This window comes from Serratia sp. CY56464 (assembly GCF_052168435.1).
Classification (GTDB): domain Bacteria; phylum Pseudomonadota; class Gammaproteobacteria; order Enterobacterales; family Enterobacteriaceae; genus Serratia; species Serratia marcescens.
On sequence record NZ_JBJNMV010000006.1, the window covers coordinates 171116 to 228786 of the forward strand.

The following is a 57671-nucleotide window of genomic DNA, read 5'->3' on the forward strand; positions in this document are numbered from 1 at the left end:
GGCCAGCTCGCGGTGCTGCTCCAGCTTACCGCGCCATTTCTCCGGCACCTGCTCCAGGTGCTGATAAAGCCCGTCCAGATTACCCGATTGCTGCAGCAGCAGCACGGCGGTCTTCGGCCCGATGCCGGCCACGCCGGGGATCTTGCTGCTGCCGATCCCCGCCAACCCCCAGTAGTCCGGCAGCTGCTGCGGCTGCACGCCAAACTCCTGTTGCACGAAAGGCATATCCAGCCAACGTTTCTGGAAGTAATCGCGAATTTGTACGTTCGGCGCCAGCAGTTGGCAATAGCCTTTGTCGGTGGAGACGATGGTCACCTGGTGGCCGCCGCCGGCGACCTTCGCCGCCAGCGTGGCCGCCAGATCGTCCGCTTCGTTGCCGGGCGAATGCCAGCTGGCGACGCCCAGTTCGGCAAAGGCTTCGCGCAGCTGCGGCATCTCCTGCTGCAGGTTTTCCGGCATCGGCGAGCGCCCGGCCTTGTAGTCCGGCAGAATTTGGTGGCGCCAGCTGTCGCTGCGATCGTCCTCGTCGAATACCGCCACCGCGTGAGTTGGGCGGCTGTGCTGGAGCAACTGCTGCAGCGCGTGGCGGCAGGCGTTGACGCAAGGGGAGCCCTGTACGGCGTGAATGCGGCGGATGAGGTTCAGGGCGTCGACAATCAGTAGGTGTATCATCATGGGCGGTAAGGTCAGAGAAAACAGGGCGGCCGTTACGCCGCCCGGGATTGAGGGTCAGGCGACGATTTCGTAGCAGGGCACATAGGCGCTGCCCGGCAGCTTCATGCGGTGCTGGGCAACAAAGCCCTGCAGCAGGCTGTCCATCTGCTTCATCATTTGCGGTTCGCCGTGCAGCTTGTACGGGCCGAACTGCTCAATGGCGTGGATGCCGTTTTCCTTCACGTTACCGGCCACAATGCCGGAGAAAGCGCGGCGCAGCGCGGCGGCCAATTGCTCCGGCGGCTGGTTCGGATAAAGATTGAGGTTCGCCATGTTCTCATGGGTCGGCTCGAACGGCAGCTGCAGATCCGGCGCGATGCGGATCGACCAGTTAAAGCTGTAGGCGTCGCCGGTGTTGCGGCGGTTCTCCTTCACCAGCGGCATGGCTTTTTTCATCTGCCGCGCCACTTCCGCCGGATCGTCGATGATGATGGTGTAATGGCGGCGCGCTTCGTCGCCCAGCGTGTTCATGATGAACTCGTCCAGCACGCGGAAGTAGTCGGCGCTCTCTTTTGGCCCGGTCAGGATCAGCGGCAGCACCTGTTCACTGTTCTCCGGGTTCATCAGGATACCCAACAGGTACAGCAGCTCTTCGGCGGTGCCGACACCGCCCGGGAAGATAATGATGCCATGCGCGATGCGCACGAAGGCTTCCAGGCGTTTTTCGATGTCCGGCATGATCACCAGCTCGTTCACCAGCGGGTTAGGCGGCTCGGCGGCGATGATCGAAGGCTCGGTCATGCCGATGAAGCGGCTGTTGCGGTAACGCTGCTGCGCGTGACCGACCGCCGCGCCTTTCATCGGCGCTTCCATCGCGCCCGGCCCGCAGCCGGTGCAGATGTTCAGCTCGCGCAGGCCCAGCTGGCTGCCGACCTTGCGCGCATACAGATATTCGTTCTCGTTGATCGAGTGGCCGCCCCAGCACACCACCATGTTGGGATCTTCATCCAGATGCAGCGTGCGTGCATTGCGCAGGATCGAAAATACCAGGTTGGTGATGTGGGCCGAGTTTTCCAGATTCAGGTGCTGGAAACGGCCGGCGCTGGCGATTTGGCCGTGCACGAACAGGATGTCGCGCAGCACGGCGAACAGGTTGGCCTGCAGCGAACGGATGATGCGGCCGTCGACGAACGCCTCTTCCGGCGGGTTGACCAGCTCCAGCTTCACCCCGCGCTCGCGGCGCAGCACGTTGATGTCGAAGGTTTCATAGCGCGACAGCAGCTGTTTGCTGTTGTCGGTTTGGCTGCCGGAGTTCAACACGGCCAGCGAACAGTTGCGGAACAGGCGGTACAGGTCGCTGCTGGCGGTGCGCTTCAGCATGTCTACTTCCAGCTGCGACAATAAATCCATAGAGCCAAGCGGGCTGATGTGTGTAATCAAGGTAACTCCTTTGCACCCGGTGCGGGGCGGTAGTAATCCATACGCAGCAAAACAGCATCTCGTTATGGTTGGCGTGCTGCGGCGCGGCGGGCGCTCTGCCCGGCCGCAGCCTTGTTTTAACCTTACCGCCGTCCCTGGGCTTTTACCAACATAAACCGCTCGTTAGCTCAGTTGTTGAGCAATGTTTCGCACTTATTGGCGCGCCAGGCGGCCGTGCGCGGGAGCGAATGCGACGTTGCTGCGCCACGGGTTGATATCCAGACCGCCGCGGCGGGTGTAGCGGGCGTAAACCGTCAGGCTTTGCGGCCGGCAGTAGCGCATCAGATCGTTGAAGATGCGCTCGACGCACTGCTCGTGGAATTCGTTGTGGTGACGGAAGGAAACCAGATAGCGCAGCAGCGCTTCGCGATCGATCTTGCCGCCGCGATAGCTTATCTGCACCGAGCCCCAATCCGGCTGATGGGTGATCAGGCAGTTGGACTTCAGCAGGTGGCTGACCAATTGCTCTTCCACCACCTCTTCACCGGCGGCGTTCAGCAGGTAGTCGGCGCTGAACTCATAATTGTCGATGCGGATATCCTGCTGGTCGATGCAGTCGCCGGCCAGACGGGCGATCGGCGTGTCTTCCAACTGCTCGACGCTGAACAGGGTGACGCTGACCTCGCCCTGGGCGCAGGCGGACAGATCGCGCTGCAGTGTGCTGCGCACCATTTCCCAATCGGCGAACGGCGTTTGATTGAAGCTGTTGAGATACAGCTTGAAGCTTTTCGATTCGATCAGGTTCAGGCTGTCGGCGTTGAGGCTGATCTCGCCGACCGCTACCTGCGGCAGCCCGTTGGCGTTCAGCCAGGAGAGTTCGTACAGCGTCCAGATGTCGGCGCCGTGGAAGGGCAGGTTGTCGGGATACAGCCCCAGCGGCTCGCGGTTCATGCTGCGCGGCACCGCCTGCAGCAACGTGGCGTCGTAGCGATCGCGGTAAGCGGTGGGTTTGCCCAGCGTCAGCCCTGACAGGGCCTGGTGGTCTTGATAGGAGGACATCTGCTGTCACCTCGGTCAGAGATAGGTACAATGGCCGTCAGTTTAACGTATGCGAGAAAGAATATGGACCATGATGTATCGCACGCTCTGCGTGAATTCACTCAACGCTATGTCGAGTTGTGGCAGCAAGCGCGCGGCCACGCGCCGGCCAGCCAGGCGCTGTACGGCGTGCCGTCGCCCTGCATCGTGGAGAATCGCGAGGACGACGTGCTGTGGTTGCCGCAGCCTTTCGAACCGGCGGCGACGCTGGAGAAGGTAGAAGCCGCGCTGGAGCTGCGTTTGCAGCCGGATGCGCACCGTTTCTACACGCAGCAATACGCGGGTGACATGAGCGCGCAATTTGGGGAGCATCGCCTGAGCCTGCTGCAGGTCTGGAGCGAGGAGGATTTTATCCGCCTGCAGGAGAACCTGATCGGTCATCTGGTGACGCAAAAACGTCTCAAGCTGTCGCCAACGCTGTTCCTGGCGACCACCGAATCCGAGATGACGATGGTGTCGCTGTGCAACGTCAGCGGCAACGTGGTGCTGGAACAATTCGGCAGTGATAAGCGCACCTTGTTGGCGGCGACGCTGGGGAATTTCCTCGATGCGCTGCGCCCGGTGCTGGACTGAAGCGCGGCGGATTCGCCGTTGCCCGTGTGAGAGATCTCTCACACGGGCTGTGAGATATCGCTCTTAATTTTTCCCACCTTTTTCCAGACTATGAGATTATTGTTATCCAGATCAATTGGTTAGAATTTCTTTAGGATAACTCTTAGGCTTAATTTAGTGTGAGACGTCTCCCAAACCCTTGTGATTCCGGGGAATTTAAGCGATCTTATCGTTACCGGAACGGAACCGGCGGAGCAGGAAAGCATCAGGATGATGCAGCTTCAGGACGAAGAAAGGGATGCGCTCAGGCAAGAGCGAAGGATGGCGTCAGGAGATGCCCAGGATGTTTCAGGATAGAAACCAGGGACACCTCCAGGACGGAGATTGAGAGCCGACACAGGACTGTCGGCGGGTCAGGAAGGCTGAGGAACCGCGTCAGGACGATGCTGCAGGATGATGCAAGGATCACTTGGTCAGGATGGCCGCAGGAAAAGTTTTCAAGGATTGAGCAGGGAGCACACTGTGTAGCGGGATGGCTATAAAACGAACCGGGGGCACTGTTAACGCAGTGCCCCCAACTTTTTGTTCTCTCCCGCCGTGCGTGCTCCTCTGCTGCTTAATCCATCGTCAGCGTTAACCAATCGCGCCCAGCGTATCGCCTGCGCCCTGTTTTTTTGGCAGCAGGAACAGCGTGGCGTAGATATCCAGCAGGTAAATCGCCGCCAGCAGGCTGATGGCGGCGGTGAACGACACCTGCGTCACCAGCGCGCCGATCACCAATGGCCCCAGGCCGCCGACGCCGCGCCCGAGATTGAACAGAATGTTTTGCGCGGTAGCGCGCGCCTGCACCGGGTAGGTATCGGAAATCAATGCGCCGTAGCCGCCGATCATGCCGTTAACAAACATGCCCATCACGGCGCCGGCGAACAGCATCAGCATCGGATCGCTCAACTGGGCGTAGCCGATCACCATCACCACCGCGCCTATCTGATACAACACGAAAATCTTCCAGCGGGCGAAGCGATCGGCCAGCATGCCAAACAGCCAGATGCCGAACGTCATGCCGACCACCGTCACCGCCGTCCACAGGCCGGACTTGGTGAGCGAGAAGCCGAAGTTTTTCGCCAGATAAGTCGGCATCCAGATCATCAGCCCGTAGTAACCGAAGTTCTGCACCGAACAGAGAATGAAGATGCCGATGCTGGCCTTGCTGGTGGCGCGATCCTTAAACAGCAGGCGCAAACGCTGAAGGAAGGAGAGCGGTTGTCCGGCGTCTTTCTGCCGCACGAATTCCTCCGGTTCGCCCAGCGTGCGGCGGATCAGGAATGACGCCAGCGCCGGCAGCAGGCCGACCAGGAACATGCCGCGCCAGCCGATATGTTCCAGCAGCAACGGCGTCAGGAAAGCGGCCGCCAGCACCCCCAATTGCCAGCCCATGCCGACGTAAGCCGAAGCGCGGTTGCGTTTCTCCGCCGGCCAGGCTTCGGCGATCAGCGCCATGCCGATGCCGAACTCGCCGCCCAGCCCGATGCCCGCCAGCGTGCGATAGGCGAGTAGATCCCAATAGCCTTGCGCCACGGCGCACAGGCCGGTGAACAGGGAAAACATCAGAATGGTGATGGTCAGCACCCGGATACGGCCGAAACGATCGCTGAGGTGGCCGAAGATCACGCCGCCCAGCACCGCGCCGATCAGCGTCCAGGTGACCAGCGAACCGGCGGCCGATGAGGATAATCCCAATTCGATGCTGATGGCCGGCAGCATAAAGCCGAGGATCAGCAGGTCAAACCCGTCCATGGCATAACCGGTGACCGAGGCCAACATGGCCTTACCGGGCGTCGCGTGGTTTTTTTTCTCTGTTATTACGGACATGAATCTTTATCTGTGTGGTGAATTCGGTGGCCCTATTGTGCCGCGCGACGGTGAACGTCACCAGATAAAAACGGTGAGCTGTCTCAGGCGCGCCGAATTTGGGCTATAAAAATGCTATGCTTTGCCGCCTTTCAGCCAGAGCGCTGAATACCATGATGAAAAGAGATCGGGAATGCAGATGAGTATACATAACCAGGTGCGCCGCAGTTTGCAGGCGATTGAACAATCCATGCGCGATCTGGCGCTGTGGCAGGCCGCGCCGCCTGAGCATGAGGCTTTCTCCAGCACCGAGCCGTTCTGCATCGACAGCATGTCGGCCGAAGCCTGGCTGCAGTGGGTGTTCTTGCCGCGCATGTATGCGTTGTTGGACGCCGAAGCGCCGTTGCCGACGCGCTTCGCCATCACGCCTTATTTCGAAGAGGCATTGAAAGATCGTGAACCGAGCAGTCTGCCGCTGCTGGTGCTGCTGCAACAGCTGGATTTGATGTTGAATAAAGAGCCGTAATGCGCCGGCGGCGCGCAGATTTTTGCCGCCCGGCAGTGTAGAGTACTCGCGCGGATGCCGGGCAGGAGAGCCGACGGCGTCTTTCGGCTCGGTTTAACCGCAGCGGTTGACCGGGGGCTGCATTAGGATGATGAGGTGCTGCAATAATGGATTTATTAAGGTTTATCCTGCGTTTGCCTTTTACCCTGGTTAAGGGCGTTTGTCGCCTGCTGGGCGGGGCGTTGTCGCTGTTGGGGCGGTTGCTGAGACCGCTGGTCGGCAACCTCAGCTGGCGCGCGCCGGCCTGGTGGGCTGCGCTGCCGCGCGGTTTTTTGCGGCTGGAAAGCGGCGTGGATAAACACCCGAAAGCGATCGGTCTGGGCCTGCTGCTGTTGGCAGGCGCTGCGGGCGGCGCATTTTACGGTTGGCACTGGTGGCAAAACCGGCCCCAACCGATTGAACCGGCGCCGATGGTGGTTCAGGAGATCAACGCCGAGGTGGCCAACCCCGAGCCGATAGACTACACCGCCGCCCGGCAGGCGCCGCAAACGGTGAGCCTGACCTTCAGCGGCTCGGCTGCGCCGATAACCGCGGCGGGCAAAACCGTGAGCGCCGGCATCACCCTCAAACCGACGGCGGAAGGGCAGTGGGCGTGGAGTAATGAATCAACGCTGGTGTTCACGCCGAAAAAACCGCTGCCGATGGGCGCGAAATATGATGTGACCCTTGAGCCCGCCACCTTGCTGGCGCCGCAGGTCAAGCTCGCCAAAACCCGCTATGCCTTCACCGTGCCCGCGTTCGATTACCGTCTGGGGCAGGCCGAGTATTACCGCGATCCGCAAAATGCGCAGAAACGCAGCGCGATTTTCAATCTGCAGTTCAACGCGCCGGTCGATGTCGCCAGCTTTGAAAAACAGATTTCGCTGGGATTGAAGGAAGGCAGCACGTCCTCCGAGAAAAAGCTGAATTTCTCTCTGGTCTATGACGAGAAAAAACTGAACTCCTGGGTGCATTCCGAGCCGCTGCAGGCGCTGGATCAGGGCGGCGCGGTACATCTGACCGTCGGCAAGGGCGTTAAATCGACGGCGGCCGGCAACGCGGTCGAAGAGGCGAAAAGCAACTGGGTCAAGGTACCGACGCTGTACAGCCTGGCGCTGAGCGACGCCAGCGCCCAGGTGGTGGACACCGACGCCGGCCAAGGGCAGCGTGCGCTGGTGGTCGGTTTCAGCGATGCGGTGAAGGATAAAGAGCTGGCGCGGGCCGCGAAAGCCTGGCTGCTGCCGCAGCACGATCCGAGCGATGCCGAGGCTGCCAACGATGCTGAAGATTTCTATCAATGGACGGTCGACAGCGTCGGTAAAAACGTGCTGGCGCAGGCGACGGCACTGCCGTTGGCGCTTAACGAGGCGGAAGAGGCCTACCAACCGCAGTTCAGCTTCCGTTTCGACGCCCCGGCGCACCGCTTTGTGCTGCTCGAGATCGATAACCAGCTGGTTTCCGCCGGCGGTTACAAAATGCCGAAGAAGGTTTACCGCGTGGTCGAAGTGCCGGAGTTCCCGAAATCGCTGCAGTTCATGTCGCAGGGCTCGCTGCTGTCGGTCAACGGCGACAAGCAGATCAGCGTGGCGGCGCGCAACGTGGCGGGCCTGCGGCTGGACATCAAGCGGGTGATCCCGAGCCAGCTGCAGCACATCGTCTCCTTCAAAAGCCGGGAATACTCGTCCACGGAATTCAACCGGCTCAACGACGAATATTTCACCGAGCATTTCAAATACCAGACGGCGCTCAACAACGAGCGGCCGGGGGAAGTGAACTATCAGGGCATCGATCTCTCCCGCTATCTCTCCACCAACGCCAGTTCCCATCGCGGGGTGTTCCTGCTGACGCTGTCTGAATGGCAGCCGAACCGAAAACCGGCGGCGGAAGAGGCGGGCGCCGAGCAGGATCAGGAACAGGATGAGAGCGAAGGGGAAGAGCAGTCCGACGTCGGCGATTCGCGCTTTGTGGTGGTGACCGATCTGGGCATCGTCGCCAAGAGCTCGCAGGACAAGACGCGCGACGTCTTTGTGCAGTCGATTCAAAGCGGCGCGCCGGTCAGCGGCGCCACCGTGTCGGTGGTGGCCAAAAACGGCGTGACGCTGCTCAGCCAAACCACCGGCGCCGATGGCCACGTGCGTTTCCCGGCGCTGGATGTGTACACCAACGAGCGCCAGCCGGTGATGTTCCTGGTGGAAAAAGAGGGGGATGTCTCCTTCCTGCCGACCGGCAGCTATAACGATCGCGGGCTGGACTTCTCGCGCTTCGACGTCGCCGGTGAACAAACGCCGACCGATCCGCGCACGCTCAGCAGCTACCTGTTCTCCGATCGCGGCGTTTATCGGCCGGGGGATACTTTCAATATTGGCCTGATCACCCGCGCCGCCGACTGGGGCGTTGGTCTGGCCGGCGTGCCGGTGCGCGCCGAAATCCGCGATCCGCGCGACAAGCTGATGTCCACCGTGCCGCTGACGCTGGGCGCCAGCGGTTTCAACGAGCTGAGCTATACCACCGATGAAAACTCACCGACCGGCGAGTGGAACGTCTATCTGTATCTGATCGGCAAAAACAACGACACCTCCACGCTGCTCGGCCATACCGCAGTCAATGTGAAGGAGTTCGAACCGGATCAGCTGAAAGTGAAACTGGCGTTGACGCCGGACCGCCAGCAAGGCTGGGTCAAACCGTCTGAGCTGAAGGCCAGCATCGATGTGCAGAACCTGTTCGGCACCCCGGCGCAGGATCGCCGCGTGACCACCAGGCTGACGCTGCGTCCTATGTATCCGAGCTTCGATCGTTTCCCGGATTATGCGTTCTATGAAAACCGACAAAACAGCGACGGGTTCGAGACCGAGCTGGAAGATCGCACCACCGATGAGCACGGCGCGGCCGATATTCCGCTCGATCTGAAATCCTACGCCGACGCCACCTATCAGCTGCAATTGTTGTCGGAGGCGTTCGTCGCCGGCGGCGGGCGTTCGGTGGCGGCTACCGCCCGCACGCTGGTTTCCCCTTACGATTACCTGATCGGCGTGAAGGCGGACGGCGATCTGGGCTACATCAACCGCGACGCGGAGCGGCATCTGAACGTGATCGCCATCGATCCGGCCCTGAAACAGATCGCCATGCCGAACCTGAAGCAGGTGTTGATCGAGCAGAAATACATTTCGGTGCTAACCAAACAGGATTCGGGCGTTTACAAATACCAGTCGAAGATGAAGGAAGTGCAGTTGTCGGAACAGCCGCTGGCGCTGGGCGAGCAGGGCGCGGATCTGCGGCTGGCGACCGATAAGCCGGGCGACTTCGTGCTGGTGATTGAAGATGCGCAGGGCAAGACGCTCAACCGCGTCGCCTACAGCGTGGCCGGCAACGCCAACCTGAGCCGTTCGCTGGATCGCAACGCCGAACTGAAGCTGAAACTCAACCAGGCGGAATACCAGCCCGGTGAGGAGATCGAGGTGGCGATCAACGCGCCTTATACCGGCAGTGGCTTGATCACCATTGAAAAGGACAAGGTTTACGCCTGGCAGTGGTTCCACACCGACACCACCAGCTCGGTGCAGACGATCCGCGTGCCGGCCGGCATGGAGGGCAACGGCTACATCAACGTGCAGTTCGTGCGCGACATCAACTCCAGCGAGATCTTCATGAGTCCGCTGAGCTACGGCGTGATGCCGTTCAAGATCAGCACCAAGGCGCGCCAAAACAGCCTCGAGGTGACGGCGCCGGAGGTCATCAAGCCGGGTGAAAACCTGACGATGACGGTCAAGACCGATGCGCCGCAGCAGGTGGCGCTGTTCGCCGTCGATGAGGGCATTCTGCAGGTGGCGCGTTACCGTCTGAAGGATCCGCTGGAGTTCTTCTTCAGCAAGCGCGAACTGAACGTGAGCAGCTCGCAGATCCTCGATCTGATCCTGCCGGAGTTCAGCAAGCTGATGGCGCTGACTGCGGCGCCGGGCGGTGATGCGGGCGAAGGGCTGGATCTCAACCTCAACCCGTTCAAGCGCAAGCGCGATAAGCCGGTGGCCTATTGGTCCGGCATTACCGAGGTCAGCGGCGAGAAACAGTTCGTCTATCCGGTGCCGGATTACTTCAACGGCAAGATCCGCGTCATGGCGATTTCGGTGACGCCGGAGAAAATCGGCAAGGCGCAAACCGCCGCCACGGTACGCGACAGCTTCATCATGACGCCGAACGTGCCGGCGATGGTGGCGCCGGGCGACGAGTTCGACGTCAGCGTGGGCGTCAGCAACAACCTCGAAGGGCTGAACGGCCAGTCGGTGGCCATCAACGTCCTGTTGACGCCGCCGCCGCAGTTGGAGGTGGTGGGCAACGCGACGCAAAGCCTGACGCTGGCGGCAAAACGCGAAGGCGTGATCACCTTCCGTCTGCGCGCCAAAGCCGTGCTGGGCGATGCGCCGCTGGTGTTCGACGCCCGTTACGGCGACCAGGCCAGCCGCCGCACTGTCAGCACCTCGGTGCGGCCGGCGGCGCCGTACCGCACCCAGTCGGTGATGGGGCGCATGAGCGGCGGCAGCCAGAACGTCGATGGCCTGCGCCAGATGTTCGACGCTTTCGCGCAGCGCCGGGCGGCGGTGTCGAATTCGCCGCTGGTGCTGACCAGCGGGCTGGCGCAATACCTGGCGGATTACCCGTATTACTGTTCCGAGCAGATCGTCAGCCGCTCCATTCCGCTGATGCTGCAGAGCCGTCATCCGGAGATGAAAAGCAGCCTGAGCCAGGCGGAAGTCAGCAAGCAGTTGCGCAATCTGCTGGGCGTGCTGCGCGCCCGTCAGAACGACAGCGGGGCGATCGGCGCCTGGCGTTCATCGCCGGATGCCGATCCTTTCGTCACGCCTTATGTGGTGCAATATCTGCTCGAAGCCAAAGCGGCGGGCTACGCCCTGCCGGAAGGCATGCTGGATGAAGCCAACGGCGCGTTGCGCGAGCTGGCGGCCAGCGGTTTCGACGATCTGTATCTGCTGCGCCTGCGCAGCTGGGCGGTTTACCTGCTGACGCTGCAGGGCGAAGTGACCACCAACTCGCTGGCGGCGGTGCAGGATACGCTGCAAAAACGCTATGGCGAAGAGTGGAAAACCGATCTGAGCGCGCTCTATCTGGCCTCTTCCTATCGCCTGTTGAAGATGGACGACGAAGCCGCCGCGCTGCTGCAACCGAGCTGGCAGCAACTGAGCAAGGCGTATGACAGCGCCTGGTGGACGCAGAACTATTTCGATCCGCTGGTGCAGGATGCGACGCGGCTGTATCTGATTACCCGCCACTTCCCGGAGAAGGTGGCGTCGATCCCGCCGCAGGTGCTGGAGAATATGGTCAAGGCGTTGAAAGAAGAGCGCTACACCACCTACTCTTCCGCGATGAGCATTCTGGCGTTGGAAAGCTACTCGGCCCAGGTGGCGACGCAGTCCGCCAATGCGGATGCATTGGGCATCGCGCAGGTGGGCAAAGCCGGCGGCGAGCCGCAGCGCATCAGCGAGCTGCAAGGGCTGTTCGTTCAGGGGCAATTTAACGCTGACGCCACTGCGGTGCGCTTCACCAACGGCGGCAGCGCGCCGGCCTGGTATGTGGTGACGCAGGCCGGTTACGACCTGAATGCGCCGCAAAAAGCGCTGTCGCGCGGGATTGAGATCGTCCGCGATTACACCGACGAACAGGGCAAGCCGGTGACGCAGGTGACGCTGGGGCAGAAAATCAATGTCCATCTGAAGGTGCGCGCCAACTCGAAAGAGGGGCAGAGCAACCTGGCGATCGTCGATCTGCTGCCGGGCGGGTTCGAAGTGGTGCAGCAGACGCCGCCGGAGCCGGCCGACGCCGGCGAGGAGAGCGACGATCGCGGCGGCTGGCAGTCGCCGCTGGCCGCCTCCGGCTCCACCTGGGCGCCGGACTACAGCGATATCCGCGAAGATCGGGTGATTATCTACGGCAGCGCCGGCACCGAGGTGCAGGAGTTTGTTTATCAGATCAAGGCCACCAATACCGGCAGCTTTATTGTTCCACCGGCCTACGGCGAAGCCATGTATGACCGTGAAGTGCAGGCCATGTCGGCCGGCGGCGGCAAGCTGGTGGTGGTGCCGGCGGGCAACGACTAGGCCATATCCGGTGCCAGGCCAGCGTCTGGCGCCGGAATGCTGAGAACGTATGAAGATCCTGACCGGGCGCGTGCTGCAAAACGGCTTGATGGCGGCGTTTTTACTGGCGCTGCTGTTGGCCGCGATTCGGCTGTGGCCGCATCCGCCCCTGTGGCAGGGGCTGCCGCAGTCTTCCGTTTATTACGACAGGCACGGCGCGCTGTTGCGCATCACGCTGGCCAACGACGATCGCTACCGATTGTGGACCCCGCTGGAACAGGTGTCGCCACTGGCGGTGCGCGGGCTGCTGCTGCACGAAGATCGCTGGTTCTACTACAACCCCGGATTTAACCCCGTCAGCCTGATGCGCGGCTTCTGGCGCAGCTATGTCGCCGGCGGCAAAATGCAGGGCGGATCGACCATCAGCATGCAGCTGGCGCGGATGCGCTGGCATCTCAATACCCGCACGCCAGGCGGCAAGCTGCTGCAGGTGCTGCGCGCGGTGCAGCTGGAATTGAGTTACTCCAAGCGTGATATCCTGGAAGCCTACCTGAATTACGCGCCCTACGGCCGCAATATCGAAAGCATCGGCGCCGCCAGCCTGATCTATTTCGCCAAGTCGCCGAAGGCGTTGACCCTGCCGGAGGCGCTGACGCTGGCGGTGTTGCCGCAGTCGCCCAGCTACCGTCTGGAGCCGAAAACCGGCGTGCTCGGCGCCGCATTGACGCAGGCGCGCAACCGTCTGTTCCTGCGCTGGCAACAGGTTTACCCGACTGACGCCAGCCAGCAAACGCTGTTCCGCCTGCCGCTGGCGCTGCGGCAGCCTGAGCAAGTGCCCTATATTGCGCCGCACTTTATCGAACAGCTGCGCCTGCAGACGCAGCAACTGGTGCAGCGCGACACTCGCGTCGACACTACGCTGGACGCCGGGTTGCAGCGGCTGGTCGAGCGGCAGGTTAACGCCTTTATCGCCCGCAACCGCAGCCGCGGCATTCAAAACGCCGCGGTGCTGCTGGTGGACAGCCGCGATATGGGGGTGCGCGCGCTGGTGGGCTCGGCGGACTATTACAGCCGTCCGATTCAGGGGCAGGTGAACGGCACCAACGCCAAGCGTTCGCCGGGATCGACGCTGAAGCCGTTCATCTACGCGCTGGGCATGGAGCAGGGCGTGCTGCATCCGATGACCATCCTGAAAGACGTGCCTTCGTCGTTCGGCGCCTATGCGCCGGAAAATTTCGACCGGCGCTTCCTCGGCCCGGTGACCGCCACCGACGCGCTAAATTTCAGCCGCAATATTCCGGCGGTATATGTCGCCTCGCAGCTGCGCCAGCCGACTTTTTATCAGTTCTTACGCCTGACCGGCGTCGCCAATATGGCCAATGAGAGCCACTACGGGCTGTCGCTGGTATTGGGCGGCGGCGAGGTAACGGCGCAGGAATTGGCGAAGCTGTATGCGCTGCTGGCGAATCGCGGTGAGCTACGGCCGCTTCGCATGCAGTTGAACCAGGCCGAATCGACGCCGGTGCGGCTGCTGAGCGAGGAGGCCAGTTTCATCACGCTGGACATGCTGCGCCAGCACCGGCGGCCGGGCGATACGCTGGCGCAACGTTCTTCGTCGCTGCCGGTGTACTGGAAGACCGGCACCTCCTGGGGCTTTCGCGACGCCTGGAGCGTCGGGATTTTCGGTCCTTACGTGCTGGTGGTGTGGGAAGGCAATTTCGACGGGCGCGGCAACAATGCGTTGGTCGGCGCCGAGGCGGCCGCGCCGCTGTTTTTCAATATCATCGACAGCGTCAACGCCAGCTATCCCGCCCTGCGGGAGCCGAAACATCCGTTCCCCCAACGGCTGCGGCGGGTAGACATTTGTCTCGCCAGCGGCGATCTGCCGACGCCGTGGTGCCAGCAAAAGGGCAAGACCTGGTTCATTCCCGGCAAGTCGCCGATCAAGGTAGACAGCGTCTACCGGCCGGTGGTGCTGGATATTCACAGCGGCGAGGTCGTTTGCCCGCCGTATGATGCGGCGCAGACCCGCACCGAAATTTTTGAATTCTGGCCTTCCGATTTGGCCAACGTGTTCGCCCAGGCCGGGCTGCCGAAGAGGGCGCCGCCGGTCAATCGCTGCAAGGACAACGGCATCACCGTCGGCGGCAACGCGCCGCGCATCACCTCGCCGTTGAAAAACACCACTTATACCCTGCGCCAGTCGCAGCAGGGGCGGGACAAAATCGCCTTCAATGCGGTGACGGACGCCGACAGCAAGACGGTGTACTGGTTCGTCGACGATATCTATCTCGGCAGCAGCGCCAGTAAAAAACCGATCGACTGGCGGCCGATCAACAATGGGCGCTACCGCATTCGGGCGGTGGACGATCGCGGCCGCGCCGATACGCGCCTGGTGACCATCGAATGGGTGAACTAGCGTTGCGTCTCATGCCTGTTATACTCGCGCCCGAAACGGCTATTGACCTGGGAACGCGATGTGATTGAGATTTTGTATCAGGATGAACACCTGGTGGCGGTGAACAAACCGTCGGGCTGGTTGGTGCACCGCAGTTGGCTGGACCGTCATGAAACTCGCTTTATGATGCAGACGGTGCGCGATCAGCTCGGGCAGCATGTCTTTACCGTGCACCGTCTCGATCGCCCGACGTCCGGCGTATTGCTGATGGCGCTCTCCAGTGAGGTGGCGCGCCTGCTGTCGCAGCAGTTCGAGCAGCACCAGGTGCAGAAAACCTATCATGCGGTGGTGCGCGGTTACGTGCAGGAGGAGGCGACCCTCGACTACCCGCTGACGGCTGAGCTGGATAAAATCGCCGATAAACATGCCGATGCCGACAAGGGGCCGCAGCCGGCGGTGACGCACTACCGGCCGTTGGCGCAGGTAGAGATGCCGGTGGCCATCGGCCGCTACGACAGCGCGCGGTACAGTCTGGTGGAACTGCAGCCGGAAACCGGCCGCAAGCACCAACTGCGGCGCCACATGGCGCATCTTCGCCATCCGATCATCGGCGACAGCAAGCACGGCGATCTGCGGCAGAACCGCGGGATGGCGCAGCATTTCGGCTGCCCGCGCCTGATGCTGCACGCCAGCCACCTGCAACTGACGCACCCGGTGACCGGCGAGCCGCTGCAGGTAACGGCGCGCTGGGACGAAGCCTGGCAAGGGGTGATGGCGCAGTTCGGCTGGGCGGGGATATTCCCTGAACTTGCCGGGGTTGAGTTTAGCGCGGCTAACGGTCAGGATAGCTGACAATTTTTAAAGGTAATGAAGGGAGTAGGAGCCATGGCTCAGGTTGGTATCTTCGTGGGAACGGTCTACGGCAATTCGCTGCTGGTGGCGGAAGAGGCGCAAAACATCCTCAGCGAGCAGGGCCATGAGGTCAAACTGTTCGAAGAGGGCACGCTGGAGGCCTGGCAGTATTATCGTCAGCACTACGCGCTGGTGATCACCTCCACCACCGGGCAGGGCGATCTGCCGGACAGCATCGCGCCGCTGTTCCACGCTATCCGCGATCAGGTTGGCTATCAGCCGGAGCTGCGCTATGGGCTGATCGCCCTCGGCGACAGCAGCTATGACAACTTCTGCGGCGCCGGGCGCGCGTTCGACGCGCTGCTGCAGGAGCAGGGCGCCACCCGCGTTGGCGAAGTGCTGGAGATCGATGCGATGGAACAGCCGGAGCCGGAAGTGGCCGCCTGCCCGTGGGTCGAGCAGTGGGGCACGCTGCTGCAGTCATAACGTAAAAAGGCGCCGCAAAAGGGCGCCTTAACGATGATGCGGGTTAACCGATCCGCATTATTTGCCGCGGGTGAGTTTTTCCAGATCGGCTTCGATCTCGGCAATCTTGTGCGACACCACGCCTTCGAGATGGCGCAGGTCGTCGAGGATTTTACGCTTCAGATCCACTTCCACCTGATCGCGCTGGCACAGCTGATCCAGCTCGTCGATCACGTAACGCAGGTTCGGGTTGATCTCGTGAATTTCCTTGTAGCCCTGGCCGGCGTTGTCCGCCACCACGGTTTTACGCTGGCGCGGGTACTTGAACTTCACGCTCTTGGCGAAGAACTCGCCTTTGTCCTTGCGGAAATAGATCTTGAGGATGTCGTTGTTGGCCTCTTGACGCAGGCTATAGCGATCGACGTCTTCCGGTTGATTGATGCCCAAACTCTTCAAGTTATCGTACATACTGCGCCCTCTTTAGATGTGATCGTTATATTCCACGACTGCAATTATGGCGGAAAGCGAGATCTGCGACTGTGACTGCCAGCGAAACGCAGACAAAAAAATAGCGGGTGAATCACCCGCTATTTCAATTTAGTCGATAGTGCGCAATAACTCATTAATGCCGACTTTACCGCGGGTTTTGGCGTCGACTTTCTTGACGATCACCGCGCAGTACAGGCTGTAAGAACCGTCTTTCGACGGCAGGTTGCCGGAAACCACCACCGAACCCGCCGGCACGCGGCCGTAATGGATTTCGCCGGTCTCGCGGTCATAGATACGGGTGCTCTGGCCGAGGTAGACGCCCATCGAAATCACCGAGCCTTCTTCCACGATCACGCCTTCCACCACTTCGGAGCGCGCGCCGATGAAGCAGTTGTCTTCGATGATGGTCGGGTTGGCCTGCAGTGGCTCCAGCACGCCGCCGATACCGACGCCGCCGGACAGGTGAACGTTTTTGCCGATCTGCGCGCAAGAACCGACGGTGGCCCAGGTGTCGACCATGGTGCCTTCGTCGACGTAGGCGCCGATGTTAACGTAAGACGGCATCAGCACGGTGTTGCGAGCGATGAACGCGCCCTGGCGCACGGTGGCCGGCGGCACGACGCGGAAACCTTCCTTCTGGAAGCGCGCTTCGTCGTAGTCGGCGAATTTCATCGGCACTTTGTCGTAGTAGCGGGTTTCCGCGCCGTCCATCATCTTGTTGTCGTTGATGCGGAAAGAGAGCAGCACGGCTTTCTTCAGCCACTGGTGGGTGACCCATTGACCGTCGATCTTCTCGGCAACGCGCAGGGCGCCGCTGTCCAACAGGCCGATCACCTGGTTTACCGCTTCGCGCGTTACGGTGTCTACGTTCGCCGGAGTGATGTCCGCACGGCGTTCGAAGGCGCTTTCAATAACGTTCTGTAATTGCTGCATGCTGTTCTCTTTCCTGATGTTGTCGGTAAAAAGTTACTTGTATCACATTTTATCGTTTGGGGTGAGGGCCTCTGTCAACCGTTGCTCCAACTTTCTGCGCGTTTCTTGGTCGAGCGCGCGCCGCTCGCCGTCGGCCAGGATAAACAAATCCTCGACCCGCTCGCCGATGGTGGAAATGCGCGCGCCGTGCAGCGACAGCCCCAGATCGGCGAACACTTCGCCCACCCGCGCCAGCAGGCCGGGTTGGTCGAGCGCGGTCAGCTCCAGGTAGCTGCGGCGATCGGTGTGGGTCGGCAGGAAAGTGACCTCGGTCGGCACGCTGAAGTGGCGCAGCTTGGAAGAGGGGCGGCGCACGCGCGGCGGCTGGTACTCCCGCTGGGTGATGGCCTGCAGCAGCGCCTGGCGGATCGCCGCGTGGCGATCCTGCGCCAGCGGGCTGCCGTCCGGCTCCAGCACGATAAAGGTGTCCATCGCCATACCGTCGCGGTTGGTGAAGATCTGGGCGTCGTGCACGCTCAGGTTGCGGCGATCCATCTCTCCGGCGACGGCGGCGAACAGGTAAGGGCGATCCGGGCTCCAGATGAAGATCTCGGTGCCGCCGCGCGTCGCCTGGCGGCTGACTAGCACCAGCGGCTGGGTGGAGTCGTGGGCCAGCAGGTGGCGGGCGTGCCAGGCCAGCTGATTCGGCGAGTGGCGCAGGAAGTAATCGGCGCGGCAGCGGCTCCAGATGCGGTGCAGCGCCTCTTCGTCGATGTTGTCCATGCGCAGCAGCGCCAGCGCCTGCAGGCGATGGTGGCGCACGCGTTCGCGCAGATCCGGGCTGTTTTGCATGCCGCGGCGCAGCTGTTTTTCGGTGGCGAAATACAGCTCGCGCAACAGGCTCTGCTTCCAGCTGTTCCACAGGGTTTCGTTGGTGGCGCAGATATCCGCCACCGTCAGGCACACCAGATAGCGCAGGCGGGTTTCGCTCTGCACTTCGCTGCTGAACTGCTGGATCACCGTCGGATCCTGGATATCGCGGCGCTGCGCGGTGACCGACATCAGCAGGTGGCAGCGCACCAGCCAGGCCACCAGCTGGGTTTCTCGCGAGTTGAGGCCGTGCAGTTCGGCGAACTCCACCACGTCTTCCGCGCCGAGGATCGAGTGATCGCCGCCGCGCCCTTTGGCGATATCGTGGAACAAGGCCGCCAGCAGCAGCAGTTCCGGGTGCGGCAAGCGCGGATACAGCTCCACGCACAGCGGATGGCGCGGCCGGGTTTGCGCATCGGCGAAGCTCTCCAGCTTCTGCAGCACGCGGATAGTGTGTTCGTCGACGGTATAGGCGTGGAACAGATCGAACTGCATCTGCCCGACGATCTTGCCCCACTGCGGCATATAGGCCCACAGCACGCTGTGACGGTGCATCGGCACCAGCGCGCGCGACACCGCGCCGGGGTGACGCAGGATGGCCATAAACAGATCGCGCGCTTCCGGGATGGTGCACAGCGGCTGTTTCAGGTGGCGGCGCGCGTGGCGCAGCTGGCGCACGGTGGTGGAGTAAATGCCCTTGATCTCGCGGTTGCGCACCATCAGGTAGAACATGCGCATGATGGCTTGCGGCTCGCGGATAAACAGCGTTTCGTCACGCAGATCGATCAGATCGCCACGCAGCTGGAAATCGTCGTTCAGCGGACGCGGCTTTTCGGTGGCGTCCAGCGCCAGGATGGCTTCGTCGAACAGCTGCAGCAGCATGTGGTTCAGCTCGCCGACGCGGCGCGTCATGCGGTAGAAGTCTTTCATCATGCGCTCGACCGGCTCGTTGCCTTCGCCTTCATAGCGCAGCAGCTGCGCCACGCTGAGTTGACGATCGAACAGCAGACGGTTGTCGTAACGCGGCAGCACCAGATGCAGCGCAAAGCGGATGCGCCACAGGAAGCTCTGGCATTCGTTCAGCTCGTTGCGCTCGGCCTGGGTGAGGAAACCGAAACCGACCATTTCGTCCAGCGAGGTGGCGCCGAAGTGGCGGCGCGCCACCCACAGCAGCGTGTGGATGTCACGCAGGCCACCGGGGCTGCTTTTGATATCCGGTTCCAGGTTATAGCTGGTGCCGTGGTAGCGCTGATGACGCTCCTGCTGCTCGCTGATCTTGGCGTGGAAGAACTGCGGCGAGGGCCAAAAGCCGTCGCTGAAGATATGCTTTTGCATCTGCAGGAACAGCGCGACGTCGCCGCAAATCATGCGCGATTCGATCAGGTTGGTGGCCACGGTCAGATCCGCCAGCCCTTCCAGCAGGCACTCTTCCAGGGTGCGCACGCTGTGGCCCACTTCCAGCTTGAGATCCCACAGCAGGGTGATGAACTCGCCGACCCGCTGCGACTGTTGCTCCGTCAGCCGGCGCTGGCTGAGCACCAGCACGTCGATATCCGACAGCGGATGCAGCTCGCCGCGACCATAACCGCCGACCGCCACCAGCGCGGTTTCCGGGATATCCTCGAAACCGTAGAAGGTCCACAGCCGGCGCAGCAGGCGATCGATGAAGTCGCTGCGCGCCGCCACCAGGCTTTCGGCGCTGGAGCCGGCGTCGAACGCCGCCGCCAGCCACAGCTGGAACTGCTCCAGCCGCTGTTTCAGCAGCGGGCAGGTGAGTTCGTCGTCGCCGTAGACGCTGGGAGAGGCGGGCGGCATCGGCACGGCCGGTTGAAGGAGATTGTCAGACATAGTGCGCAGCCCATAAAAAAGGCCGGCATAAGCCGGCCTGGTGACATTCTGCACGCGGCGTGCGCCGCAGTGCTTACATCTCGTGCGTAATGATGTTGGGGATGGTGTCATCCTTGCGCAACGTCATTATCTCGCAGCCGTTATCAGTGACCACAATAGTATGCTCATACTGCGCCGACAAGCTGCGATCTTTGGTTTTTACCGTCCAGCCGTCTTTCATGGTGCGGATACGGTAGTCGCCGGCGTTGACCATCGGTTCGATGGTGAAGGCCATGCCCGGCTGCAGCACCACGCCGCCGTCGTCCGCGTCATAGTGCAGCACCTGCGGCTCTTCGTGGAACACTTCGCCGATGCCGTGGCCGCAGTACTCGCGCACCACGGAGAATTTCTCGGCCTCGACGAACTGCTGGATGGCCTTGCCCAGGGTGCGCAGACGGATGCCCGGTTTGACCATCTTCAGCGCCAGATACAGGCTTTCCTGAGTGACGCGGCACAGGCGCTCGCCCAGAATGGTCGGTTTGCCGACGATGAACATCTTCGAGGTGTCGCCGTGGAAACCGTCTTTAATCACGGTCACGTCGATGTTGACGATGTCGCCGTCTTTCAGCGTTTTGTCATCGCTCGGGATGCCGTGGCACACCACTTCGTTCACCGAGATGCACACGGATTTCGGGAAGCCGTGGTAGCCGAGGCAGGCGGAGATGGCCTGCTGCTCGTTGGTGATGTACTCGTGACAGATACGGTCCAGTTCGCCGGTGGTCACGCCAGGTTTGACGTGCGGCTCGATGATCTCCAGCACTTCGGCGGCCAAGCGGCCGGCCACGCGCATTTTTTGGATGTCATCAGGTGTTTTAATTGAGATTGCCATGAAATTCGTCCGCAGGTGTCGTTATCGTCGACAATAAGAAGCAGTGACTTATGGTATCAGCCCGGCCGGGGGCTGCCAAATTTCATTTCCTGACGCCCGGCGAAACGCAACAAAAGTTGGTGTCTGCGGCGGGTTTATGGTATAAAGCGCGCCGGCGATCCGCGACTTGGTTCTTGTGACCTGGCGGGAATCGGCCGAAAATACTTTAACTGCACTCATTTTGTGTAAATAACACACACGTATCGGCACATCCGCCGGGGTGCCCTGAGGTGACTTGTCGCCGCCAGGGTCGGCGTTATGGGATACGTGGAGGCATAACCCCAATTAATCTATAGAGGTTTAATCATGGCAACTGTTTCCATGCGCGACATGCTCAAGGCTGGTGTTCACTTTGGTCACCAGACCCGTTACTGGAACCCGAAAATGAAGCCTTTCATCTTCGGCGCTCGTAACAAGGTTCACATCATCAACCTGGAGCAGACCGTACCAATGTTCAACGCCGCTCTGGCTGAACTGAGCAAGATCTCTTCCCGTAAAGGCAAGATCCTGTTCGTTGGTACCAAACGCGCAGCAAGCGAAGCGGTAAAAGACGCTGCGAACAGCTGTGACCAGTTCTTCGTGAACCACCGCTGGTTGGGTGGCATGCTGACTAACTGGAAAACCGTTCGTCAGTCCATCAAGCGTTTGAAAGATCTGGAAATCCAGTCTCAAGACGGCACCCTGGACAAGCTGACCAAGAAAGAAGCGCTGATGCGCACTCGTGAACTGGCCAAGCTGGAAAACTCCCTGGGCGGCATCAAAGATATGGGCGGTCTGCCAGACGCACTGTTCGTTATCGATGCCGATCACGAGCACATCGCGATCAAAGAAGCCAACAACCTGGGTATCCCGGTATTCTCTATCGTTGATACCAACTCCAACCCAGACGGCGTTGACTTCATCATCCCTGGTAACGACGACGCAATCCGTGCAGTAAACCTGTACCTGACTGCTGTTGCTGCCGCTGTGCGTGAAGGTCGTTCTCAAGATCTGGCCGTTCAGGCGGAAGAAGGCTTCGTAGAAGCTGAATAATAAGGCAAGCTCGTCACTGAGCCCTTATTAACCAGGTATTGACATATGTTGGTTAGGGGGGCCTGTTAAGGCCCCCTTTGCTTATCTGAATGAGAACTGTCTCCACGCGAGATAACCGAGGAAAAAGAAATGGCTGATATTACCGCTGCCCTGGTAAAAGAACTGCGCGAGCGTACCGGCGCTGGCATGATGGATTGCAAGAAGGCGCTGGTTGAATCCAACGGCGACATCGAACTGGCAATCGAAAACATGCGTAAGTCCGGTGCGATCAAAGCCGCTAAAAAAGCAGGCAACGTGGCTGCTGACGGCGTGATCAAAACCAAGATCGAAGGCAACTACGGCATCATTCTGGAAGTTAACTGCCAGACTGACTTCGTAGCAAAAGACGCCGGTTTCCAGGCGTTCGCCGACAAAGTGCTGGATGCCGCTATGGCTGGCAAAATCACTGACGTTGACGTGCTGAAAGCACAGTTCGAAGAAGAGCGCGTAGCGCTGGTGGCAAAAATCGGCGAAAACATCAACATTCGTCGCGTTGCTTCCCTGGAAGGCGACGTGCTGGGCAGCTACCTGCACGGCGCGCGTATCGGCGTTCTGGTTGCGGCTAAAGGCGCGGACGAAGAACTGGTTAAGCAAATCGCAATGCACGTTGCGGCGAGCAAGCCAGAGTTCGTGAAACCAGAAGACGTGTCTGCTGAAGTGGTAGAAAAAGAGTACCAGGTTCAGCTGGACATCGCCATGCAGTCCGGCAAGCCGAAAGAAATCGCAGAGAAAATGGTTGAAGGCCGCATGAAGAAATTCACCGGCGAAGTTTCTCTGACCGGTCAGCCTTTCGTTATGGATCCGAGCAAATCCGTTGCTCAGGTGCTGAAAGAACACAACGCTGACGTGACCAACTTCATTCGCTTCGAAGTGGGCGAAGGCATCGAGAAAGTCGAAACCGACTTCGCTGCTGAAGTTGCCGCGATGAGCAAACAGTCTTAATGACTGTCGATGGAACCGCCGTCTGGCGGTTCCATACTATCCAGCCAGAATTACACCGGTGGCAGGCCCTGCAGCGTGATACTCACCTCAGGCGCGTTTCATCGGCTGAAATCCCCACTACTAATACTGCTTCTTAGGACAGAACACCATGGCAACCAATGCAAAACCCGTATATCAGCGTATTCTGCTTAAACTGAGTGGCGAAGCCCTGCAAGGTGCAGAAGGTTTTGGTATCGACGCCAGCGTTTTGGATCGCATGGCTCAGGAAGTGAAAGAGCTGGTCGAACTGGGAATTCAGGTCGGTGTAGTTATTGGCGGCGGGAACCTGTTCCGCGGCGCGGGCCTGGCGCAAGCCGGCATGAACCGCGTAGTGGGCGACCACATGGGAATGCTGGCTACCGTGATGAACGGCCTGGCTATGCGTGATGCACTGCACCGTGCCTATGTGAACGCCCGCCTGATGTCGGCGATCCCGCTGAACGGCGTGTGTGATAATTACAGCTGGGCAGAGGCGATCAGCCTGCTGCGCAACAACCGCGTGGTGATCTTCTCCGCCGGTACCGGCAACCCGTTCTTCACCACCGATTCCGCCGCTTGCCTGCGCGGTATCGAGATCGAAGCGGACGTGGTGCTGAAAGCCACCAAAGTGGATGGGGTCTACTCCGCCGATCCGGTGAAAAACCCGGATGCGACGCTGTATGAACAATTAACCTATCAGGACGTGCTGGAGCGCGAGCTGAAAGTGATGGATCTGGCGGCGTTTACGCTGGCCCGCGATCACGGTCTGCCGATCCGCGTGTTCAACATGAACAAGCCAGGCGCACTGCGCCGCGTGGTGATGGGGGAGAACGAAGGTACGCTGATCAGCAAATAAGGCTGTTCACCCCCCTTTTTCGGAGCGCGTGACGCCAGGCGCCGCGCGCTCTTCGAGTACGATTACGGGCTATACTTGAGTATCGCCTGCCAAGTAACCAGCTTCCAAGGGTTTGCAACGTGACTAATGAAATCAGAAAAGATGCTGATTCACGCATGGAAAAAAGCGTAGAAGCATTCAAAAACCAAATCAGCAAGATCCGTACCGGCCGCGCTTCGCCAAGCATTCTGGACGGCATCATGGTGGAATACTACGGCGCCGCTACGCCGCTGCGTCAACTGGCCAACGTGACCGTGGAAGACTCCCGCACGCTGAAAATCAACGTGTTCGACCGCAGCCTGAGCCAGGCCGTTGAGAAAGCGATCATGAGCTCCGATCTGGGCCTCAACCCGTCTTCCGCCGGTTCTGACATTCGCGTTCCGCTGCCTCCGCTGACCGAAGAGCGTCGTAAGGATCTGATCAAGATCGTGCGCGGCGAAGCCGAGCAGGGCCGCGTAGCGGTGCGTAACGTGCGTCGCGACGCCAACGACAAGGTCAAGGCGCTGCTGAAAGACAAAGAGATCAGCGAAGACGAAGAACGTCGCTCACAAGACGAGATTCAGAAAATGACCGACGCTTACATCAAGCTGGTCGACGCCGCGCTGGCGGAGAAAGAAAAAGAGCTGATGGATTTCTAATCAGCATCGCGCAGAAAAAAAGCGTCGCCTGGGCGGCGCTTTGTTTTTTGTGGCGCAGATCCCGTTTCATCGTACTGAAAGATCATGGACAAGCGGTGTCCAAGGTTCCACACTGGAGCACCTCCGATCTCATCAGACAGTTATTCAGAGTGAACTCATGAAGCAACTGACCATTCTTGGCTCGACCGGCTCGGTAGGGACCAGTACCCTGGCCGTGGTCAGGGCGAATCCCGAGCGTTTTGCGATCAAAGCGCTGGTGGCCGGCCGCAACGTCGCGGTCATGGCGCAGCAATGCATCGAATTCCGGCCCGCCTTCGCCGCGATGGCGGATGAAAGCGCCGCCCGCGAGCTGCGCGCCATTCTGGCGGAAAACGGCGTCGCTACCGAGGTATTGGCCGGGGAGCAAGCGGCCTGCGAACTGGCGGCTTTGGACGACGTCGATCAAGTGACAGCGGCCATCGTCGGCGCTGCGGGGCTGTTGCCGACGCTGGCGGCGATCCGCGCCGGCAAGCAGGTGCTGCTGGCCAACAAAGAGTCGCTGGTCACCTGCGGCCGCCTGTTTATGGACGCGGTGCGGCAAAGCCAGGCGCAACTGCTGCCGCTCGACAGCGAGCACAACGCGATTTTTCAGAGTTTGCCTGAGAGTATTCAGCGCCAGTTGGGATACTCTTCACTGGACAGTCATGGTGTTTCGCGCATCGTGCTTACCGGCTCTGGCGGTCCGTTCCGCACCACGCCGCTGGACCAGTTCGCCGCGATGACGCCGGATCAAGCCTGCGCCCACCCGAACTGGTCGATGGGCCGCAAGATCTCGGTGGACTCCGCCACCATGATGAACAAAGGTCTGGAATACATTGAGGCCCGCTGGCTGTTTAACGCCTCGGCCGAGCAAATGGAAGTGATCCTGCACCCGCAGTCGGTGATTCACTCGATGGTGCGCTATGCCGACGGCAGCGTGCTGGCGCAGCTGGGTACGCCGGATATGCGCACGCCGATCGCCCACGCGATGGCGTATCCGCAGCGCGTGAACTCCGGCGTGGAAGCGCTGGACTTCTGCCGCATCGGTTCGCTGACCTTCGCTGAACCGGAACGCGAGCGTTATCCTTGCCTGTATTTGGCGATCGACGCGTTCGAGGCCGGCCAGGCGGCGACCACCGCGCTGAACGCGGCCAACGAAATCGCCGTGGCGGCATTTTTGCAGCAGCAGATCCGCTTTACCGACATTGCGGCGGTCAACCGCCAGGTGGTGGAGCGTCTCGCGCTGCAGGAACCGACCTGCATCGATGCGGTCTTAGACATTGACCGCCAGGCGCGCGCCGCCGCCGAGGAACGCGTTCGCGCGCTGTGCGGCTGATCACGGCGATTATCCGATTTTGCTCGTAATTCGCGCGTGCCGCCGCGGGGCCGTTTGTTCATGCCCCGCTGAGGTGGTATAGTCTGCGCCACCTGTCAGCGGTTATACCGTTGAATTATGGCCCGATTGGCGCCTTGTGCGCCAATGGCGACCCGGCTGCGTCGGGTATCGCGAGGGCAGGCTGAAAGCCGTGTCGGGCACACGGCTTTTTTTGCGCGTAAGGGCCTGATGTTCCGGAAAGGCAGTTATATTTCTATTGAGGAAATAAGTACGAGTTATGTCGTCCGCAAACCAACAAGAGGCTAATCCATCTTCCCCGGGGCCGCGCCATGTCGCCATTATCATGGACGGTAACGGACGCTGGGCCAAACGTCAGGGCAAGTTACGTGTCTTCGGTCATAAAGCAGGGGTGAAATCGGTTCGCCGCGCGGTCAGTTTTGCCGCCAGCCACCATTTAGATGCACTCACGCTTTATGCCTTCAGCAGCGAAAACTGGAACCGTCCGGTGCAGGAAGTCTCCGCCCTGATGGAGCTTTTTGTCCGCGCTTTGGATAGTGAAGTAAAAAGCCTGCATAAACATAACGTCAGGCTGCGGGTGATCGGCGATATTAGCCGGTTCAGCGCGCGTTTGCAGGAGCGGATCCGCCGCTCTGAAGCACTGACGGAAAATAACGATGGCCTGACGCTCAATATCGCTGCCAACTATGGCGGCCGTTGGGATATCATTCAGGGAGTAAGGGAGCTGGCCGAACAGGTACGGGGCGGTGAGCTGCACCCGGATCAGATCAGCGAGGAATTATTGAGCGAGCGGGTTTGCATGAGCGACCTGGCGCCGGTGGATCTGGTTATCCGCACCGGTGGCGAGCATCGCATCAGTAACTTCCTGCTGTGGCAAATCGCCTATGCTGAACTTTACTTTACTGATGTGCTCTGGCCTGATTTCGATGAACTTGTCTTTGAAGGTGCGCTGAATGCATTTGCACAACGTGAGCGCCGCTTCGGGGGAACAACACCTATCGGCGCCGATGCGTCCTAGGGAGAACTTTTGCTGAAGTATCGCCTCATAACTGCTCTGATTTTAATCCCGATCGTTATCGCGGCGCTGTTCCTGTTGCCGCCGCTGGCCTTTGCTCTGGTAACGCTCGTCGTGTGCATGTTAGCAGCCTGGGAGTGGGGCCAATTGGCCGGTTTTACCTCCCGTTCGCAGCGCATCTGGCTGGCGATACTGTGCGGTTTTCTGCTGGCGCTGATGATGCTCAGCGTTCCCGCCTACCATCAATCCGTGCCGCAGGTAAGCGGCTCGCTGTGGCTGTCGCTGGCCTGGTGGCTGGCGGCGCTGCTGCTGGTGCTGTTTTACCCCGGCTCGGCCGCCATCTGGCGCAATTCGCGCCCGCTGCGCCTGCTGTTCGGCCTGCTGACCATCGTGCCGTTTTTTTGGGGCATGCTGGCGCTGCGCCAGTTCGGCTATGAGCAAAACCCGTTTACCGGCGCCTGGTGGCTGCTGTACGTGATGCTGCTGGTGTGGGGCGCAGATTCCGGCGCCTATATGTTCGGCAAGCTGTTCGGCAAGCATAAGCTGGCGCCGAAGGTCTCGCCGGGTAAAACCTGGGAAGGGTTGATCGGCGGGCTGCTGACATCGGCGGTCATTTCCTGGCTGTTCGGCCGCTACGCGCCGCTGAACGTGGTGCCGACCACGCTGTTGGCCTGTTCGGTGATCGCCGCGCTGGCTTCGGTGCTGGGCGATTTGACCGAAAGCATGTTCAAACGCGAAGCGGGCATCAAGGACAGCGGTCATTTGATTCCCGGTCACGGCGGCATACTGGATCGTATCGACAGCCTGACCGCGGCGGTGCCGGTGTTTGCCTGCCTGATGCTGTTGGTGTTTTAATCCGTCAATGACGGAAAGTGAGGGATGATGGTCAGCGTGCTTTGGAACCTGGTGGCGTTTCTGATTGCGCTCGGTATTTTGATTACCGTGCACGAGTTCGGACACTTTTGGGTTGCCCGTCGTTGCGGCGTGCGCGTTGAACGTTTCTCCATCGGCTTCGGCCGGGCGCTGTGGCGCCGCACCGATCGCCAGGGCACCGAGTACGTCATCGCTTTGATTCCGCTTGGCGGCTACGTGAAGATGCTGGACGAGCGCGTGGAGTCGGTGGCGCCGGAAATGCGCCATCAGGCCTTCAACAACAAAACTGTCTGGCAGCGCGCGGCCATCATCAGTGCCGGCCCCATCGCCAACTTCCTGTTTGCTATCCTTGCCTATTGGCTGGTGTTCATCATCGGCGTGCCGAGTTTCCGCCCGGTGATCGGCGAAATCGCGCCGCAATCCATCGCCGCCAAGGCTGAAATTTCGTCTGGCATGGAACTAAAGTCGGTTGACGGCATCGAAACGCCTGATTGGGAGTCAGTTCGTCTGGCGCTGGTGGCGAAGATCGGCGATGCGCAAACCGAAGTCGGGGTCGCGCCGTTCGGCTCTTCGCAGGTCGTGACCAAAACCCTGGATTTGCGCCAGTGGAACTTTGAACCGGACAAGCAGGATCCCGTTGTCGCGCTGGGCATTATGCCGCGCGGCCCGCAGATCGAATCCGTGTTGGCGGAAGTGCAGCCTAACTCGGCGGCGCAAAAGGCGGGTTTACAAGCGGGGGACAGGATCGTTAAAGTCGATGGTCAGCCGTTGGGTCGTTGGCAGACGCTGGTGAAGCGTATCCACGATGGCCCGGGGCAATCGCTGGCTTTGGAGATTGAAAGAAACGGCGCCCCCTTGTCTTTGACGCTGATACCGGATACAAAGCCGGTGGGAAAAGACAAATCGGTGGGGTTTGCAGGCATCATTCCAAAAGTGCTGCCGCTGCCGGACGAGTATAAAACGATTCGCCAGTATGGACCGTTCCCGGCGCTGTATCAGGCCGGCGACAAGACCTGGCAGCTGATGCGGCTGACGGTCAACATGCTGGGCAAATTAATAACCGGTGATGTAAAGCTGAACAACCTGAGTGGCCCGATCTCGATTGCACAGGGAGCTGGGGCGTCAGCCGGAGTCGGGTTCGTGTATTATCTGATGTTCCTGGCGTTGATTAGCGTCAACCTGGGTATCATCAACCTGTTCCCATTACCGGTGTTAGATGGTGGGCATCTCCTCTTCCTGGCGATAGAAAAGCTGAAGGGTGGGCCGGTTTCCGAGCGAGTACAGGACTACAGCTACCGCATAGGTTCGATCGTGCTGGTGTTGTTGATGGGTCTTGCACTTTTCAATGATTTTTCCCGCCTCTAGGGGCGGGGATAGGTTAGGAAGAACGCATAACAACGATGGCGATGAAAAAGTTGCTCATAGCGTCGCTGCTGTTTGGCAGCGCCACCGTATACGGTGCAGACGGGTTCGTAGTGAAAGACATTCATTTCGAAGGCCTGCAGCGAGTCGCCGTCGGTGCGGCGTTACTCAACATGCCGGTTCGCGTCGGCGATACCGTCACTGACGATGACATCAGTAATACCATCCGTGCCTTGTTTGCCACCGGCAACTTCGAGGACGTGCGCGTGCTGCGCGATGGTAATACCTTGATCGTGCAGGTGAAGGAACGTCCTACCATCGCCAGCATCACTTTCTCCGGCAATAAGTCGGTGAAGGATGACATGCTCAAGCAGAACCTGGAAGCCTCCGGCGTCCGGGTGGGCGAGGCGCTCGACCGCACCACGATCTCCAGCATTGAAAAAGGGCTGGAAGACTTCTACTACAGCGTCGGTAAATACAGCGCCTCGGTGAAAGCCGTAGTCACGCCGTTGCCGCGTAACCGTGTCGACCTGAAACTGGTGTTCACGGAAGGGGTCTCCGCCAAGATTCAACAAATCAACATCGTCGGCAACCATGCCTTCACCAACGACGAACTGATCTCACGCTTCCAACTGCGTGATGAAGTGCCATGGTGGAACCTGGTCGGCGATCGCAAATACCAGAAGCAAAAACTGGCGGGCGATCTCGAAACCCTGCGCAGCTTCTATCTGGATCGCGGCTATGCCCGCTTTAACATCGATTCTACCCAGGTGAGCCTGACGCCGGATAAAAAAGGCATCTACATCACCATCAACATCACCGAAGGCGAGCAATACAAGCTTTCCGATGTTGTCGTGAACGGCAATCTGGCCGGCCACTCGGCGGAAGTCGCTCAGATCACCAAAATTGAGCCAGGCGAGCTGTACAACGGCAGCAAGGTGACCAAAATGGAAGACAACATCAAAACGATGTTGGGCCGTTATGGTTACGCCTACCCGCGCGTCGGCACTCAGCCTGAGATCAACGACGCGGATAAAACCGTCAAACTGCACGTCAACGTTGACGCGGGCAACCGCTTCTACGTGCGTCGCATCAAGTTCGAAGGCAACGACACCAGCAAGGATTCCGTACTGCGTCGCGAAATGCGCCAGATGGAAGGCGCCTGGCTCGGCAACGAGCAGGTCGAGCAGGGCAAAGAGCGTCTGAACCGTCTGGGCTACTTCGAAACGGTTGACGTGGAAACCCAGCGCGTGCCGGGCACCGCCGATCAGGTCGATGTGACCTACAAGGTGAAAGAACGCAACACCGGTACCTTCAACTTCGGCGTCGGTTACGGCACCGAGAGCGGCGTCAGCTTCCAGGCCGGCGTGCAGCAGGATAACTGGTTGGGTACCGGCTACTCGGTCGGCATCAGCGGCACCAAGAACGACTACCAGACCTATACCGAACTGTCGGTCACCAACCCGTACTTCACCGTTGACGGTGTGAGCCTGGGCGGCCGCATCTTCTACAACGACTTTAAGGCGGATGACGCGGATCTGTCGGACTATACCAACAAGAGTTACGGTATCGACGGTACGCTGGGCTTCCCGATCAACGAAAACAACTCGTTGCGTACCGGCCTGGGCTACGTCCACAACGGCCTGTCGAACATGCAGCCGCAGATCGCCATGTGGCGTTACCTCGACTCGATGGGCGTGGATGCGAACAAGACCGACCGCGCCAGCTACTCGACCGACGACTTTACGCTGAACCTGGGCTGGACCTACAACAACCTGGACCGCGGCTACTTCCCGACCTCGGGTAACCGCACCACGTTGAACGGCAAGGTCACCATTCCGGGCTCGGACAACGAATACTACAAGGTGACGCTGGACAGCGTACAGTACGTGCCGATCAACGACGATCGCACCTGGGTGCTGTTGGGCCGTGGCCGTCTGGGTTACGCGGATGGGCTGGGCGGCAAGGAAATGCCGTTCTACGAGAACTTCTACGCCGGTGGTTCGAGCACCGTGCGCGGCTTCCAGTCCAACACCATTGGTCCGAAGGCGGTGTACTACAACTCCAACTCGTACCAGTGTCAGTTCAACGCCGGCAGCACGACCGATCGTCAGAGCATCTGTAGCTCGGATGACGCGGTGGGCGGTAACGCCATGGCGGTCGCCAGCCTGGAGTTGATCACCCCGACGCCGTTCATCAGCGAGAAATACGCCAACTCGGTGCGGACGTCGCTGTTCATCGATGCCGGTACCGTGTGGGACACCAAGTGGAAGAATACCAACGAAACGCTGATGTACGGCGTGCCGGACTACAGCAAGGCCAGCAATATTCGTTCTTCCGCCGGTATCGCGCTGCAGTGGATGTCGCCACTGGGGCCGTTGGTGTTCTCTTACGCCAACCCGATCAAGAAATACGAAGGCGACAAGTCCGAACAGTTCCAGTTTAACATCGGTAAGACCTGGTAACGGGTCTCGCCTCTGGGCATAACAGTTATTAAGAATCGCAATGGCCAGGCGCCCGCCGGCAGAGGGAGATGATTCTCATTGTTTGGTGGGACAAGTCTGGCAAATTGTGTACTTCAGTGTCATATGACACAAATGGGTGATGGTAAGGAGTTTATAGTGAAAAAGTGGTTGTGTGCCGCAGGCCTCGGTTTAGCAATGGCTGCTTCAGCTGGCGTTCAGGCAGCAGATAAGATCGCTGTCGTTAACGTCTCCAGCATTTTCCAACAGCTGCCGGCCCGCGAAGCGGTCGCTAAACAGCTGGAAAACGAGTTTAAAGGCCGTGCAAGCGAACTCCAGAACATGGAACGTAGCCTGCAGACCAAAATGCAACGTCTGCAGCGTGACGGCGCTACCATGAAAGCCAGCGACCGCAGCAAGTTGGAAAAAGACGTGATGGCGCAACGCGAGCAGTTCTCTCAGAAAGCCCAGGCTTTCGAGCAGGACAACCGCCGTCGCCAGATGGAAGAACGTAACAAGATCCTGAGCCGCATTCAGGACGCGGTGAAATCTGTCGCCAGCAAAGGCGGTTATGACGTGGTGATCGACGCCAACGCCGTTGCCTATGCAGACTCTTCCAAAGATATCACTGCTGACGTGCTGAAACAGGTTAAATAACACATGCTTTCAATTCGACTGGCTGATTTAGCGCAGCAGTTGGATGCACAATTGCACGGTGATGGCGATCTCGTCATCACCGGCATTGCTTCTATGCATTCGGCACAGCCTGGCCAAATCACGTTTTTGTCAAACAGCCGCTATCAAGAGCAGCTGTCTTCCTGCCAGGCAAGCGCCGTGGTGCTTACCGAAGCGGATTTACCACACTGCCGTGCTGCGGCGCTGGTGGTTAAAAACCCTTATCTGACCTACGCGCGCATGGCGCAACTGATGGACACTACGCCGGCGCCGGCGCAGGATATCGCGCCAAGCGCGGTGATCTCGCCTGAAGCGCAGTTGGGGCAGAACGTCGCCATTGGGGCGAACGCGGTGATCGAGTCGGGTGCGGTGCTTGGCGATAACGTGGTTATCGGCCCGGGCTGTTTCATCGGCAAACACGCACGCATCGGCGCGGGTACGCGTCTGTGGGCGAACGTAACGATTTATCATGCGGTCGAAATCGGCCAGCGCTGCCTGATTCAGTCGGGCACTGTGATCGGCGCGGACGGTTTCGGCTATGCGAATGAGCGCGGCGAGTGGATCAAGATCCCTCAGTTGGGCACGGTGATTATCGGCGATCGCGTCGAAATCGGCGCTTGCACCACCATTGACCGCGGCGCTTTGGATAACACCCAAATCGGGAATGGTGTTATCATCGACAACCAATGCCAGATTGCACATAACGTCGTGATTGGCGACAATACCGCCGTCGCCGGTGGTGTGATCATGGCCGGCAGCCTGAAAATCGGCCGCTACTGCCAGATCGGCGGCGCCAGCGTGATCAACGGTCACATGGAGATTGCCGACAAGGTTGTTGTTACCGGAATGGGAATGGTTATGCGACCAATCACCGAACCTGGGGTATACTCTTCGGGCATTCCGTTGCAGCCTAACAAGGTTTGGCGTAAAACCGCTGCGTTGGTGATGAATATCGATGAGATCAGCAAACGCTTGAAAGCTGTCGAACGTAAAGTCGGAAAAGACTAATCATTGCCGCCCGCCCTGGCGGGTACAAAACGAAACGCGTTGGTCGTGAGACCAAAAGCGCAAAGAGATGTTAATTTGCGGCCTGCATGATGATCTCCTTTTGGGGTCAGCGCAGGCCGTGTTGTTGATGCCATCAGTTTTTAGAGACAGGAAGAGTATTTTGACTACTGACACTCATACTCTGGATATTGCAGAAATTTTGGATCTGCTTCCTCACCGTTACCCGTTCTTGCTGGTCGACCGCGTCCTCGAGTTTGAAGAGCACAAATATCTGCGTGCGGTGAAGAACGTATCGGTGAATGAACCGTTTTTCCAGGGCCATTTCCCTGGCAAACCGATTTTCCCAGGCGTATTGATCCTGGAAGCCATGGCGCAGGCCACCGGTATCCTGGCGTTTAAAAGCGTCGGCAAACTGGAGCCGGGCGAGCTGTATTACTTCGCCGGTATCGACGAAGCACGCTTCAAGCGCCCTGTGGTGCCAGGCGATCAGATGGTTATGGAAGTCACCTTCGAGAAAACTCGCCGCGGTCTGACTCGCTTCAAAGGCGTGGCGACCGTTGACGGTAAAATTGTCTGCGAAGCAACCATGATGTGTGCCCGCAGCCGGGAGGCTTAATCCGTGATTGACCAAACCGCCTTTATCCATCCTAGCGCGATAGTCGAAGAAGGCGCCGTGATCGGCGCCAACGTGCATATCGGCCCTTTCTGCTACGTCGGCTCCCAGGTGGAAATCGGCGCCGGCACGGTGCTGAAATCCCACGTGGTGGTGAACGGCATTACCAAGATTGGCTGCGATAATCAGATTTATCAATTCGCCTCTATCGGCGAAGTGAATCAGGATCTGAAATACGCGGGCGAACCGACGCGCGTTGAAGTGGGCGATCGCAACCGCATCCGCGAAAGCGTGACCATTCATCGCGGCACCGCGCAGGGCACCGGCCTGACCAAAGTGGGCAACGACAACCTGCTGATGGTCAACGTGCACATCGCCCACGATTGCGTGGTCGGCAATGCTTGCGTGCTGGCCAACAACGCCACGCTGGCGGGGCATGTGGAAATCGACGATCACGCCATCATCGGCGGCATGACGGCGATCCACCAGTTCTGCATTATCGGCGCGCATGTGATGGTAGGCGGTTGTTCCGGTGTCGCTCAGGACGTGCCTCCTTTCGTCATCGCTCAGGGCAACCACGCTACGCCGTTCGGCGTCAACGCGGTCGGCCTGAAGCGCCGCGGTTTTGACAAGGATGAAATGCAGGCAATCCGCAACGCCTACAAAATCCTGTATCGCAGCGAGAAAACGCTGGATGAAGCGAAAGCGGAAATCGAAGCCCTGGCCAAAGAACAGCCGGTGGTGCAGCAATACCTCGATTTCTTCACCCGTTCCACCCGTGGCATCATTCGCTGAGTTATGTCGAATCGTCCATTGACTATCGGACTGGTCGCCGGAGAAACCTCCGGTGACATTCTCGGCGCCGGCTTGATCCGTGCGCTCAAGGCGCAGATCCCCGACGCGCGTTTTGTCGGCGTCGCCGGCCCGCTGATGCAGGCCGAAGGCTGCGAAGCCTGGTACGAAATGGAAGAGCTGGCGGTCATGGGCGTGGTGGAAGTGCTCGAGCGTTTGCCACGCCTGTTGAAGATCCGCAAGGATCTCACCCGCCGTTTCGGTGAGCTGCGGCCGGACGTGTTTGTCGGCATCGACGCGCCGGACTTCAACATCACGCTGGAAGGCCGCCTCAAACAGCGCGGCATTCGCACCATCCACTACGTCAGCCCTTCCGTGTGGGCCTGGCGGCAAAAACGCGTTTTCAAAATAGGCAAAGCCACCGATCTGGTGTTGGCCTTTCTCCCTTTCGAAAAAGCGTTTTACGATCGTTTCAACGTGCCTTGCCGGTTTATTGGCCACACCATGGCGGACGCCATGCCGTTGCAGCCCGACCGGCTGGCGGCGCGCGCTCAGCTTGGTATCGCTCCGCAGGCGCGCTGTCTGGCCTTGCTGCCGGGCAGCCGCGGCGCCGAAGTCGAAATGCTGAGCGCCGATTTCCTCAAAACCGCGCAGTTGCTGCGCACCCGTTATCCCGAGCTGGAAGTGGTGGTGCCGCTGGTCAACGCCAAACGGCGCGAGCAGTTTGAGCGCATCAAGGCCGAGGTTGCGCCGGATTTGACCGTACACCTGCTGAATGGGCAGGGGCGCGAAGCGATGATCGCCAGCGACGCGGCGCTGCTGGCCTCCGGCACGGCGGCGCTGGAGTGCATGTTGGCCAAGTGCCCGATGGTGGTGGGCTATCGCATGAAGCCGTTCACTTTCTGGCTGGCGCAGAAGCTGGTGAAAACGCCTTACGTTTCGCTGCCGAATCTGCTGGCGGGGCGCGAGATCGTCACCGAGTTGCTGCAGCATGACTGCGTGCCGGACAAACTGGCCGCCGCCGTGATGCCGCTGCTGGAAGAGAGCCCGGAAACCGACGCGTTGAAACACACTTTCCTTACCTTGCACCAAAGCATCCGTTGCGGTGCGGACGAACAGGCCGCTCAGGCTGTGTTGGAGCTGGCGAAAGCATGATTGAACCCTTTATCTATCCCGCTGCCACGCTGATTGCCGGTGTGGACGAAGTGGGCCGCGGCCCGTTGGTCGGCGCGGTGGTCACCGCCGCCGTGATCCTCAATCCGGCGCAGCCGATCGTCGGTCTGGCAGACTCCAAGAAACTCAGTGAAAAACGCCGCCTGGCGCTGTATGACGAAATCGTCGCCAAGGCGCTCTCCTGGAGCCTGGGGCGCGCCGAACCGGCGGAAATCGACCAATTGAACATTTTGCACGCCACCATGTTGGCGATGCAGCGCGCGGTGGCCGGGTTGCATATCGCGCCGGACATGGTTTTAATCGACGGTAACCGTTGCCCGAACCTGCCGATGCGTTCGCAGGCGGTGGTGAAGGGCGACAGCCGCGTGGCGGAGATCAGCGCGGCGTCCATTCTGGCGAAGGTCACGCGCGATCGCGAAATGGCCGAGCTGGACAGCGAGTACCCGGACTACGGTTTCGCGCAGCATAAAGGCTACCCGACCGCCTTCCACCTGGAGCGGCTGGCCGCGCTGGGCGCCACCGAGCATCATCGCCGCAGCTTCGCGCCGGTGAAAAGAGCGCTGGCGCTGTAGTCTGCGGGCCTGACCGGGCTCGACGATAGCATTAACCCGGGCTCAGCCTGCTGAGCCCCTTCAATCAGGTATCTGGAGATGGCCGAACCTCGTTTTATTCACCTGCGCGTCCACAGTGACTACTCCATGATTGATGGATTGGCCAAGACGGCGCCGCTGGTGAAAAGAGCCGCCGCGTTAGCCATGCCTGCACTGGCAATCACCGATTTCACCAACCTGTGCGGGCTGGTGAAATTCTATGGCAGCGCGCACGGCGCCGGGATCAAACCGATCATCGGCGCGGATTTCCATGTGCAAAGTGAAGAGCTGGGCGATGAACTGGCTCAGTTGACGGTGCTGGCCAGCAACAACGAAGGCTACCAGAACCTGACGCTGCTGATTTCCCGTGCCTATCAGCGCGGCTACGGCGCCGCCGGCCCGACTATCGATCGCGACTGGCTGATTGAACATCGCGAAGGGCTGATCCTGCTCTCCGGTGCGCGTCAGGGCGACGTCGGCAAGTTTCTGCTGCGCGGCAACCAGGCGCAGGTGGATCAGTGTCTGGACTTCTATCAGCAGCATTTCCCGGACTGTTACTATCTGGAACTGATCCGCACCGGCCGCCAGGACGAAGAGAACTACCTGCATGCGGCGGTGGCGCTGGCCACCGAGCGCGGCTTGCCGGTGGTGGCCACCAACGACGTGCGCTTCCTGGTGGAAGATGACTTCGACGCCCATGAGATTCGCGTCGCCATTCACGACGGCTTTACGCTGGACGACCCCAAGCGGCCGCGCAACTACAGCCCGCAACAGTACATGCGCAGCGAAGACGAGATGTGCGAACTGTTCGCCGACATCCCGGAAGCGCTGCTGAACAGCGTCGAAATCGCCAAGCGCTGCAACGTCACCATTCGCCTTGGCGAATACTTCCTGCCGCAGTTCCCGACCGGCGATATGAGCACCGAGGACTTCCTGGTGCTCAAATCGAAAGAGGGGCTGGAAGAGCGTCTGGAGTTCCTGTTCCCCGATCCTGACGTGCGCGCGCAGCGCCGCCCGGAATACGATGAGCGTCTGGACGTCGAGCTGAAGGTGATCAACCAGATGGGCTTCCCTGGCTACTTCCTGATCGTGATGGAGTTTATCCAGTGGTCGAAGGACAACAACGTGCCGGTTGGCCCGGGGCGCGGCTCCGGCGCCGGTTCGCTGGTGGCCTATGCGTTGAAAATCACCGACCTCGATCCGCTGGAGTTCGATCTGCTGTTCGAACGCTTCCTGAACCCGGAACGTGTCTCAATGCCCGACTTCGACGTCGACTTCTGCATGGAGAAGCGTGACCAGGTAATCGAACACGTGGCGGAGATGTACGGCCGCGAAGCAGTATCACAGATCATCACCTTCGGCACCATGGCGGCGAAAGCGGTTATCCGCGACGTGGGCCGCGTGCTGGGGCACCCGTACGGCTTCGTCGATCGCATTTCCAAGCTGGTGCCGCCGGATCCGGGCATGACGCTGGAGAAAGCCTTCGCCGCCGAACCGCAGCTGCCGGAGATTTACGAGGCCGACGAAGAGGTCAAGGCGCTGATCGACATGGCGCGCAAGCTGGAAGGGGTGACGCGCAACGCCGGTAAACACGCCGGTGGCGTGGTGATCGCGCCGACCAAGATCACCGACTTCGCGCCGCTGTACTGCGATGCCGAAGGGAACCACCCGGTGACCCAGTTCGACAAGAACGACGTGGAATACGCCGGGCTGGTGAAGTTCGACTTCCTCGGTCTGCGCACCCTGACCATCATCGACTGGGCGCTGGAGATGATCAACGCCCGGCGCGCCAAGACCGGGCTGGAACCGATCGACATCGCCGCCATCCCGCTCGACGACAAGAAAAGCTTCGACATGCTGCAGCGCTCGGAAACCACGGCGGTGTTCCAGCTTGAATCGCGCGGCATGAAAGATTTGATCAAACGTCTGAAGCCCGACTGCTTCGAAGACATGATCGCACTGGTGGCGCTGTTCCGTCCGGGGCCGCTGCAGTCGGGCATGGTGGATAACTTCATCGACCGCAAACACGGCCGTGAAGAGATCTCCTACCCGGACATTCAGTGGCAGCACGAGTCGCTCAAGCCGGTGCTGGAACCGACCTACGGCATCATCCTGTATCAGGAACAGGTGATGCAGATTGCCCAGGTGCTGGCCGGCTATACGCTGGGCGGCGCGGACATGCTGCGTCGTGCGATGGGTAAAAAGAACCCGGTCGAAATGGCCAAGCAGCGCGGCGGCTTTGAAGACGGCGCCAAAGCGCGCGGCATCGACGGCGAACTGTCGGTGAAAATCTTCGACCTGGTGGAAAAATTCGCCGGTTATGGCTTCAACAAATCGCACTCCGCCGCCTATGCGCTGGTGTCGTATCAGACGCTGTGGCTGAAGGCGCACTATCCGGCCGAGTTTATGGCGGCGGTGATGACCGCCGATATGGACAACACCGACAAAGTGGTGGGTCTGGTGGACGAGTGCTGGCGCATGGGGTTGAAGATCCTGCCGCCGGACATCAACAGCGGCCTGTATCACTTCCACGTCAACGACGACGGCGAGATCGTTTACGGCATCGGCGCCATCAAGGGCGTGGGGGAAGGGCCGATCGAAGCCATTATCGAAGCGCGCAACAGCGGCGAGCAAGGTTATTTCAAAGACCTGTTCGATCTCTGCGCGCGCTCCGACATCAAGAAACTGAACCGCCGCATTCTGGAAAAACTGATCATGTCCGGGGCGTTCGATCGCCTTGGGCCGCACCGCGCCGCGCTGATGAATTCGCTCGGCGACGCGTTAAAAGCGGCGGATCAGCATGCGAAAGCCGAAGCTATTGGCCAGGTGGATATGTTTGGCGTGCTGGCGGAAGCGCCGGAGCAGGTGGAGCAATCCTACGCCAATATCGCGCCCTGGCCGGAGCAGGTGGTGCTGGACGGTGAACGGGAGACGCTGGGGCTGTACCTGACCGGCCACCCGATCACCCAGTACCTGAAGGAGATCGAACGTTACGCCGGTGGCCAGCGTTTGAAAGACATGCACCCGACGGATCGGGGCAAAATGACTACCGCCGTCGGGTTGGTGGTCGCCGCGCGGGTGATGGTGACCAAGCGCGGCAACCGCATCGGCATCTGCACGCTGGATGACCGTTCAGGCCGTCTGGAAGTGATGTTATTCACCGAAGCGTTAGAAAAATACCAGCATTTGTTGGAAAAAGACCGTATCCTTATCGCCAGTGGACAGGTCAGCTTTGATGACTTTAGCGGCGGGCTTAAAATGATGGCCCGCGAGGTAATGGACATCAGTGAAGCCCGGGAAAAATACGCTCGCGGGCTTGCTATCTCGCTGACTGACAGGCAAATTGATGACCAGCTTTTGAACCGTCTCCGTCAGTCGTTGGAACCCCATCGATCGGGGACGATTCCAGTGCATCTCTACTATCAACGGGAAGATGCGCGAGCCAAGCTGCGTTTTGGCGCAACCTGGCGCGTGACGCCCACCGACCGCTTGTTGATCGACTTGCGGACGTTGGTAGGCAATGAGCAGGTGGACTTGGAATTTGACTAAAATAGGAATGCTATGAGTCTGAATTTTCTTGATTTTGAACAGCCGATTGCAGAGCTGGAAGCGAAAATTGACTCGCTGACTGCAGTCAGCCGTCAAGACGAAAAATTAGATATTAATCTGGACGAAGAGGTTCAGCGCCTGCGTGAAAAGAGCGTTGAGCTGACGCGCAAGATTTTTGCCGATCTTGGGGCTTGGCAAATTGCCCAATTGGCACGCCACCCGCGCCGTCCTTATACCCTGGATTATATCAAACACATCTTTACCGACTTCGAAGAGTTGGCGGGCGATCGCGCTTACGCTGACGACAAAGCGATCGTCGGCGGCATTGCGCGCCTGGATGGCCGTCCGGTGATGATCATCGGGCACCAGAAAGGCCGTGAGACCAAAGAGAAGATCCGCCGCAACTTCGGCATGCCGGCGCCGGAAGGCTACCGCAAGGCGCTGCGCCTGATGGAAATGGCCGCGCGCTTCAAGATGCCGATCATCACCTTTATCGATACCCCTGGCGCTTATCCGGGCGTGGGCGCGGAAGAACGCGGCCAGTCGGAAGCTATCGCGCGCAACCTGCGTGAGATGTCGCGTCTGAACGTGCCGGTCATCTGCACCGTCATCGGCGAAGGCGGCTCCGGCGGCGCGCTGGCGATCGGCGTGGGCGACAAGGTGAACATGCTGCAGTACAGCACTTACTCGGTGATTTCGCCGGAAGGCTGTGCTTCCATCCTGTGGAAGAGCGCCGATAAGGCGCCGCTGGCCGCAGAAGCGATGGGCATCACCGCGCCGCGTCTGAAAGAGCTGAAGCTGATTGACTCGGTGATCCCGGAGCCGCTCGGTTCCGCGCACCGCGACGTGCCGGCGATGGCCGCCGCGCTGAAAGCGCAGCTGCTCGCCGATCTGAAAGATTTGGATGGCCTGAACGACGAAGAGTTGCTCAACCGCCGTTACCAGCGTCTGATGAACTACGGCTACTGCTGAGTTCTGTGTTTCGCTGCAAGAAACCGCCTCCGGGCGGTTTTTTTTTGGCTACACACCGTCGGATTTTCGTGGTGTTATAGAGACTTGGCCGTTAACTGACAGGAGCTGCCGATGAATATCATCGCCATCATGGGCCCGACGGGCGTCTACTACAAAGATGAGCCGATTCGCGAGCTCCACGCTGCGCTGGCCGCCATGGGATTCCAGCTGGTGTACCCCAAAAACAGCGGTGACCTGCTGAAGTTGATCGAAGCCAACGCCCGCATCTGCGGGGTGATCTTCGACTGGGACGACTACAGCCTGGAGCTGTGCAGCGAGATCAACGAGCTGAACGAATACCTGCCGCTGTATGCCTTTATCAATACCCACTCCACTTTCGACGTCAGCCTGCATGAAATGCGCATGGTGCTCTATTTCTTCGAGTATGGCCTGAATGCGGCAGACGACATCGCGCAGCGCATCCAGCAGTACACCGCGGAATACATCGACACCATTACGCCGCCGCTGACCAAGGCGCTGTTCAACTACGTGCGCGAAGGGAAGTACACCTTCTGCACGCCGGGCCACATGGCCGGCACTGCGTTCCAGAAAAGCCCGGTAGGCTGCCTGTTCTATGACTTCTTCGGCGCCAATACCCTGAAGGCCGATATCTCGATTTCGGTCACCGAGCTCGGGTCGCTGTTGGATCACACCGGCCCGCATCTGGAGGCCGAAGAGTACATCGCGCGCACCTTCAACGCCGAGCAGAGCTATCTGGTCACCAACGGCACCTCCACCGCCAACAAGATCGTCGGCATGTATTCGGCGCCGGCCGGCAGCACGGTGCTGATCGACCGCAACTGCCACAAATCACTGTGCCACCTGCTGATGATGAGCGATATCACGCCGATCTATCTGCGCCCGCTGCGCAATGCCTACGGCATCCTCGGCGGGATTCCGCAGCGCGAGTTCACTCGCGAGAGCATCGCCGCCCGGGTGCAGGCGACGCCGAACGCCACCTGGCCGGTGCACGCGGTGATCACCAATTCCACCTATGACGGCCTGCTGTACAACACCGACTACATCAAGCAGACGCTGGAGGTGCCGTCGATTCACTTTGATTCCGCCTGGGTGCCTTACACCAACTTCCACCCGATTTACGACGGCAAGAGCGGCATGAGCGGCGAGCGGGTGCCCGGCAAGGTTTTCTACGAAACCCAGTCTACCCACAAGCTGCTGGCCGCCTTCTCGCAGGCCTCGATGATTCATATCAAGGGTGACTACGATGAGAGCACCTTCAACGAAGCCTACATGATGCACACCACCACTTCGCCGCACTACGGCATCGTGGCGTCGATGGAGACCGCCGCCGCCATGCTGCGCGGCAACCCGGGGCGCCGTTTGATCAACCGTTCGGTGGAGCGCGCGCTGCATTTTCGCCGAGAGGTGCAGCGGCTGCGCGAGGAGAGCGACAGCTGGTTCTTCGATATCTGGCAGCCGGAAGAGATCGATGAGGCACAGTGCTGGCCGCTGGATCCGGACGATAACTGGCATGGTTTCGGCCAGACCGATCGCGATCATATGTATCTCGATCCGATCAAGGTGACGATCCTGACGCCGGGCATGAATGAGCTGGGCGCGCTGGAAGAAGAGGGGATCCCGGCGGCGCTGGTGGCGAAGTACCTCGACGAACGCGGCATCGTGGTGGAGAAGACCGGGCCGTACAATCTGCTGTTCCTGTTCAGCATCGGCATCGATAAAACCAAGGCGATGAGCCTGCTGCGCGGCCTGACCGACTTCAAGCGCGCCTACGATCTCAACCTGCGGGTGAAGAACATGCTGCCGGATCTGTACGCCGAGGATCCGGATTTCTATCGCCATATGCGCATCCAGGATCTGGCCGCCGGCATTCATCGCCTGATCCGCCAACACGATCTGCCAGGCCTGATGCAGCGGGCGTTCGATGTGTTGCCGGAAATGAAGCTGACGCCGCACCAGATGTTCCAGGAGCAGGTGCGCGGTAATGTCGAAACCTGCGATCTAGATCAGTTGGTGGGCAAGGTCGCGGCCAATATGATCCTGCCTTATCCGCCGGGCGTGCCGTTGGTGATGCCGGGTGAAATGATCACCGAAGAGAGCCGGGCGGTGCTCGATTTTCTGCTGATGCTGTGTTCGATCGGCGAGCGCTATCCCGGGTTTGAAACCGATATCCACGGCGCCAAGCTGACGGAGGATGGGCGTTATCTGGTGAAGGTGCTGAAAGCCCCACAGCCATAATGGCATAACGCGCCCGGCGGTTTGGCAGGATACGTCGGGCTTTTTCATTGACGGCATTGTCGCCGCCGGATACCGTGCCTCATCAAAACGAACAGAAGAGAGTTTCTATGCTGGCGTTACGTCAGGTGCACCACATCGCGATCATTGGCGCGGACTACGCCGCCAGCAAGCATTTCTACTGCGACATTCTCGGATTTACCCTGCTGAGTGAAGTCTACCGCGAGGAGCGCGACTCCTGGAAAGCGGATCTGGCGCTCAACGGGCAATACACCATTGAGCTGTTTTCGTTCCCCTCGCCGCCGGCTCGCGTCAGCCGCCCGGAGGCCTGTGGCCTGCGTCATCTGGCGTTCAGCGTCGACGACATCGATCAGGCCATCGCTCATCTGCAGGCGGCCGGCGTCGCCTGCGAACCGGTGCGTGTCGATCCCTACACCCAATCCCGATTTACCTTTTTCAGCGATCCCGATGGTTTACCGTTAGAATTATACGAGAGTTAACGGCTTAATCGCCTCCCGGCGGCCACAGCCGGGGGCGATTATGCTATGATCGCGCCCTTGCCCTACATGCCTACAGAGTTATTTCCGCCATGCAAGAGCCTGCTTTTCGCGTCGGGGAGTGGCTGGTTACTCCTGCCGACAACACCATCAGCCGCGATGGTCGCCAGAAAACGCTGGAACCGCGCCTGATCGACATGCTGTGTTATTTTGCCCGGCACCCCGACGTGGTGCTGAGCCGCGACGAGCTGATCGACAACGTCTGGAAGCGCAATATTGTCACCAACCACGTGGTGACCCAATGTATTTCAGAGCTGCGCAAGTACCTGAAAGACGGCGACAGCGACAGCCCGGAATACATTATCACCGTGCCCAAGCGCGGGTATAAGCTGGCGACGTCGGTGATCTGGTGTGAAGAGGAGGAGACACAACCCGCTATTGCACCGGCGCCGCAGATCGCGGTGATCATGCATGAGCCGGAAGACGGCAGCGATGATGACGACGAGACGCCGTACGTGCCGCCGCGCCGGGCAAGCGGCGCGCCGTCTGACGCGCCTGGCGAAAAGCAGCCGCGTTTTTATCGTCGCCCGACCTTCTGGGTGTGGCTGGCGTTTCTGGCGGCGCTCAGCGTTTGCGTGGCGTTTGTCGGCATCGCCACGCTGTCGCAGCGCGTGCCGGTATCGACCATGCCGGTGCTGCTCAACCCGCGCGATATCGATATCCGCATCCAGGGCGGCGAGAGCTGCAGCAACTGGATGCCCCAGCTCTCTTATGTGGTGGGCGTCAGCGAGCTGATCACCGATTCGCTCAACACCTACTCGACCTTCCTGGTGCATGACCAAACCAATTACAACTATTCCGGCCCCAGCAATTCGGGCAAGTCGCTGTATATCGAGTTCGTCAATCAGCGCCACTACCGCGCCCAGCAGTGTTTCCTCTCCGTGCGGCTGGTGGATAACGCCGACAGCTCTGTCATGCTGGACAAGCGTTACTTCATTACCGCCGATAACCAACTGAAGATCCAGGCTGACTTCCTCGCCAGCCTGTCCGCGGCGCTGAAGCAGCCTTGGCCGCCACAGCTGGAGCAGCGTCTGGCGCAGTTGCTGCCCGACAACGGACCGTTGCTGCAGCGTTTCTACCAGGCGCATCAGTTGCTGATCCGCGGTGACGCCGATTCGTTGACCCGCGCCAGCGGCCAGCTGAGCGAGCTGATTAACAGCGCGCCGAACTTCCACTACCTGCTGGCTGAAAAAGCGTTGGTGGATCTGCTGCGCAATTCTTATCAACCGTTCGACAGCCCGGCCTTGGCGCAATTGCGTGCCGATATCAGCCATCTGGCGACGATCCCGGAATTGAAAAACACGCCGATCGTGCAGCAAGTTCTGGCGGTAGATGCTTTGACGCAGGGGCGGATTGACGAGGCTCACCGGGCGATCGATCTGGGGATTGAATTGCAAATGTCGTGGCTGAATTATGTGCTGCTGGGCAAGGTGTATGAAATGCAGGGGCAGAATCATTTGGCGGCCGACTCTTATATTACCGCCTTCAATCTTCGCCCCGGTGAGGATACCTTGCATTGGATCACCAATGGCGTATTCCAGACGTCATTGACCAACGTAGTGCCTTATTTAAATAACTATCAGCGCCAATAATTAATCCAATATCACGCCGCCCTTATTCTTCGGGAATCATGGCGGCGTTATTTATTGGTGAAGCAATGTTGCATGAATGTATTATTTTGCTGCGCGATATTATTTCTTTTTTGCCATTTGTTATGCGTCATTAACCTTGTCATCTTTTTGTTTTTAAATGATGTTTATCTTTTCTTTAGCCTGTCTTTTTATCTTGATGTGTTAATGAAAAACCTCAGGTTATCATTTGTATGATCATGAGCGTAATCTCACTTTATCTTTAGGACTTTATTCCCCCCGATGGTTAGCATCCTGACAATCAAGCCGGCTCATTAAAATCTTTTATTTATGGGTGTGGCTTATAAGAAACGTAAATCAGGAGAAACTGACCATGGCTTCACCCAAGAAAATAGGGCTTATTGCCTGCACCGGCGTGGTCGCCGGTAATATGATGGGGAGCGGGATTGCCTTATTGCCCGCCAACCTGGCGAGTCTCGGATCCATCGCTATTTGGGGATGGGTGATCTCGATTATCGGGGCGATGTCGCTGGCTTATGTCTATGCCCGCCTTGCCACCAAAAACCCGCAGCAGGGCGGCCCTATCGCCTACGCGGGTGAAATTTCCCCGGCCTTCGGTTTCCAGACCGGCGTGCTTTATTACCATGCCAACTGGATCGGCAACCTGGCCATCGGCATTACCGCCGTTTCTTATCTCTCCACCTTCTTCCCGGCGCTGAACAACCCGGTGCCCGCCGGCATCGCCTGTATCGCCATCGTGTGGGTCTTCACCTTCGTGAACATGCTGGGCGGAACCTGGGTCAGCCGTTTGACCACGCTGGGCCTGGTGCTGGTGCTGATCCCGGTGATCGTGACCGCCACCCTCGGCTGGCACTGGTTTGACGCCGCCACCTACCAGGCTAACTGGAATACCTCCGGCACCACCGACGGCCATGCGGTCATCAAAAGCATCCTGCTGTGCCTGTGGGCATTCATCGGCGTGGAGTCCGCGGCGGTCAGCACCGGCATGGTGAAAAACCCGAAACGCACCGTACCGCTGGCGACCATGCTTGGCACCGGTCTGGCGGGCATTATCTACATTGCCGCCACCCAGGTGATCAGCGGCATGTTCCCGGCGTCCGAAATGGCCGCCAGCGGCGCGCCGTTCGCCATCAGCGCCTCGGCGATTATGGGCAACTGGGCCGCACCGATGGTTTCCGCCTTCACCGCCTTCGCCTGCCTGACCTCGCTCGGTTCGTGGATGATGCTGGTCGGCCAGGCCGGGGTGCGCGCCGCCAACGACGGCAACTTCCCGAAAGTGTACGGCGAGCTGGATAAAAACGGTATTCCGAAGAAAGGCCTGCTGCTGGCTGGCTGCAAAATGACCGCGCTGATGGTGCTGATCACCCTGATGAGCTCCGCCGGCGGCAAAGCCTCCGACCTGTTCGGCGAGCTGACCGGCATCGCGGTGCTGCTGACCATGCTGCCTTACTTCTACTCCTGCGTAGACCTGATCCGCTTTGAAGGGGTCAACGTGCGCAACCTGCTGAGCCTGATCGCTTCAGTGTGCGGCTGCGGCTTCTGCTTCATCGCGCTGATGGGCGCCAACTCTTTCGAACTGTCCGGCACCTTTATCATCAGCCTGATTATCCTGATGTTCTACGCCCGGAAAATGAATACCCGCCAGGCTGCCAACGCCGCGGCGGTCGATGAAAACACCACGGCCAAAGCGCACTGATTCGCGTCCGCTGACCGACTGAATTTACCCAGCCCCTTTCTTTCCGACCTGTCAGCCGCGACGGGAAGGGGCTTGCTTTGCCAGGAGAAATGCATATGAACGTTATCGCCATCATGAATCACATGGGTGTCTACTTCAAAGAAGAGCCCATCCGTGAACTGCATCAGGCGCTGGAAAGTCTGGATTTCCGCATCGTTTACCCTAACGATCGCGAAGACCTGCTGAAACTGATCGAGAACAACGCCCGTCTGTGCGGGGTGATCTTCGACTGGGACAAATACAACCTGGAGCTGTGCGAAGAGATCAGCCAACTGAACGAATACATGCCGCTGTACGCATTTGCCAACACCTATTCGACGCTGGACGTCAGCCTGAACGATCTGCGCATGCAGGTGCGCTTCTTCGAGTATGCGCTCGGCGCGGCAACCGACATCGCCGCCAAGATCAAACAGAACACCGACGAGTATATCGACACCATCCTGCCGCCGCTGACCAAGGCGCTGTTCAAATACGTGCGCGAAGGCAAATACACCTTCTGTACGCCGGGCCACATGGGCGGCACCGCGTTCCAGAAAAGCCCGGTGGGCAGCCTGTTCTACGATTTCTTCGGCCCGAACACCATGAAGTCGGATATTTCGATTTCGGTGTCCGAGCTGGGATCGCTGCTGGATCACTCCGGCCCGCACAAAGAGGCGGAAGAGTACATTTCCCGCGTGTTCAACGCCGAACGCAGCTACATGGTGACCAACGGCACCTCCACCGCCAACAAGATCGTCGGCATGTATTCGGCGCCGGCGGGCAGCACGGTGCTGATTGACCGTAACTGCCACAAGTCGCTGACTCACCTGATGATGATGAGCGACATCACGCCGATCTACTTCCGCCCGACCCGCAACGCCTACGGCATCCTCGGCGGTATTCCGCAGAGCGAGTTCCAGCGCGCCACCATCGCCAAACGCGTGAAGGAGACCCCGAACGCCACCTGGCCGGTGCACGCGGTGATCACCAACTCCACCTATGACGGCTTGCTGTACAACACCGACTTTATCAAGAACACCCTGGACGTGAAGTCGATCCACTTCGATTCCGCCTGGGTGCCTTACACCAACTTCCACCCGATCTATAAAGGCAAGTGCGGCATGAGCGGCGGCCGCGTGGAGGGCAAGGTGATCTACGAAACCCAGTCCACCCACAAACTGCTGGCGGCCTTCTCACAGGCTTCGATGATCCATGTGAAGGGTGATATCAACGAAGAGACCTTCAACGAAGCCTACATGATGCACACCACCACTTCGCCGCACTACGGCATTGTGGCCTCGACCGAAACCGCCGCGGCGATGATGAAAGGCAACGCCGGCAAGCGCCTGATCCACGGCTCTATCGAACGCGCGATCAAGTTCCGTAAAGAGATCAAACGCCTGAAAGTCGAATCCGACGGCTGGTTCTTCGACGTCTGGCAGCCGGAGCACATCGATGAGCCGGAGTGCTGGCCGCTGCGCTCCGACAGCGCCTGGCACGGTTTCAAGAATATCGACAATGAACACATGTACCTCGATCCGATCAAGGTCACCATTTTGACGCCGGGGATGAGCAAGGAAGGCGAGATGCAGCCATTCGGCATCCCGGCCAGCATCGTGGCGAAATACCTCGACGAGCGCGGCATCATCGTCGAGAAAACCGGGCCGTACAACCTGCTGTTCCTGTTCAGCATCGGCATCGACAAAACCAAGGCGCTCAGCCTGCTGCGTGCGATGACCGACTTCAAACGCTCGTTCGACCTGAACCTGCGGGTGAAAAACATGCTGCCTTCGCTGTATCAGGAAGCGCCTGATTTCTATGAAAACATGCGCATTCAGGATCTGGCACAGAACATTCACCGCCTGGTGGAGCAACACAACCTGCCGGACCTGATGTACCGCGCGTTCGAAGTGCTGCCAACCATGGTGATGAATCCGTACCAGGCGTTCCAGAAAGAGCTGCACGGCGAAGTGGAAGAGGTCTATCTGGAAGAGATGGTCGGTAAGGTCAACGCCAATATGATCCTCCCATACCCGCCGGGCGTGCCGCTGGTGATGCCGGGAGAAATGCTGACCGAGGAGAGCCGGCCGGTGCTGGAGTTCCTGCAGATGCTGTGCGAAATCGGCGCGCATTATCCGGGCTTTGAAACCGACATTCATGGCGCCTACCGTCAGGCGGACGGACGTTATCGGGTGAAAGTGCTGAAGGCGAAATAACCGCAGCCAATCACAGGGGAGGCCTCGCGCTTCCCCTTTGTCGTTCACCGACTGATGGGAGACCACCATGAAAACACCCTCACAGCCGCGCGCAATCTACTATGTCGTAGCGATACAAATTTGGGAATATTTCAGCTTTTACGGCATGCGTGCGTTACTGATCCTCTATCTGACCCACCAACTCGGCTATACCGACAGCCGCGCCATCGATCTCTACAGCGCTTACGCTTCGTTAGTTTACGTCACTCCGATTCTTGGCGGCTGGCTCGCCGACCGCCTGCTGGGCAACCGTGTCGCGGTGATCGCCGGCGCGGCGCTGATGACCCTGGGGCATATCGTGCTCGGCCTGAGCGCGGTTTCTGCCCAGTCGCTCTATCTGGCGCTGGCGATCATCATCTGCGGCTACGGCCTGTTCAAATCCAATATCAGCTGCCTGCTGGGCGAGCTGTATCCGGCGCAGGACTCGCGGCGCGAAGGGGGCTTCTCGCTGCTGTACGCCGCCGGCAACGTCGGTTCCATTTTGGCGCCGATCGCCTGCGGGCTGGCGGCCGAGCGCTATGGTTGGCACGTCGGCTTTGCGTTGGCCGGGATCGGCATGTTCGCCGGCCTGGCGATCTTCCTGCTGGGCGGGCGTCATTTCCGCCACACTCGCGGCGTGAATGCCCCGCTGATGCGCGCCAGAAGCCTGGGCCTGCCGCACTGGGGCTGGCTGTTGGCGGCGTTGCTGGCATCGCCGCTGTTCTTCACGCTGTTGTTTATGCGCGACTGGGCCGGTTATTTGCTCGGGCTGGTGTGCGTGGCGGCGGTGGCGCTGGTGGCGCGCATTATGCTGCGCGCGGACGCCGGCCAGCGCCGGGGGCTGTGGCAGATCGTGGTGTTGATGCTGCTGGGCACGCTGTTCTGGGCCTTTGCCCAGCAGGGCGGCAGCTCCATCAGCCTGTTTATCGACCACTTCGTCGACCGGCGCTGGTTCGGCTGGACGGTGCCGACCGCCTTGTTCCAGTCGGTTAACGCCTGCGCGGTGATGCTGGGCGGCGTGGCGCTGGCCTGGCTGGCGAGCGGCGATGGCGACCGCACGCTGCGCATCTGGTGCAAGTTCGCCTTCGGTCTGCTGTTGATCGGTGTCGGCTTTACGCTGATGGCGCTTAATACGCGGCTGCACGGGCCGGGGTCGATGGGGCTGATGATCGCCGGTTTGGCGGTGATGGGCTTTGCCGAACTGTTTATCGATCCGGTGGCGATGGCGCAGATCACCCGGCTGAATATCCCCGGCGCCACCGGCGTGTTGACCGGCATCTATATGTTGGCGACCGGTTCGATCGCCAACTATCTGGCGGGCATTATCGCCAATCAGACCGCCGAGGATCACATCGAAGGGGCGGCGATGCAGGCGTATGGCCGCATTTTCGCCCAGATCGGCTGGGGAGCGGCCGGATGTGCGCTGGCGGTGATCGCGGTGCTGGGCGGCTGGTGGCTGCTGACGCGACGCCAGGCCCGGACGGTTAATGCTTGATTGATGACGGTAGGCGGGGTTAACGTGCAGCTATGTAGAAGTGACAAAGCCTACCGATGGATACTGATCAATTAACAACGCGGGTGGCGGACCAGTTGGGCGCGCAGCAGCGGCTGCTGGTGGCGTTCAGCGGCGGTCTGGACTCCAGCGTGCTGCTGCATCTGCTGGCGGCGTTGCGCCGCCAACGTCCGGCGCTGCAGCTACGTGCGCTGCACGTGCATCATGGCCTGAGCGCCTTTGCCGACCGTTGGGTTGAGCATTGCCGCAGCCGGTGCGCCGAATGGCGGATCCCGCTGACGGTGACGCACGTGCAGGTGGATGCCCGCCAGGGAGGCATCGAAGCGGCGGCGCGTGCGGCGCGCTATGCCGCTTTCAGCACAGCATTGGCGGAGGGCGAAGCGCTGCTCACCGCTCAACACCTTGACGATCAAAGCGAAACCTTTCTGCTGGCGCTCAAACGCGGCAGCGGGCCGGCGGGGCTGTCGGCGATGGCGGCCCGCGCCACGCTGGGCGAGCACCTGTTGTTGCGGCCGTTGCTGGGTTGCTCGCGTCAGGCGCTGGAAAGTTACGCGCAGCGTCACGCCTTAACCTGGATAGATGACGACAGCAATCAGGATACGCGCTTCGATCGCAACTTCCTGCGTTTGCAGGTCTTACCGCAGCTCACCCAACGCTGGCCGCATTTCGCCTCGGCGGTGGCGCGCAGCGCCAGCCTGTGCGCTGAACAGGAACAGTTGTTGGACGAGTTGCTGGCGGAACCGCTGCAAAACCTGTTGGCGGCGGATCGCTCATTGGCGATCGACGGCCTGACGGCCTGTTCGCCGGTGCGGCGCTTCGCTTTGTTGAGGCGCTGGATCGCATTGTTTAACGTCACCATGCCGGCGCGCGAGCAGTTGCAGCGTCTGTGGGAGGAGGTGGCGCTCAGCCGGGAAGATGCCGAACCGCAGCTGCAGCTCGGCGCCTATCAGATCCGCCGTTTCCGCGGTCGGTTGCACCTGTTGCCGCCGCTGGCGGCGCTGCGCGATGTGCATCTGCCTTGGCAGCCTGACGAGACGCTGACGTTGCCGGACGGGCTGGGGCAGTTGGTTGCCGGTGAGGGCGATCTGGCGCTGCGCGCGCCGCTGCCATCGCAGCAGATTAGCATTCGTTTCGGCGGCGTGCAGGGTGCGGTGCGCATCGTGGGGCGCGCCCATTCGCGGCCGATAAAAAAACTGTGGCAGGAACTGGGCGTTCCTCCCTGGCAGCGTGAACGCATCCCGTTGATTTACTATGATGAGCAGCTGATCGCCGCGCTGGACGTATTTGTCTGTGAGGCGGGGCAGGTGCCGGAAGGCGAACGCCCGTGGCGGCTGCGCTGGGAAAAAAATCATAATCGCGAGGAGCACTGATGAAGTTAGTGGGGATCACGCTGTTGGCCGCCGGCCTGTTCAGCCTGCCGGCGTTGGCGGCGGGGGATACGGCCGCTGGTCAGGCGAAAGCCGCCGCTTGTGCGGCGTGCCACGGCGCGCAGGGCAAGGTGACGGTGCCGATGTACCCGAATCTGGCCGGGCAGAACGCCATGTACCTGCAGCACGCGTTGCAGGCGTACAAGAAAGGGGAGCGCAACGGGGGCCAGGCCGAGGTGATGAAGGCCTATGTGTCGGGGCTGTCGGATGACGATATCGCCGATCTGGCGGCCTATTACGCCAGCCTGAAGCCGTAAATGACGAGGGCAGCCGTTGGGCTGCCCTGTTGGGATGGGGTTACCGCTGCTCAGTCCGACAGGCTGACGACCACGGTACCGATTTCCGGATGACTGAAACTGCTGATATGGTCCAGGCGCAGGTCGCGCTGCTGGCCGTTCTGTTCGATGGTCAGATACTCAACGCGTTTCTTTTGCAGCAGGTCGATCGCCTTGGCCTCGATCACTTCTCCGTCGCGTAACTCCAGCTTCAGAATAAGTTTATGCTGACAGGCGAGTTCCAGGTTGTCGTAGTCATCGCAATTGATGGGTTGGTACTCATCATTCATCAACATAGTCGCTCACCAATAAGTTAGCGGCGGCAAAGGCCGCCTGTTCCCTAACGGAGGACGGTAGCGCATCGTTCGCTGCGACATCGTCCAATGCCTTTAACGCACAAGCCAGCGCATCAGGCACGTAGCCAAGATCTCCACTGCCAATCTCGGCGTAAGTACGGCGTACTAACTCACAGTATTGTTGCACAGTTTCCTCCCTTAAGAACCTCTGCATCATCAAGACTACTATCGCGATGAGGCGCAGGCTCTCGGAGTTTTATCCTATCCTAGACGACTATAGCACAGCTGTTATGGAGTTATCAGCACCCCGGCACGCCTTTCGCACTGCCGCAGCCTGGCCGCGCTGGCGGGGTTTGGCCCTGATCAAGTACACTGTCGCCGGATAATAACGAGGTCACCCATGGCGCTGAAAGCAACCATTTATAAAGCCGCGGTCAATATTGCTGATATGGATCGTCACTTCTACCACGACGCCACGCTGACGCTGGCGCAACACCCGTCCGAAAACGAGCAGCGCATGATGCTGCGCCTGTTGGCCTGGATCTGTCATGCCGACGAGCGGCTGGTGTTCACCAAAGGGCTGAGCGCCGACGACGAGCCGGAGATCTGGCAGCGCAACGACCACAACGGGCTGGAAATGTGGATCGAGATGGGATTGCCTGACGAAAAACGCATCCGCAAGGCCTGCAACCAGTCGCCGCGCGTGGTCTTGTACGCTTACGGCGAGCGCGCCGCGCACGTGTGGTGGCAGGCGATGCAGGGAAAAGTGGCCGGCTACAAGAACCTGAGCGTGCGCTTCCTCGATGACGAACAGCTGGCGCGCCTGACGGCATTGGCCAGCCGCACCATGACGCTGCAGGCGACGCTGCAGGAGGGAACTATTTGGCTGTCCGATGCTCAGAATAGTCTGGAAATCCAGTTTGCCGAGTGGCAGCGGGCACAGGTGTGACCGGTGCTGGAACTGTCAAGAAACGTCGCCATACCGGATAATGAGCTTGAGTTGACGGCGATCCGCGCGCAGGGCGCGGGCGGCCAGCACGTGAACAAAACCTCAACGGCGATCCATTTGCGCTTTGACATTCGGGCCTCCAGCCTGCCAGAGTATTATAAGGAAAGGCTGCTGGCGCTGAATCACCATCTAATTACCGCCGATGGCGTGGTGATTATCAAGGCGCAAGAGTATCGCAGTCAGGAATTGAATCGCGAAGCGGCGTTGGCCAGGCTGGCCGCGCTGATTCGGCAGGCGATGGTGGTGGAAAAAACGCGCAAGGCGACCAAGCCGACGAAAGGGGCGAAATTGCGCCGTTTGGAAGGCAAGGCGCGTAAAGGCGCCACCAAGGCGCTGCGCGGCAAGGTTCGCACTTAGGAATACATGAACACAGTAGGAGAATAACTGTGAAGAAAATTACGGTAGCCCTGTTCTTGGCGGCAGGCGCACTCTCGTTGTTGGGATGCAACAATCATTATCAGCCGAAGGAACAACCGCTGCAGGCGATGCCGCAGAGTTATCAAGGATTGTTGCCTTGCGCCGATTGCGGCGGGCTGGATACGGCGCTGTTCCTGGATGAAGACGGCACCTTTGTGCTGCAGGAAACCTATCGCGGCACTAAAGACGGCGATCAGACCTTTGCCGACTACGGCAAATGGGCGCGCACTGCGGATAAGCTGGTGCTGACCGACAGCACCGGTGAAAAACGTTACTTCCGTCCGGTGGGCAAAAGCCTGGAGATGCTGGATCGCAGCGGCGCGCCGATCGCCTCCAAGCTGAACTATCGCCTGGAGCCGATTGAAAAACCGTTGCCTAAAACCCCGATGGTGATGAAAGGCAGTTACACCTATATGGCGGATGCGGCAGTCTTTAAGGACTGCGCTACCGGCATCACGTTCCCGGTGGATAATAACATCGCGCTGGAGCAAGGTTACGCCAAAGCCAACAAAAATGCCGGCGAGCCGGTGTTCCTGACCTTCAATGCGCACTTCAGCGTGCAGCCATCGATGGAAGAAGGGCAGATAGAGAAGGCGGTGGTGCCGGACGGCAAAATCGCGTTCGACCGCAGCAAGAACTGCAGCAGCAAGTAAGCGTTTTCGGACATAAAAAAACCCGCCTAGGCGGGTTTTTTATTTTCTGGCGTTCGTCGCTCAGCGTTTGATCTGGCCCAGCAGGAAATCAACGATTTCGCCGGTTTTGATCATTTGCTTCTCGCCGACGCGGCGGTTCTTGTACTCGATCTCTTCGTTGTCGAGGTTACGGTCACCGATGACGATAGAGTGCGGCACGCCGATCAGCTCCATATCCGCGAACATCACGCCCGGACGCTCTTTGCGGTCATCGAGGATCACATCGATGCCGTGGGAGCGCAGGGTGTTGTACAGCTCTTCCGCCAGCGCCTGCACGCGGAACGACTTGTGCATGTTCATCGGCAGGATCGCCACCTGGAACGGCGCGATGGCGTCCGGCCAGATGATGCCGCGTTCGTCGTGGTTCTGCTCGATGGCGGCGGCCACGACGCGCGTGACCCCGATGCCGTAGCAACCCATGGTCAGCACCTGGTTGCGGCCGTCTTCACCCTGCACGGTCGCTTTCATCGCTTCCGAGTACTTGGTGCCGAGCTGGAAGATATGGCCCACTTCGATGCCGCGTTTGATCAGCAGCGTGCCCTGACCATCCGGGCTGGCGTCGCCTTCCACCACGTTACGGATATCGGCCACCTGCGGCAGCGGCAGATCGCGCTCCCAGTTGATGCCGAAGTAGTGTTTGCCGTCAACGTTGGCGCCGGCGCCAAAGTCGCTCATCGCCGCCACGCTGCGGTCGGCTACCACCGGCATCGGCAAGTTGACCGGGCCGAGTGAACCCGGGCCGGCGCCGACGATGGCGCGAATTTCTTCTTCGGTGGCGAAGGTCAGCGGCGCGGCAACCTGCGACAGCTTCTCTGCCTTGACTTCGTTCAGCTCGTGATCGCCGCGCACCAGCAGGGCGACCAGCTTGTGGCCGCTCTCTTCGGTGGCGCGCACCATCAGCGTCTTCACGGTTTTTTCCACCGGCAGCTGGAATTGCTCGACCAGCTCGGCGATGGTTTTGGCGTTCGGCGTATCCACCAGGCGCAGCTCTTCGCTGGCCGCCGCGCGCGGCGCTGCCGGCGCGACCGCTTCCGCCAGCTCGATGTTGGCGGCGAAGTCGGAACCGGTGGAGAACACGATATCGTCTTCACCGCTTTGCGCCAGCACCTGGAATTCGTGCGAGGCGCTGCCGCCGATCGAGCCGGTATCGGCCTGCACCGGGCGGAAATCCAGGCCCATGCGGCTGAAAATTTTGCTGTACGCTTCGTACATCGTGTCGTAAGTCTCCTGCAGAGACTCCTGTGAGGTGTGGAAGGAGTAGGCATCCTTCATCAGGAACTCACGGGAGCGCATCACGCCGAAACGTGGGCGCACTTCATCACGGAACTTGGTCTGGATCTGGAAGAAGTTCAGCGGCAGCTGCTTGTACGAGCTGATCTCGTTGCGGATCAGATCGGTGATCACTTCTTCATGCGTCGGGCCCAGCACGAACGGACGATCGCCGCGGTCGACGAAGCGCAGCAGCTCGGGGCCGTATTGCTCCCAACGGCCGCTTTCCTGCCACAGATCGGCAGGCTGAACCACCGGCATGGACACTTCGATCGCGTTAGCATTGTTCATTTCTTCGCGAACGATGTTTTCAACCTTCTTCAGAACGCGCAGGCCGGTCGGCAGCCAGGTGTAAAGACCGGAGGCCAGCTTGCGGATCATCCCGGCGCGCAGCATCAGCTGGTGGCTGATCACTTCGGCGTCGGCAGGTGTCTCCTTCAGTGTGGAGAGCAGATATTGGCTAGTACGCATGGTGTTTTGGTTCCGTTAGAACTGCAAATTGCATCGGGCTGCCAGAGTGGCGGCCAAAAGTGACAAAAGTGGTTTAGTTTACCAGCGCGAGCGGGTCGCCAAAAGAGAGGCGGCGGAATTTTAACGCGGGTCGAGCGCCAACACTTCGGTGTGGCCGTCCACGACGCGCCAGCGCACGTTGAAATCCAACAGCCAGACGGCGTAATCCCGTTCGACGTCCTCTCCTTTACGATAGGCGGGACGGGGGTCTTGCGCCAGCACCTGGCTGATAAAACGCCTTAATTGCGGGTAGCGCGCCTGATGTTGCTGCAGCTGTTGCTCGGCCTGCGGCGCGAAACGCACCGGCATATCGCCGGCGGGCGCGGCCTGGGCAAAGCCGGCGCGGGCCTGCGGCTGGCTCTCGGCGAACGGCAGATAAGGCTTGATGTCCACCACCGGGGTACCGTCGACCAGGTCGAGGCTGCCCAGTTCCAGCGCCACTTCACCGTTTTTCACCCGCACGCCTTTCAGCTCAATGAGCGACATGCCGAGCGGGTTGGGGCGGAAGGTGGAGCGGGTGGCGAACACGCCCATGCGGGCATTGCCGCCTAAACGCGGCGGACGCACCGTCGGGCGCCAGCCGCCTTCCATGGTTTGATGGAAAATGAACATCACCCACAGATGGCTGAAATCGCTGAGACCGCGCACCGCTTCCGCCTGGTTGTAGGGCGGCAGCAGCAGCAGTTCGCCGCCGCCGTCTTCGACCAGCCCCGGTTGGCGGGGCACGGCGAATTTCTCTTTATACGGCGAGCGGATCACGCCGATCTGCTCGAAAACGAATTCGGTCATTTGGACGAGACGTTAAGCGCCGAGCCCTGGCAAACGGCCTGCTGGTAACAACCGGCGACGCCGCTGACAATCTGGCAGTCGTGCAGCAGCACGGCGTTGGCCTTCATGTAAGACGCACGGATTTGCATGCGTTTACGGGCGGTA

Annotated in this window: 47 protein-coding genes (2 of these 47 running past the window's edge); 34 read left to right on the forward strand and 13 right to left on the reverse strand. The window is 59.9% G+C overall.

What is annotated here, in order from left to right; translation table 11 throughout:
- The 3 genes from xni to queF form a co-directional block, all read right to left on the reverse strand.
- A protein-coding gene (gene xni, locus ACJ8KE_RS21460) for a flap endonuclease Xni (protein WP_033639517.1) crosses the window boundary here: on the reverse strand, nt 1–675 show its 5' portion. The gene continues 84 nt to the left of window position 1, outside the view; the window shows 675 of its 759 coding nt (coding positions 1–675); the start codon lies at nt 673–675; its stop codon lies beyond the left edge, outside the window.
- Nucleotides 676–729: 54 nt separating this feature from the next.
- Nucleotides 730–2094 carry a nucleotide 5'-monophosphate nucleosidase PpnN gene (ppnN, locus tag ACJ8KE_RS21465; RefSeq protein WP_021505658.1) on the reverse strand — a complete coding sequence of 455 codons (1365 nt, stop codon included), beginning with the start codon at nt 2092–2094 and terminating at the stop codon, nt 730–732.
- A gap of 192 nt (nt 2095–2286) precedes the next feature.
- A complete protein-coding gene (queF, locus tag ACJ8KE_RS21470; protein WP_016929900.1) occupies nt 2287–3132 on the reverse strand; it encodes an NADPH-dependent 7-cyano-7-deazaguanine reductase QueF in 846 nt (281 codons plus the stop codon).
- 63 nt (nt 3133–3195) lie between these two features.
- Between queF and syd the strand changes: the two genes are divergently transcribed.
- Complete coding sequence (gene syd, locus ACJ8KE_RS21475; RefSeq protein ID WP_016929899.1) at nt 3196–3744, forward strand: SecY-interacting protein; 549 nt, start codon at nt 3196–3198, stop codon at nt 3742–3744.
- Between the two features lie 612 nt (nt 3745–4356).
- On the opposite strand, the gene ACJ8KE_RS21480 is transcribed toward syd, so the two are convergent.
- Nucleotides 4357–5595 (reverse strand): MFS transporter, encoded by a 1239-nt coding sequence (locus ACJ8KE_RS21480; protein ID WP_116404193.1) that lies wholly within the window; start codon nt 5593–5595, stop codon nt 4357–4359.
- Nucleotides 5596–5773: 178 nt separating this feature from the next.
- Here ACJ8KE_RS21480 and ACJ8KE_RS21485 point away from each other — a divergent pair, with 178 nt between their 5' ends.
- The 5 genes from ACJ8KE_RS21485 (at nt 5774) to ACJ8KE_RS21505 (ending at nt 15937) form a co-directional block, all read left to right on the forward strand.
- On the forward strand, nt 5774–6100 hold the full coding sequence (locus tag ACJ8KE_RS21485) for a YqcC family protein (protein WP_028127529.1): 327 nt from the start codon (nt 5774–5776) through the stop codon (nt 6098–6100).
- Between the two features lie 146 nt (nt 6101–6246).
- Nucleotides 6247–12222, forward strand: coding sequence for an alpha-2-macroglobulin (locus tag ACJ8KE_RS21490; protein ID WP_442517368.1), 5976 nt, complete (start codon nt 6247–6249; stop codon nt 12220–12222).
- A gap of 49 nt (nt 12223–12271) precedes the next feature.
- Complete coding sequence (pbpC, locus tag ACJ8KE_RS21495) at nt 12272–14620, forward strand: penicillin-binding protein 1C (protein ID WP_442517369.1); 2349 nt, start codon at nt 12272–12274, stop codon at nt 14618–14620.
- Nucleotides 14621–14680: 60 nt separating this feature from the next.
- Complete coding sequence (gene truC / locus ACJ8KE_RS21500) at nt 14681–15451, forward strand: tRNA pseudouridine(65) synthase TruC (RefSeq protein ID WP_079450570.1); 771 nt, start codon at nt 14681–14683, stop codon at nt 15449–15451.
- Between the two features lie 33 nt (nt 15452–15484).
- Nucleotides 15485–15937 carry a flavodoxin gene (locus ACJ8KE_RS21505; protein ID WP_016929894.1) on the forward strand — a complete coding sequence of 151 codons (453 nt, stop codon included), beginning with the start codon at nt 15485–15487 and terminating at the stop codon, nt 15935–15937.
- A 57-nt stretch (nt 15938–15994) separates the two neighbouring features.
- Here the strand turns inward: ACJ8KE_RS21505 and ACJ8KE_RS21510 are convergent, their stop codons facing one another.
- The 4 genes from ACJ8KE_RS21510 to map form a co-directional block, all read right to left on the reverse strand.
- A complete protein-coding gene (locus ACJ8KE_RS21510) occupies nt 15995–16384 on the reverse strand; it encodes a DUF3461 family protein (protein ID WP_004931929.1) in 390 nt (129 codons plus the stop codon).
- Between the two features lie 129 nt (nt 16385–16513).
- A complete protein-coding gene (gene dapD, locus ACJ8KE_RS21515) occupies nt 16514–17338 on the reverse strand; it encodes a 2,3,4,5-tetrahydropyridine-2,6-dicarboxylate N-succinyltransferase (RefSeq protein WP_261460366.1) in 825 nt (274 codons plus the stop codon).
- 42 nt (nt 17339–17380) lie between these two features.
- Complete coding sequence (glnD, locus tag ACJ8KE_RS21520; protein WP_028128316.1) at nt 17381–20035, reverse strand: bifunctional uridylyltransferase/uridylyl-removing protein GlnD; 2655 nt, start codon at nt 20033–20035, stop codon at nt 17381–17383.
- A 73-nt stretch (nt 20036–20108) separates the two neighbouring features.
- Complete coding sequence (gene map / locus ACJ8KE_RS21525) at nt 20109–20903, reverse strand: type I methionyl aminopeptidase (protein ID WP_028127527.1); 795 nt, start codon at nt 20901–20903, stop codon at nt 20109–20111.
- A 345-nt stretch (nt 20904–21248) separates the two neighbouring features.
- Between map and rpsB the strand changes: the two genes are divergently transcribed.
- The 25 genes from rpsB (at nt 21249) to ACJ8KE_RS21650 (ending at nt 52527) form a co-directional block, all read left to right on the forward strand.
- Complete coding sequence (gene rpsB / locus ACJ8KE_RS21530) at nt 21249–21974, forward strand: 30S ribosomal protein S2 (RefSeq protein WP_016929891.1); 726 nt, start codon at nt 21249–21251, stop codon at nt 21972–21974.
- A gap of 129 nt (nt 21975–22103) precedes the next feature.
- Nucleotides 22104–22955: a translation elongation factor Ts gene (gene tsf / locus ACJ8KE_RS21535; protein WP_016929890.1), complete on the forward strand. Its 852-nt coding sequence runs from the start codon at nt 22104–22106 to the stop codon at nt 22953–22955.
- A gap of 148 nt (nt 22956–23103) precedes the next feature.
- Nucleotides 23104–23829: a UMP kinase gene (pyrH, locus tag ACJ8KE_RS21540; protein ID WP_004931940.1), complete on the forward strand. Its 726-nt coding sequence runs from the start codon at nt 23104–23106 to the stop codon at nt 23827–23829.
- Nucleotides 23830–23948: 119 nt separating this feature from the next.
- Nucleotides 23949–24506 carry a ribosome recycling factor gene (frr, locus tag ACJ8KE_RS21545; protein WP_004931943.1) on the forward strand — a complete coding sequence of 186 codons (558 nt, stop codon included), beginning with the start codon at nt 23949–23951 and terminating at the stop codon, nt 24504–24506.
- Nucleotides 24507–24663: 157 nt separating this feature from the next.
- On the forward strand, nt 24664–25860 hold the full coding sequence (gene ispC, locus ACJ8KE_RS21550; RefSeq protein ID WP_016929889.1) for a 1-deoxy-D-xylulose-5-phosphate reductoisomerase: 1197 nt from the start codon (nt 24664–24666) through the stop codon (nt 25858–25860).
- A gap of 277 nt (nt 25861–26137) precedes the next feature.
- A complete protein-coding gene (ispU, locus tag ACJ8KE_RS21555) occupies nt 26138–26896 on the forward strand; it encodes a (2E,6E)-farnesyl-diphosphate-specific ditrans,polycis-undecaprenyl-diphosphate synthase (RefSeq protein WP_004931947.1) in 759 nt (252 codons plus the stop codon).
- Nucleotides 26897–26905: 9 nt separating this feature from the next.
- Complete coding sequence (gene cdsA, locus ACJ8KE_RS21560) at nt 26906–27748, forward strand: phosphatidate cytidylyltransferase (protein ID WP_004931949.1); 843 nt, start codon at nt 26906–26908, stop codon at nt 27746–27748.
- Between the two features lie 27 nt (nt 27749–27775).
- Nucleotides 27776–29131 carry a sigma E protease regulator RseP gene (rseP, locus tag ACJ8KE_RS21565; RefSeq protein WP_028127525.1) on the forward strand — a complete coding sequence of 452 codons (1356 nt, stop codon included), beginning with the start codon at nt 27776–27778 and terminating at the stop codon, nt 29129–29131.
- Between the two features lie 35 nt (nt 29132–29166).
- Nucleotides 29167–31593: an outer membrane protein assembly factor BamA gene (gene bamA, locus ACJ8KE_RS21570; protein WP_033639522.1), complete on the forward strand. Its 2427-nt coding sequence runs from the start codon at nt 29167–29169 to the stop codon at nt 31591–31593.
- Nucleotides 31594–31749: 156 nt separating this feature from the next.
- Complete coding sequence (gene skp / locus ACJ8KE_RS21575) at nt 31750–32247, forward strand: molecular chaperone Skp (protein WP_004931958.1); 498 nt, start codon at nt 31750–31752, stop codon at nt 32245–32247.
- 3 nt (nt 32248–32250) lie between these two features.
- Nucleotides 32251–33273: a UDP-3-O-(3-hydroxymyristoyl)glucosamine N-acyltransferase gene (gene lpxD / locus ACJ8KE_RS21580; RefSeq protein WP_004931959.1), complete on the forward strand. Its 1023-nt coding sequence runs from the start codon at nt 32251–32253 to the stop codon at nt 33271–33273.
- A 160-nt stretch (nt 33274–33433) separates the two neighbouring features.
- Complete coding sequence (gene fabZ / locus ACJ8KE_RS21585) at nt 33434–33889, forward strand: 3-hydroxyacyl-ACP dehydratase FabZ (RefSeq protein WP_004931962.1); 456 nt, start codon at nt 33434–33436, stop codon at nt 33887–33889.
- Between the two features lie 3 nt (nt 33890–33892).
- A complete protein-coding gene (gene lpxA / locus ACJ8KE_RS21590; protein ID WP_016929882.1) occupies nt 33893–34681 on the forward strand; it encodes an acyl-ACP--UDP-N-acetylglucosamine O-acyltransferase in 789 nt (262 codons plus the stop codon).
- 3 nt (nt 34682–34684) lie between these two features.
- A complete protein-coding gene (gene lpxB / locus ACJ8KE_RS21595; RefSeq protein WP_028128317.1) occupies nt 34685–35833 on the forward strand; it encodes a lipid-A-disaccharide synthase in 1149 nt (382 codons plus the stop codon).
- Nucleotides 35830–36423: a ribonuclease HII gene (gene rnhB, locus ACJ8KE_RS21600; RefSeq protein WP_234213117.1), complete on the forward strand. Its 594-nt coding sequence runs from the start codon at nt 35830–35832 to the stop codon at nt 36421–36423. The genes lpxB and rnhB overlap by 4 nt, the downstream gene beginning before the upstream one ends.
- A 78-nt stretch (nt 36424–36501) precedes the next feature.
- Nucleotides 36502–39990, forward strand: a complete 3489-nt coding sequence (dnaE, locus tag ACJ8KE_RS21605) for a DNA polymerase III subunit alpha (RefSeq protein WP_197759214.1) — start codon at nt 36502–36504, stop codon at nt 39988–39990.
- A gap of 12 nt (nt 39991–40002) precedes the next feature.
- Nucleotides 40003–40962, forward strand: a complete 960-nt coding sequence (gene accA / locus ACJ8KE_RS21610; RefSeq protein ID WP_004931972.1) for an acetyl-CoA carboxylase carboxyl transferase subunit alpha — start codon at nt 40003–40005, stop codon at nt 40960–40962.
- Nucleotides 40963–41073: 111 nt separating this feature from the next.
- A complete protein-coding gene (locus tag ACJ8KE_RS21615) occupies nt 41074–43218 on the forward strand; it encodes a lysine decarboxylase LdcC (protein ID WP_016929878.1) in 2145 nt (714 codons plus the stop codon).
- A gap of 107 nt (nt 43219–43325) precedes the next feature.
- On the forward strand, nt 43326–43715 hold the full coding sequence (locus ACJ8KE_RS21620) for a VOC family protein (protein WP_079450528.1): 390 nt from the start codon (nt 43326–43328) through the stop codon (nt 43713–43715).
- 89 nt (nt 43716–43804) lie between these two features.
- Entirely contained in the window at nt 43805–45364 is a 1560-nt protein-coding gene (gene cadC, locus ACJ8KE_RS21625; RefSeq protein WP_016929876.1) for a lysine decarboxylation/transport transcriptional activator CadC, read from the forward strand.
- 370 nt (nt 45365–45734) lie between these two features.
- Nucleotides 45735–47078 (forward strand): cadaverine/lysine antiporter, encoded by a 1344-nt coding sequence (gene cadB / locus ACJ8KE_RS21630; RefSeq protein WP_049299752.1) that lies wholly within the window; start codon nt 45735–45737, stop codon nt 47076–47078.
- Nucleotides 47079–47173: 95 nt separating this feature from the next.
- Entirely contained in the window at nt 47174–49312 is a 2139-nt protein-coding gene (gene cadA, locus ACJ8KE_RS21635) for a lysine decarboxylase CadA (protein ID WP_016929874.1), read from the forward strand.
- 67 nt (nt 49313–49379) lie between these two features.
- The gene (dtpD, locus tag ACJ8KE_RS21640) at nt 49380–50825 is read left to right on the forward strand and encodes a dipeptide permease DtpD (protein ID WP_016929873.1); all 1446 of its coding nucleotides are present in this window, start codon (nt 49380–49382) and stop codon (nt 50823–50825) included.
- A 56-nt stretch (nt 50826–50881) separates the two neighbouring features.
- Nucleotides 50882–52213 (forward strand): tRNA lysidine(34) synthetase TilS, encoded by a 1332-nt coding sequence (gene tilS, locus ACJ8KE_RS21645; RefSeq protein WP_028128318.1) that lies wholly within the window; start codon nt 50882–50884, stop codon nt 52211–52213.
- Nucleotides 52213–52527 carry a c-type cytochrome gene (locus ACJ8KE_RS21650; RefSeq protein ID WP_016929871.1) on the forward strand — a complete coding sequence of 105 codons (315 nt, stop codon included), beginning with the start codon at nt 52213–52215 and terminating at the stop codon, nt 52525–52527. The genes tilS and ACJ8KE_RS21650 overlap by 1 nt, the downstream gene beginning before the upstream one ends.
- Nucleotides 52528–52577: 50 nt before the next feature.
- Here the strand turns inward: ACJ8KE_RS21650 and rof are convergent, their stop codons facing one another.
- Nucleotides 52578–52841, reverse strand: coding sequence for a Rho-binding antiterminator (rof, locus tag ACJ8KE_RS21655; RefSeq protein ID WP_004931991.1), 264 nt, complete (start codon nt 52839–52841; stop codon nt 52578–52580).
- Nucleotides 52828–53028, reverse strand: a complete 201-nt coding sequence (locus ACJ8KE_RS21660; RefSeq protein WP_004931993.1) for a YaeP family protein — start codon at nt 53026–53028, stop codon at nt 52828–52830. Before ACJ8KE_RS21660 ends, rof begins: the two co-directional genes overlap by 14 nt.
- 213 nt (nt 53029–53241) lie before the next feature.
- Here ACJ8KE_RS21660 and ACJ8KE_RS21665 point away from each other — a divergent pair, with 213 nt between their 5' ends.
- From ACJ8KE_RS21665 to nlpE, 3 genes are read left to right on the forward strand one after another with little or no spacing between them, the layout of a single operon-like run.
- Nucleotides 53242–53790, forward strand: coding sequence for a YaeQ family protein (locus tag ACJ8KE_RS21665; RefSeq protein ID WP_015378883.1), 549 nt, complete (start codon nt 53242–53244; stop codon nt 53788–53790).
- Between the two features lie 3 nt (nt 53791–53793).
- A complete protein-coding gene (gene arfB, locus ACJ8KE_RS21670; RefSeq protein WP_028127523.1) occupies nt 53794–54207 on the forward strand; it encodes an alternative ribosome rescue aminoacyl-tRNA hydrolase ArfB in 414 nt (137 codons plus the stop codon).
- Between the two features lie 29 nt (nt 54208–54236).
- On the forward strand, nt 54237–54920 hold the full coding sequence (gene nlpE / locus ACJ8KE_RS21675; RefSeq protein ID WP_016929868.1) for an envelope stress response activation lipoprotein NlpE: 684 nt from the start codon (nt 54237–54239) through the stop codon (nt 54918–54920).
- A gap of 60 nt (nt 54921–54980) precedes the next feature.
- Here the strand turns inward: nlpE and proS are convergent, their stop codons facing one another.
- From proS to rcsF, 3 genes are all read right to left on the reverse strand, one after another.
- The gene (gene proS, locus ACJ8KE_RS21680; protein WP_239442510.1) at nt 54981–56699 is read right to left on the reverse strand and encodes a proline--tRNA ligase; all 1719 of its coding nucleotides are present in this window, start codon (nt 56697–56699) and stop codon (nt 54981–54983) included.
- A gap of 120 nt (nt 56700–56819) precedes the next feature.
- Complete coding sequence (gene tsaA / locus ACJ8KE_RS21685) at nt 56820–57527, reverse strand: tRNA (N6-threonylcarbamoyladenosine(37)-N6)-methyltransferase TrmO (RefSeq protein WP_016929866.1); 708 nt, start codon at nt 57525–57527, stop codon at nt 56820–56822.
- A protein-coding gene (gene rcsF / locus ACJ8KE_RS21690) for an Rcs stress response system protein RcsF (RefSeq protein ID WP_025304011.1) crosses the window boundary here: on the reverse strand, nt 57524–57671 show its 3' portion. 257 nt of this gene lie beyond the right edge of the window; only the last 148 of its 405 coding nucleotides appear in the window; its start codon lies beyond the right edge, outside the window; the stop codon is at nt 57524–57526. Before rcsF ends, tsaA begins: the two co-directional genes overlap by 4 nt.

Bases quoted from the DNA above. Each gene is read 5' to 3' on its own strand.
- ACJ8KE_RS21490 (WP_442517368.1), top strand. From the start codon at position 6,247: ATGGATTTATTAAGGTTTATCCTGCGTTTGCCTTTTACCCTGGTTAAG.
- cadC (WP_016929876.1), top strand. From the start codon at position 43,805: ATGCAAGAGCCTGCTTTTCGCGTCGGGGAGTGGCTGGTTACTCCTGCC.
- pyrH (WP_004931940.1), top strand. From the start codon at position 23,104: ATGGCAACCAATGCAAAACCCGTATATCAGCGTATTCTGCTTAAACTG.
- ACJ8KE_RS21665 (WP_015378883.1), top strand. From the start codon at position 53,242: ATGGCGCTGAAAGCAACCATTTATAAAGCCGCGGTCAATATTGCTGAT.
- dnaE (WP_197759214.1), top strand. From the start codon at position 36,502: ATGGCCGAACCTCGTTTTATTCACCTGCGCGTCCACAGTGACTACTCC.
- lpxD (WP_004931959.1), top strand. From the start codon at position 32,251: ATGCTTTCAATTCGACTGGCTGATTTAGCGCAGCAGTTGGATGCACAA.
- queF (WP_016929900.1), bottom strand. From the start codon at position 3,132: ATGTCCTCCTATCAAGACCACCAGGCCCTGTCAGGGCTGACGCTGGGC.
- ACJ8KE_RS21505 (WP_016929894.1), top strand. From the start codon at position 15,485: ATGGCTCAGGTTGGTATCTTCGTGGGAACGGTCTACGGCAATTCGCTG.
- ACJ8KE_RS21480 (WP_116404193.1), bottom strand. From the start codon at position 5,595: ATGTCCGTAATAACAGAGAAAAAAAACCACGCGACGCCCGGTAAGGCC.
- ACJ8KE_RS21620 (WP_079450528.1), top strand. From the start codon at position 43,326: ATGCTGGCGTTACGTCAGGTGCACCACATCGCGATCATTGGCGCGGAC.
- bamA (WP_033639522.1), top strand. From the start codon at position 29,167: ATGGCGATGAAAAAGTTGCTCATAGCGTCGCTGCTGTTTGGCAGCGCC.
- ACJ8KE_RS21510 (WP_004931929.1), bottom strand. From the start codon at position 16,384: ATGTACGATAACTTGAAGAGTTTGGGCATCAATCAACCGGAAGACGTC.
- proS (WP_239442510.1), bottom strand. From the start codon at position 56,699: ATGCGTACTAGCCAATATCTGCTCTCCACACTGAAGGAGACACCTGCC.
- dtpD (WP_016929873.1), top strand. From the start codon at position 49,380: ATGAAAACACCCTCACAGCCGCGCGCAATCTACTATGTCGTAGCGATA.
- lpxB (WP_028128317.1), top strand. From the start codon at position 34,685: ATGTCGAATCGTCCATTGACTATCGGACTGGTCGCCGGAGAAACCTCC.
- rnhB (WP_234213117.1), top strand. From the start codon at position 35,830: ATGATTGAACCCTTTATCTATCCCGCTGCCACGCTGATTGCCGGTGTG.
- glnD (WP_028128316.1), bottom strand. From the start codon at position 20,035: ATGTCTGACAATCTCCTTCAACCGGCCGTGCCGATGCCGCCCGCCTCT.
- rpsB (WP_016929891.1), top strand. From the start codon at position 21,249: ATGGCAACTGTTTCCATGCGCGACATGCTCAAGGCTGGTGTTCACTTT.
- map (WP_028127527.1), bottom strand. From the start codon at position 20,903: ATGGCAATCTCAATTAAAACACCTGATGACATCCAAAAAATGCGCGTG.
- ACJ8KE_RS21650 (WP_016929871.1), top strand. From the start codon at position 52,213: ATGAAGTTAGTGGGGATCACGCTGTTGGCCGCCGGCCTGTTCAGCCTG.
- accA (WP_004931972.1), top strand. From the start codon at position 40,003: ATGAGTCTGAATTTTCTTGATTTTGAACAGCCGATTGCAGAGCTGGAA.
- cadB (WP_049299752.1), top strand. From the start codon at position 45,735: ATGGCTTCACCCAAGAAAATAGGGCTTATTGCCTGCACCGGCGTGGTC.
- rseP (WP_028127525.1), top strand. From the start codon at position 27,776: ATGGTCAGCGTGCTTTGGAACCTGGTGGCGTTTCTGATTGCGCTCGGT.
- tilS (WP_028128318.1), top strand. From the start codon at position 50,882: ATGGATACTGATCAATTAACAACGCGGGTGGCGGACCAGTTGGGCGCG.
- tsf (WP_016929890.1), top strand. From the start codon at position 22,104: ATGGCTGATATTACCGCTGCCCTGGTAAAAGAACTGCGCGAGCGTACC.
- rof (WP_004931991.1), bottom strand. From the start codon at position 52,841: ATGTTGATGAATGATGAGTACCAACCCATCAATTGCGATGACTACGAC.
- syd (WP_016929899.1), top strand. From the start codon at position 3,196: ATGGACCATGATGTATCGCACGCTCTGCGTGAATTCACTCAACGCTAT.
- pbpC (WP_442517369.1), top strand. From the start codon at position 12,272: ATGAAGATCCTGACCGGGCGCGTGCTGCAAAACGGCTTGATGGCGGCG.
- dapD (WP_261460366.1), bottom strand. From the start codon at position 17,338: ATGCAGCAATTACAGAACGTTATTGAAAGCGCCTTCGAACGCCGTGCG.
- ACJ8KE_RS21615 (WP_016929878.1), top strand. From the start codon at position 41,074: ATGAATATCATCGCCATCATGGGCCCGACGGGCGTCTACTACAAAGAT.
- ispU (WP_004931947.1), top strand. From the start codon at position 26,138: ATGTCGTCCGCAAACCAACAAGAGGCTAATCCATCTTCCCCGGGGCCG.
- ACJ8KE_RS21485 (WP_028127529.1), top strand. From the start codon at position 5,774: ATGAGTATACATAACCAGGTGCGCCGCAGTTTGCAGGCGATTGAACAA.
- cadA (WP_016929874.1), top strand. From the start codon at position 47,174: ATGAACGTTATCGCCATCATGAATCACATGGGTGTCTACTTCAAAGAA.
- tsaA (WP_016929866.1), bottom strand. From the start codon at position 57,527: ATGACCGAATTCGTTTTCGAGCAGATCGGCGTGATCCGCTCGCCGTAT.
- ispC (WP_016929889.1), top strand. From the start codon at position 24,664: ATGAAGCAACTGACCATTCTTGGCTCGACCGGCTCGGTAGGGACCAGT.